Genomic DNA, 57,671 nt, shown 5'->3' with positions numbered 1-57,671 from the left:
GCAAAATAGACGACCGCCATAAGCGCAACATCAATGTTCCAAATCATTGGAATCGCTTGAGAAGCTGTATCTGGGGCACCACCTATGACTTGCATGGCAAAAATGCTTTCAAAATGGGCAACGATATAGAAAATCGATAAGATAACGATCTGTTTTGTGCGGTTAAAGTATTTTGTCATCCATAAGAAGAAAAGGTACGTAAAGAATAGTGTAGTCACAAACCAGAACACACCGTATGCGCCACGTGCAAAACGACCGCCTACTACAAGTGTCCAAAAGTCATTTGCATACCAAGCCAGTTCCATATTGCCTGAACCAATTTCGATTCCATAACGGATTGTCGTGATTGCTAACAGGAAAAACAAATAAGGTACTATTAATTGCATAAAGCGTTTGTGAATCGTTAACTTCATAAACCCTTTTTCTAACGCGGGTTTGAAAAACAAGCCACTCAAAATGAAAAAAGCCGGCATGTGGAACCAGTATATATATTTTGCGAGCGGGAAATCGAGTTGACCGGGATAATGACCAATGACGACAAGAATCATTAAAAATCCTTTCGTGACATCCACCCAGGATAAACGTTTCTTATTCATAATCATACTCCTCTAAAAGTGACCTAATTCCATTATACTACCAATTCGCTGAGTCAAACGTGATGTAACACGATTGACTCAGGATTGAAAGAAAGATGGAAGCAATTTCATAAAGGGGAAGGGGGAGTGTGGATTTTGAATTCGGGGAATGAAGTCAGGCGTTAGAAGCCCCGTTAAAATAGGGCTTGGCTATCACTTTTACGGCCTGCGTTGGTTCATTCTTGGCGATGGGGAAACTATAGAAGTGGGGGTAGCGCACGAAATTGTACCTTCGGGCGCATTGAAACTGCATAGAGAAGAATCCATTCTTTCATTAAAAAAAGCAAGCGCACTTTTACCTTGGTCGTTTTAAGGGAGCGACGGACAACAAACAGGTACAGCATTACCGAAAAAAGGGCTATGAGTAGTGACTTCGTTACTACTCATAGCCCTTGGTTCATCGTTAATCCTGTAGCGTTCACGTTGTCCAAAGCGAACCGAAAATGGTCTTGTAGAAAACAACAACAAATTTTGTCTTCATTTCAACCTCTTACTCATAAAGCTGAAAGCATTATCGAAGCTAATCCCCTCCAGCTCATTTTTGGAAAAACCTCTCACTGCCATGCGTTCCAGCAAATCGGGAATTTTGGTACAGTCCTCCAGTCCAACTGTGCGCGGCGATTTTGATACTAAATCATACGCTGACAAATAATCGAGAAAGTCAAAACCAAGCGCGATGTGTTGAGGTCCAACAAGGTCCGCTATGTACACCGCATGGTCGACAAAACGGTCCAGCGTAGGATTCACTTTGTCTATAAAACCACTGAACGCATTCAATCCAATGATTCCGCCGCCCTCGGCAATTGCTTTCATTTGAGCATCCGTCAAATTCCTTTCATGCGGGCATAGGGCAATTGCATTGCTATGCGATGCAATGATCGGCTGATTGGAAATCGCATGCATATTCCAGAAAGACTTTTCGTCCAAATGGGAAGCATCGAGGATCCAATTGAGCTCATTCGCTTTCCGCACCGCGAGCTCACCTAAAGCTGTCAGTCCTCTCTTTGCAGGTTCGTCAGCTGAACCCGTACCGCTTGCAAGAAGATTGCATTCATTCCATACGAAAATGGACTGTCTGAATTTGTTAGCATGTAATTCATCAAAAGCGGCATTGATATTACTTTCGAATGAATCTTGTCCCCAGTGTTCAAGAAAACGCATTCCTTCAATCCCTAAAAAGAGATTAATCTTCCCCGAACGCGTCGCGTCTTTCATGTCATCGGTAATTAGGCAAACATTAGCATGTTTAGACGAACGCAAATCATCCAACACATGTGTTAAAATCGTCTGAAAACGTGTGAAAGGATCTTGACGGAAGGCGGGTTCAACCCAAATCACACAACAAATTGAATCGACACCGCCTTTTTTCAATTGCGGATAATGAATTCGGTCGAATACATCAGTTTCTCCGTTACTCCTTCTCCATGCGATGTCCGTAAAAAGATCTGAATGGATGTCGAAAACTTTCACATCAATATCTCCTCGCTTAAGTGATTTCCATTTTAATAGCGCGTCTCTGACTCTGTCTAAAAGTAGTATACGAGCGACAACAATATACGGGGGGAGAGGGGTGCAAACTGGGTAGGGAAGAGATTGACGTATTCGTAGAGGATATAAATGAGAGAACAATTACGGTCGTTCAGTAAAAATAAGTAAGCACCGGGTTTTCGGCAATCTCATTTAACAATGAGATGGTAGAAATCCTGGTGCTTTTTTGTGGGGGCTATCCTCTTTCATTCAGATAAAAGTCGAATTAGATCTTTAAAGAACGCCGATGAATTTCTTCTTCCAACAACTCGATAAAGTGAGGATTTAACTTAATGTCTTTTGCTTTGAAGTAAGATTTAATCAATAAGTCATTAGGTAATTTTTTCAACTGGGATTGCACCTCCTATTTTTTTAACATATGTGTACTAAACTGAAATGTTGAGACATAGATTGGAGAATAGGGCAGAACTAAGCTGTACTCTAAATCTACCAAAGATTAGGACTAAGAACAACCGTTCTCTTATCCACAGGTGGTGGTGGATAAGCTGTTCAAAACATGTTCGTAATGAGTGGCAAAGCATTGCTAGCCATGGGTATAAGGTTAATAACCTTATCCACAGTTGTTGGAATTGCGAAATTTGTCGAAAGATTTTATTAGTTAATAAATCCTTTTGAGTCCATTCCGCGACTTGAAGGAATTTTTTTTGCTTACATATGAATCGAGCTAGCTAGTTAATCATATAAGGCGGGCGGTGAAGAATAGATTGGTGTAATGCGTGTGTAAGATAGTTAGAAAATAGTGTGCCTGAAGGGGGAGGCAAAGTGCAGCAAGTAGGGGGAAAAGTAAAAAGTGAAGGGGAATCGGATTGCACTGCATAAATTGTGGACATAAACAAATTGAAGGGAAATTTTGTGCAACGTGCGGAAACGCATTAAGCACCGAAGTTCAGCAAACAATGAGCAGAACGGCAACGAAACCTGACATAAAGTCGATAGAAAAGGTTGAATTGGTCAAAGTGGCCATGAAAGCGTACTGGGTCTATTTTGTAAACCATTTGAAGCGTCCTTCTGATGCCATGGACCAGGGGGAAAAGGAATTTAGAAACGGCATTGTTACTATCGTCATTCAATCAATATTAATTGGGCTTTTCTTGTTCACATTCATGAATAATATACCAATTTTTATTTATGGGTTTCCCTACGAAGCTTCATTTGTTGAGGTTATGGTTAAATCGTTATTACTTAGCTTTGGATGTACGGCAATTTCCATCGGTTCATTGTTTATCACGCTTAAATTCCTTGGGCCCGACCAGTCCATAAAAAACATTGCAGGCATTTACGGAACTCAGCTAATTCCATCGACATTCCTCATTCTAATCGCACTTATTTTCCTCCTGTTAAAAGCGTATGCGTTCGGAAACATATTGCTATCCTTCTCGCTTTTAATTGCATTTCTTATTGTGCCACTGTACATTCTTATCAAGTTTGTGCGGCAAGATTTATCGGCAGTGGATCCACTCTACTGTGTAGCCGTTTATGTCGTCATTGTTGGGATTGCTTTTTCCATTTTATATATCCTTTTTGGTGATTACGCAATAGGGAGCATGATGAGTCGATTGGTATTGTTTTAGTAAAGCCAATAAAAAAAACGAAGGAACAACCCGTTAAGGGTTGTTCCTTTTGTTGTGTTTATATTCTTTGGTCGACTGTGAAGCTTGATGTTTTGAATAGCTCAGGAACTCGATCTTTTGAAGCATAAGCTTGATTGCCAGTAACTCCACTCAAAATTGTAACTAGTAATAGAATAGATAAAAGTTTCTTCATTATAAATCCTCCCATGTTTTTATTTTTCTATATAAATATCCATATCTATTAGCTTCTTTAAAGTAAATAGATGATAGTTTATATTTTCGATTACGGTAATACCATTCGGCGAGTGCAATACAGTATTTATGAACATATTGATAATCCTGTATCTCCTTGAAGTACTCAATCGCTTCTTCGGCAATTTTTTCGGACAAACCTTTTTCACTGTAAATTGATTTGAATATATTAAAATGGTGGTAATAAGAAATGGAGTAATTGTCTTCCAAACGGGACATCAAAAGCATACCTTCATTACACCACTCATTAACAAGTTTCTTGTTATCTAACTTAGAATACTCAATTATTAAACAAAATATTGAAATAAGTGGTTCCTCATCATTAGTTTTAAATTCAATACTTTTTTTATAGTTACTTATAGCATCATCACTATTGCCTATTATACTGGAAAGTGCACCAAGATTGTGGTAAACAATTCCTTTTTCATGGTGCAAATTAAATTCATCGCATATTTGCATTGCCTTTAAATAGGATTCATATGCTTCTTGAAATTGTTCATTTTTCTTTTTGGTGATTCCAATTAGTATATAGCACTCTAATACTCTCTTCATTAAAAAGTTTTCTCTAAAGTATTCGAGTGCATTTCTAATATATTCAATGGAGGTGAAAATTCGGCCATCCGCCGTAAATACTACCCCAAACATAAAATTCATTTCTGCTTTTTCCCAGTCTTCTAGTAAAATATCATCAATTAATAATAACACATTTTCGAAATACTCAATCGATTTATTGCGATTTTCAATCGAATAATTATAGATTGCTTTATTTACAGTTAATAAGTAAATTTGCCGTGGATTAAAGTCTTTACATGATTCTTCTAAGTAGTTTATTTCTTTTTTTAGTACATCAAAATCCATACCTGAAATGATTCGGAACCGTAAAACGATTAGAAGGTAAGTGTAGTAGAGCGATTGGTTTTCAAATAGTGGACTACAATTCAGTAGATAATCCAGTTTCTGTTTAGTCAAGCTCACGTCTCGACTCGTAATTACTTCTTTATAGGTCTCATTGAGCATTTTTTCAAAATCTAGCTCAGTTTGCAAATCATTTTTTTGTAACTTCGAAGGATCTATACCTAATCGATTAAATAATAATGTAACGACGTCTTCACTAGGGAATATCAAATTCCGTTCGATTTTGGATAAGTAAGAAGGCGTGCAGATTCCTTTTGCTAAAACTAATTGTTTCATTTGTTGTCTGATTCGTTCTGCCCTTATTAAATGTCCAACTTTCATTAGCGAATCCCTCTCTTTTAAATCATAGTTCATACGTAGCATTAATCATACCATTTTAATGTGGGAAATAAATTAGAGAAACACTCAAAAAATGCATAATTCCGAAAAAAATGTCCCAACTTAATTGAATATTATTCTAGCCATATAAATGATATTGTTGAGTAAGAGAGTGAGGGATAGTACGCATGCGAATTGAGGACATTTATTTTGATGAAGCTGTTATGCGAAAGAAAAGAGGAAAAGCTGCTATCCAACTTAGGAATAAAGAAATACGAGTTCGCAGCCCAAAAGTGATTTCCTGTATGGTAAAACGAATTTTTTCTAGCTTATCATTCTTTCGAAGGGAGTGAGATTATGCCCATGGAAACACCAAATGACAAAATTGAAGTTGACTTAAAAGACATAGATTTATATGAAATGAAAATAGAACTGATGGCATTTTTGGATAAAATGAAATCAAATGGATTCCTGGAATCAGTCGAATTCCGGGATAGTCCATTTGGCATCAGGCAAATCTAATTTGCTGTAATTTCTCTATTTAAAAAGCAACATCCACAAACTCATTGAAGGTTTGTTGATGTTGCTTTTTGTGATTATGTATTAATCAAAACCTGAATTAGAATATTCCGCTTTAATCAGTTTAAGTTTCTTCGGTTGACCATCCACCTTCATCCAGATTCATGTAGTCCTAAGGACCAATCACTCCTGATAAACCGCGACGCTCTCACTCACCAGTTCTAGACAACCCACAGGACATCTACATCATCGAAGTGTTATAATAGTGTGACAAATAAATGTTATGTAAATCGAAGGAGCGAATGGAATGGCTATTGATGTTTACCTAAACTTTAACGGAAATTGTCGTGAAGCGGTATTGTTTTACGCGGAGGTTTTTGGAACAGAAGAACCCAAAATAATGACTTTTGCAGAAGCACCACCTAATCCGGAATATCCCCTTCCAGAAGAAGCGAAAAACATGGTTATGCACACTCGTTTGAATATTCAAGGGAGCAATGTTATGTTCTCAGATGTTTTTCCCAATATGCCCTTTGTTGCGGGGAACAATATAAGCCTTGCGGTAGTCAGTAAAGACCAGGATGAGATTAACGCCATATTTGGTAAACTGAAAGAAGGCGGGAACGTGGGCATGGAACTTCAAGAAACGTTTTGGAGCAAAAGCTACGGTATGGTAACGGATAAGTTTGGAATTGAATGGCAAGTTAATTATGACAATGGAGAAACTTTCATGTAATTCGTCATTTTTACGAATTGCTATTTCATTTTGGAGAGTAAAACGCAATGCGCATATATAAAGCGCGCTGCGTTTTTTTGTTTTCGTCATTTATCCGCTACATTCGAATCATTTTTAAATTACCTAGCAACTGTTCCGCATATATATAATCGTCTAAGTTTATCATCATAGGACTTTAATCCAAGTGCTGCAGCTTCATTGGGAAAACCGTATATCCATTTCATTGAATGAAAAAAAGAGGAGTGGCTTCATGAAGTTGAAAAGACGTTGGATATTTGGCATATCGCTTCTGCTTTTTTTGTGTACGGCATGCCAACAATCGAGTGATGAAACAATCACAAAAATTGAAGTTCCTCCGGCGCAAGCGGTGGAGATTGCGGCGGGATGGGCAGCGACGGAAAGTCTAGTGCAGGCAGGCGGCGTCTATGAAGAGGGGGAATATCAGAGGTTCAATGATAAAGGGAAGACGTATCGATATATGGCCAGTCAATTGGACACGAAGAAGGAATTACGGGCTGAACTTGAAAAGTGGCTAACAAAAAAAGTTGCTAAACGCTATATAAAAGAGCATGGTTTTATTAAACAAAATAAGAAGTTGGCGCAAATCGAGTCGGATGGAGGATCCCTTCTTGAGTGGGAAGTAGCAACAGCAGTGTTGGTGAAATCGAAAAAAAACAAGTATATATTTGAGTTAAGTGTACCGATAGGCTATACGGGTACTTACGATAAATTCGAAGTCACATATGAATACGTGAAAAAGTTGGGTTGGCGTATTAGTAAACTGCCGGATTATGTGGATTAACCAGGATAGACGCTTCGGCTAACACTTTTATGTGCCTACGCTGTGTGATAAAAAGTTCCGATTCATTCATTACCGTGTGTGAAGTGCCTTTATTGAAAAATACAACCTATTAGTATCAATCAAATACAGGTGCTGCTTTGGTAATTTTAATCGATTTCGTAGTAGAAGCTTCTGTGAAAGAAGGAAATGCTACGATGAATAGTAATAAAAATAGAATGGATTTTTTCAATTGTTAATATGCCCCATTTGTCTTTGTTCTCTTTCTATATAATAGTTAGAAAGTCGGAAACTAGCTAGGGCTAATTGGATTTTATTACTGGCTTACAACTTTGGAACTTATCAACATTTGCAGTGGATAGATTGTGCATAACAACCATATTATGCATAAAGCAATAGAAAAGACGCTTCTTTTGCTGTTAACAACTTTATCCACATAGAGAAATAGCGTATATAAGCTTGTAACGTTATCTGTATTTTGAGTTAATTATAGTGGGTATAAAGCTGTTCACCTTCAACACTTATCTACAAATAGGCTTTATAATAATGTATACATTCTGACTAAAAGATTCAATAGAAAATTGAGGGAAATAATAGAAAATAATCGTACTTGGAGTGATGTAAATTGAATCTACAAAATCCCAAAAAATTCAGAGATAGAGGAATTATAATCGGTCGTCTTCCGGTAGGCATGAAGAATTGTATTACGGATGTGGAAGGTGTAAAGGTTGGACATGTAACGCTGGATAATCCATTGGATGGAGATGAATACGCAGCTACGGGCGTGACTGCTATATTACCGCATGGCGACAATTTATTTATGCATAAAGTAGTGGCTGCAAGCTATGTACTGAACGGTTTTGGAAAAACATCGGGGCTTGTCCAAGTAGATGAGTTAGGCCAGATCGAGTCACCGATTATGCTGACAAATACGTTTGGCGTTCCCGCGGTTTCACAAGGGACGCTACAGTATATGTTAGATGAAAATCCGGAGATTGGGGATACAACTGGCACCATTAATCTGGTTGTGGGGGAATGTAATGACAGCAGGTTGAACTCAATCCGCGAGCTGCCGGTTCAACCAAGCCACGCGATTGCATCTATCAAAGGAGCGTCCAATGATGCTACTTTGGAAGGGGCAGTTGGCGCTGGAAAAGGCATGATTTGTTTCGGATATAAAGGTGGCATCGGTTCTTCATCTAGAATTGTCTATGACGACGAAAGTGGGGAGTCCTATATACTCGGCTGTTTAGTTTTAAGTAACTTTGGCAGAAAAGAAGATTTTCAATATGAAAAATATAAACTGAATGATATTCAGGAATTTCCTAGCTATCCGAAACCAGCTGACGGGTCCATCATGATTGTGTTAGCTACAGATGCACCGCTCAGCAGTAGACAATTGCGCAGACTAGCAAAAAGATGTGGCATCGGGCTCGGAAGAACGGGCAGTCATTTCAGTAATGGCAGTGGCGACATTGTCATCGCCTTTTCAACTGCTAATAAAATCCCGCATTTCTCAACCGGAACTGTTGAAACCAGACATCAAATGAGAGACGATCATCCAATCATGAATGATTTTTTCCTGGGTGCAGCTGAAGTTACAGAAGAAGCAATCCTGAATTCATTGTCACAGGCAGTGACAACTACCGGGCGGAAAGGGAATACCGTTTATGCTTTTCCGTTTGAATAAACATAAAGATGCGATTGCCAAGGATGAAATGCCGCAGATATAATTTTTTCAGTTATTATCATTTTGCGTTAACTAGGTGATTCACTAAAAATAACCAGCGAATTACTTGATCACACATTGGACAAGTTTTTTTTGGTTTGCTTTGGATTGAACGACTTCTATACCATTATCGAGATGTCTTAATAAGTAGGGATACGACGAAGTCGCATCCCTACTTATTTTTTCGATAATCGTATGGTGGTTGTTCATTCGTCGCTTTCCCAAAACACAGCTACAAGTAGTGCCGAAGCTTTTTGGGACGATGGAATAACTCTCTTCACACATGGAGAAAAGCGGTCAAAGATACAATTTTGACCGCTCAAGCTTTCTTCTATAGTTTCTCTATTTTTATTTTAGGGATTTGTCACTTTCATATAGAGCATCACATAATCTAAGCTAAATGTAAGCAGAGAATACTATGTACAACGTGCGAGAGTGCCCGAAATTACATCTTCGGGCACTTACACCCTTATAAAGACTCAACTATTCTTTTCTTTTAAAGAAACCGCATTTTTCACTTGAATAGTGTAGGTACGCGACAGGTAATTAATCCCAACAGGATAACCGAAAAAAGGATGGCTAGAAGTGACGAAGTCACTTCTAGCCATCCTTCCCTCACGGTAAAACTGTTGTGATTAATTCGCCGATAGCGGACCGAAAATAACCCAGTGAATTGTCAGTTTCAAGGTTTGATAAAAACTGAAAACAAAGACCAAAAGAATTGTTTTTTCTAAAAATCGCTAGACAGGAAAGAAATGATGCGCTATAATCCAATTAATCAAACAAAACATATCAAGTTACTTGGTTATTGAAAACGGCCCATGTGAATTGGTTAAACAGCATGCATATGTATCTCTTTCTGAACTTAATAGGTAACAAAAGTGGCTAATCGGTTAACCGAAGGCTCTCAACTAGTATTAAAGTTGAGAGCCTTTTTATTTTAAAAAAGGAGGTTATTGGGATGAAGAAGACGACAATCCGTTTCATGGTGGGCATCACTGCAATGGTGGGTATTTTAACAGGATGTGGTGGTACGGAGGAAGGCGGGGATCAAACAGCCTCTGCCCAAAAGAATTCAGTTGAGCTTTTAAACGTCTCATACGATCCAACGCGTGAGCTATATGAGGAATTTAATAAAGAATTTGCTGCACATTGGAAAGATGAAACCGGCCAGGAAGTGACTATTCAGCAGTCGCACGGCGGATCTGGAAAACAAGGTCGAGCGGTAATTGACGGTCTACAAGCAGATGTTGTCACACTGGCACTTGCCTACGATATTGACGAAGTCGCCGCCGCCCGTGACCTACTAGCAGAAGACTGGCAAACTAGATTGGAAAATAACTCAACACCCTACACCTCAACGATTGTTTTTCTAGTTCGAAAAGACAATCCAAAAGGGATTAAAGACTGGGATGACTTAACGAAAAAAGACGTTTCGGTCATAACACCAAATCCGAAAACGTCAGGCGGCGCACGTTGGAATTACTTGGCGGCTTGGGCATATGCGGATAAAGAATTTAATGGAGATGAAAAGAAAGTCAAAGAATTTGTCGGTGATCTCTATAAGAATGTTGAAGTACTAGATTCTGGAGCTCGTGGTTCAACGACAACTTTTGTTGAACGAGGCATTGGAGATGTCTTACTAGCTTGGGAGAATGAAGCCTTCCTAACGTTGAATGAACTTGGAAAAGGTGAATTTGAAATTGTCGTCCCGTCACTCAGTATTTTAGCGGAGCCGCCAGTTGCGGTAGTGGATAAAATCGTCAAGAAAAAAGGCACAGAAGAGGTCGCACAAGCCTATCTGGAATACTTATATACAGAAACTGGACAGGAAATTGCTGCGAAAAACTACTATCGTCCACGTGACCCAGAGGTATTGAAAAAATATGCAGATGTATTCCCAGAGATTAATCTCGTTACAATTGACGATGATTTCGGCGGATGGAAAGAAGCCCAGGAAAAACACTTTAATGACGGCGGCACCTTCGATGAAATTTACTTACAGTAGTGAATCTGCATAATGAATCCAACAAATAAATTAAAGGCATTGAACAACATTTAATTACAGAAGTGAAGGTGAAGGAATGGCGAAGAAATGGAGATTTAAGAAACATAGTATATTGCCGGGATTCGGGCTGTCTCTCGGATTCACGACGCTGTATCTCAGCTTGCTCGTTTTACTTCCGCTCTCCATGGTCTTCATTAATACATCATCAATGGGCTGGACAGATTTTTGGGCTACGGTAACAGAACCACGCGTCGTTGCATCATACAAAATAAGCTTTGGTACCGCATTTGCAGCAGCTTGCACCAATCTGGTATTCGGTGTGTTGATTGCCTGGGTACTCGTTCGCTATTCGTTCCCAGGCAAGCGCATCATTGATGGATTGGTAGATTTACCATTTGCGCTTCCTACGGCCGTTGCAGGCATCGCATTAACAACACTGTATACAGAGGATGGCTGGATTGGTCAGTTTTTATCGTTTAAAGTTGCGTTTACGCCGCTCGGTATTACGATTGCCTTAACATTTATCGGCTTGCCATTCGTCGTAAGAATGGTACAGCCGGTTCTACAAAATCTTGAAGCCGAAATGGAAGAGGCATCTGCTATTTTAGGCGCGAATCGCTTTCAAACATTTGCGAGAGTGATTGTTCCGGAAATTTTGCCAGCCGCGTTGACAGGTTTTGCTTTGGCATTTGCCCGTGCGATTGGTGAGTACGGTTCGGTTGTTTTCATAGCAGGTAATATGCCGATGAAGACTGAGATAACACCGCTCATTATTATGACAAAACTGGAACAATATGATTATGCTGGTGCGACAGCAATTGGGGCAGTCATGCTCGTATTCTCATTTGTGCTATTGCTATTTATTAACGGAGTGCAATGGTGGACAAATCGGAAATTAGTTCATAATTAGGAGGGGATTCCATGGCAGAACAAATTCAGATGCAGTTGGGTAGTAAGAATGCGAGTAAGCGGACGACAGAAGAACAGACTTGGGTTCGAATTCCACTAATTGCGATTGCGCTTGGATTCCTATTGCTATTTCTGGTATTACCGCTTGTCGCAATCTTTATAAAAGCTTTTGAAAAGGGAGCAGGCGTCTATTTAGCTGCAATTTCAGATCCTGACGCACTTTCAGCAATCAAGTTAACGTTGCTTGTCGCCATACTTACGGTGCCACTGAACGCAATTTTTGGACTTGCGGCTGCATGGGCAATTACTAAGTTTGAATTTAAAGGTAAAAGTCTTTTAATCACGCTGATTGACTTGCCATTTGCAATTTCACCGGTTATTGCAGGTCTCGTTTTCGTATTATTATTCAGTGCACATGGGTTGTTCGGTGAATTTTTATTTCAAAATGATATTAAAATTCTTTTCGCTGTTCCGGGCATTGTGCTTGCCACATTGTTCGTCACATTTCCGTTTGTCGCACGTGAACTAATCCCACTTATGCAGGCGCAAGGCTCTGCAGAAGAAGAAGCGTCCTTAACGCTGGGAGCGGGGGGAATGAAAACATTCTGGCATGTCACGTTACCGAATATAAAATGGGGATTATTATACGGCATCATACTTTGTAGTGCGCGCGCAGTCGGTGAATTCGGTGCTGTCTCGATTGTTTCGGGGCATATTCGCGGTCTTACGAATACGATGCCATTACATATTGAAATTTTGTACAATGAATATCAATTTTCGGCGGCGTTCGCTGTTGCATCGCTTATGTCCATTTTAGCAATTCTAACGCTCGTCTTGAAGAATTTCATTGAATGGAAAACAAGTAAGCAGGGATAGAAAAGGAGGTCTCTACATGAGTATTAAAATAGAAGAAGTGTCAAAAAAGTTTGGCTCGTTTGATGCGTTAAAAGATATTAACCTCGACATAAAAACTGGAGAGCTTGTGGCATTGCTTGGACCATCTGGATCAGGTAAAACGTCGCTACTGCGCATAATTGCAGGCCTTGAGGAGGCGGATCATGGTGTCGTGTTATTCGGAGAGGAAGACATGACCCATATTCGCACGACTGAACGAAAGGTTGGCTTCGTTTTTCAGCATTATGCACTGTTTAAACATATGACGGTTTTTGACAACGTGGCATACGGATTGAACGTGCGACCCAAAAAAGAACGTCCAACTAAAGTTGAGATTACTGCGAAAGTGAATGAATTGCTTGGGCTTGTGAAGTTAGACGCATTTGCTAAGCGTTATCCATCCCAATTGTCGGGGGGGCAAAGACAGCGTGTTGCATTAGCTCGAGCGCTAGCAGTGGAACCAAAAGTACTGTTGCTCGATGAACCCTTTGGCGCACTCGATGCAAAAGTACGGAAAGAACTGCGACGTTGGTTGCGCAGATTGCATGATGAATTTAATATTACGAGCATCTTTGTGACACATGATCAGGAAGAGGCGCTTGACGTAGCGGACCGGATAGTGGTTATGAATGAAGGGAAGATTGAACAAATCGGCACGCCAGAAGAAGTTTATGATCATCCAAATAGTCCATTTGTCTATGATTTTCTAGGAAATGTGAACTTGTTCCATGGGCGCTTACAAAATGGCAAGCTACTCAATGTCCATGTCGATATGGGTGCCGCTGACCTAGATAGTGCTGAAAACAAGCTGGCTGTTGGTTATGTTCGGCCACATGATGTGACGATTGAGCGAGAGGGAACAGATACGGAAGCGGTTAAAGCGAAAGTTATCCATGTACATGTCGTGGGGCGCACTGTTCAAGTTGAACTAAAACGACATGATAACGATCAATTTCTCGAAGCCGAATTGACGAAAGAGAGATACCGGGAGCTTAATGTGAAAGCCGGTGAAGATGTTTATATCAAACCGAATCAGCTGCGTGTTTTCATTCCGGAAGACTTCTCCATTTAGGTTTGCTTGCAGACCGGCACTATGTGTAGAGTATGTTTGGATCGCTTTGGATTGAACAACTTCTATACGATTATCCAATGTCTTGATAAGTAGGGATGCGACGAAGTCGCATCCCTACTTATCATTTTCGGTAATCGTATGGTGATTGTTCATCCGTCGCTCTCCAAAAGTACAGCTACAAATAGTGCCGAAGCTTTTTGGGATGAAAGAATAGATTGCTTCTCACATGGAGAAAAGCGGTCAAAGATACAATTTTGACTTCTCCAGTCTTCTACTATAGTTTCTCAATTTTTATTTTAGGGATGTGTCACCTTCTTATTAGAGCATCACTTAATCTTTGCTCAAAGTATGCAGAGAACAAAATGTACAACGTGCTCATGTGCCCGAAATTTCATCTTCGGGCACTTACACTCTTTATAGAAGATCATCTATTCTTTTCTATCATGATAACTGCATTTTTCACTTGAATAGTGTAGGAACGCGGCAGGCTAATAAACATAACAGGATAACCGAAAAGAGTGTGGCAAGAAGTGACGAAGTCACTACTTGCCACACCTGCCCCTCGGTAAAACTGTTGTGATTAATTCGCCAAAAGCGGACCGAAAATAGTCCAGTGAAAATAGCGGTTTCCAACCACTTCTCGCTATCTTTTTATGCAAATAAACGGTAATTGTATAGTTATTCCTCTTACACCTCCTATCATAACGAAACATTCACAATAGACTAATATATTTGACTGTACTGCTTTTCCAATTTAAAATTAATAAAAATGTTTCTCTTTCCGTAATCATATAGTGGTAGAACAACAGAAATAAATTATCGCTTTGGCACTATGCAACAGTTTACGATAAACAAAAGGGGGTTTTTTGATTGAAGAAAAAAAGCATCTTTTCCATGTTTCTCGTTCTGCTTCTCCTAACCATGGCTGCATGCGGCAAAGATTCGACGGAGGATGATACAAAAGAGAGTGATACAAAAGAGAACGATGAAGTGGTGAAAGACGAGGGCGGTTCAGGAAATCTCGTTATTTACACAGGGCGTGATGAAAGCGTAGTTGAGAAGGTTGTCGGGATGTTCAATGAAAAATACCCTGATATCCAAGTAGACAACTTGACGATGGGTGCGCAACAAATTCTTGAACGTGTCCGCGGTGAGAAAGCGAACCCGCAAGCTGATTTCTGGTGGGGTGGTACACAATCCGCAATGATGGTTGCTGCGGATGAAGATTTGCTTTTGCCGTTCAAGCCATCATTTGACGATGCGATTGCAGCAGAATATAAAGATGCTGAAGGTCGATGGTATGGGGAAATGCTGTTGCCAGAAGTAATTATGATTAACAGCGATGTGTTGACGCAAGAAACAGGTCCACAAGATTGGGATGATTTGTTGAAGCCTGAATGGAAAGATAAAATCGTCATCCGCGGGGTTCTTGCATCAGGAACGATGCGTACAATTTACTCATCAATGATTTATCGCCAAGGTGCGGATACGCCTGAAAAGGGGTATGAATGGCTTAGCAAATTGGATGCAAACACGAAGGATTACGCACAAGATCCGACGAACCTCTATTTGAAACTGGTACGTCAAGAAGGAACAGTTTCATTATGGAACTTGCAAGATATTTTGCTGCAAAGTAAATTGAACAACCAGCCGTTTGACTACATTTATCCGGAAAGTGGCGCGCCGATTCTTGTGGATGCGGTCGGTATTGTCAACAATGCGAAAAACGAAGCGAATGCAAAACTGTTCTATGAGTTCCTCTTTGATCCGGAGGTTCGTGCTGAACTTGCGGAAGAATTGTATCAGATCCCGACACGATCGGATATTGCCAAAGAAGATATGCCGGATTGGTATCAGGACCTTGATTTGAAGGCACTTGATATTGATTGGGAAGTAATGGCTGAAAAAGAAGCGGAATGGATGGAGTATTGGGATTCGAATATCAAAGGCAAAGGGAAATAATTGTTCGTTAACAGTTCAACCAGCAAGACCTCGGGTAATTAATCTCGAGGTCTTTCCTCTACATAGAGACTGTCTCAATTCGGAAGGGGTGACGGGATGAAGGGTGTTCGACTTACAGATATCACGAAAACATTCGGTAAAGTCCATGGCGTGAAAGAGTTAAATATCGACATACAGCCAGGCGAGTTTTTCACGTTTCTTGGTCCGAGCGGATGTGGAAAGACGACGACGTTGCGTATGATTGCAGGTTTTTATTATCCGACGGAAGGGAAAATCTTTTTTGATGAGCGTGACGTGACACGATTGCAGCCGAATAAGCGCGACATCGGCATGGTGTTTCAAAACTACGCGCTTTTTCCGCATATGACGGTCAATGAAAATATTGCTTTTGGTTTGGAAGTGAGGAAATTCTCCAAAGTGAAAATAAAGGAGAAAGTGGACGAGGTGAGGGGGCTTGTTCGGCTTGAACAGTACGGTGAGCGGAAAATTAATGAACTTTCTGGAGGTCAGCAACAACGTGTTGCATTGGCTCGAGCGCTCGTCATTAAACCGGATATATTGTTACTTGATGAACCTTTATCTAACTTGGATGCGAAGCTTCGTGAAGAGACGCGGATTGAAATCAAACGTTTGCAGGCGGAACTTGGTGTGACAACTGTCTATGTTACACATGATCAAACGGAAGCTATGGCAATGTCCGACCGGATCATGGTGATGGAGGACGGCTATGTGCAGCAAATCGGTACACCGCAAGAAATTTACAATCGGCCGGTGAATAGGTTTGTTTCAACGTTCATCGGAGAATCGAATACGATGGAAATGACCATCATGTCAATTGTAGGCGAAAAAGTTAGTGTGAAAAATGAATACGGAGTTTTGATAACGGGACTTTTGGAAAATAGTTCTCCCCTGGCCCCTATGCATATAGGGGGAAAAGTCCATGTGTCAATTCGTCCCGAATCGATCCGTCAAGGCGAGGGAGAAAATACGCTGAACGGGAAAATTACATTTGTTGAATTCACTGGACTAAGTGTCAATTATATGGTGGATATTCCAGGGATTACGCTCAAAGTGATGATCATCAATACAGGCGGAAAACTGTTGGAAATCGGGGATTCGATCCAGTTGAACATTCCGGCCCGAAGCCTTTACTTTCTTGGCGAATAGGAGGCTAATCTAATGAAGAAGCAAACAATCCAGTCGTCGCAAGATAGCTTTTGGGCTCGGATTACACGGTCGCCATCATTCATTTATATCCTAATATCACCATTATTCCTTATCTTGTTCGGCTACGTTATCTATCCGTTTTACCAGACATTCATCCAAAGTTTCGGCAGTGAAACGGGACTGAATAATTACAAACGTTTTTTTAGTTTTGAAAGTACTGCCAATCTGGAAGCGCTCTGGACGAGTGTGTATATTTCGGTCATCAGTGTCATTACTTGTGCGATTGTCGGCGTATTGATGGCGTTTTTACTGGAACGATACAACTTTCCAGGGCGGCGTATATTGTCCGTTCTCGTCCTGGTACCAATGGCTTTGCCGCCGCTTGTTGGTGTGTTATCGTTTACGTTTTTATATGGAGAAAGCGGGATTATTCCCCGCGGTCTCCAGCATATATTAAACCTAGAGCAAGTACCGTTTGCGCTGAAAGGGGTATGGGGCGTCATTGTCGTCCATACGTTTACGATGTATACGTACTTCTATTTGACCGCTTCTGCGGCAATTAAAGGGCTGGATCCGTCACTCGAAGAAGCGGCGACAAACCTTGGCGCAAGCAGACTTCGGATTTGGCGGAAAGTTATCTTGCCGATGCTGACGCCTTCGATTGTTGCTGCATCGCTTCTGGTGTTCATGATTTCAATGGCATCGTACACAGCACCGCTCATATTTGGTGTGGAGCGGACGATGACGATGCAAATTTACTTATCGCGAACCAATGGAAATCTAGATATGGCGGCGACGCAATCGACAATTTTATCGTTCGTTTCGATATCATTTTTAATCATCATGAGATGGTATCAAAACAGGCGAAATTACCAAAACTTGAGTAAAGGGATCAGTGTCCATCGTTCCGAAGTAAAGTCGAAGTTCATGAAAGTGATCGCAGTCATTCTATCATTCTCGGGTGTTGTCATCTTAATGATGCCGATTTTAACGCTAATTCTCATTTCGTTTTCTGTAGATGGCACGTGGACGATTCAAGTATTGCCGCCCGAATATACATTTGACCATTATATTTCATTATTTACAGATGAACGGACTTGGAGGCCAATTTGGAACTCCTTGCAGATGGGCTTCGTTGCCACGCTCGGAAACATTGTGTTCGGAGTTGCGGCAGCGTATGCAATGGTGCGGCTCAATTTTAAAGGAAAGACATTGCTTGATATCTTAACAATGGTTCCCTGGGCACTCCCCGGTACAGTCGTTGCGGTGAATTTGATTGCCGCTTTCAGTGAGGAAAACATTTTTGCTTTCAATCAAGTATTGATCGGGACGTTCTGGATATTGCCACTCGCTTATTTCATCCGACATTTGCCGCTCGTTTTCCGTTCTACTTCGGCGTCGTTAATGCAGATGGATCAGTCGATTGAAGAGGCTTCAAGGAGTCTTGGCGCAGGTTGGTGGATGACGTTCCGCAAAATCGTCCTGCCATTGACGTTGACGGGGATTTTAGCGGGAACATTACTCGCCTTTGTTCAAAGTATCGGGGAGTTTGTTGCGTCGATTCTTATTTATAGTACATCGACGATGCCTTTATCGGTGGCGATTTTCCAGAAGATGTATGCATTCAAATTCGGCACGGCCTGTGCGTATGGCGTGTTGCAAATTGTTTTAATTCTTATTGTATTGACGATTTCTGAGAAGTTGTCAAAAGGGACTGCGGGTTCGGCAATTTAACCTGGTGACTAACTCGAGCGCCGCAGCGGTTCAATGGAATTATCCTTAAACGAAGGGGTGTAGTCAATGATCAGGAACTTCAAAGATCGCATCAATGAACTTGAAGGGGAAGAGTTCCCGTCAAAGACCTATCGAAAAATGGTTCTGCAACCGGCTTATGATGAAGCGAAGAAATACTTCCTTAGTTCCATGATCCAAATCCATGCCGCACATTTAAAGATGTTGGAAGAGCAAGGGATTGTCAGTCCGGAAGATGCGATTGTGATTGGAAAAGCGGTCCATGCGCTGGACGTGAATTATTACAGCACTGACCATTACAATCCATTGTTTGAGGACCTGTTTTTTCGCATTGAACACGATTTAATAGAGGACGCGGGGGAAATTGCGGGTAATTTACATATTGCCCGCAGTCGGAATGATATGGGAATCGCGATTTATCGTATGACATTGCGTAAAAAACTGCTTGAACTAATGAGTGAGATGCTTGCTTTAAAAGATGCGCTGATAGAGTTTTGCGAAGAGCATATCGATACGGTCATGATTGGCTATACACACACGCAACAAGCGCAGCCGACGACGCTCGCTCATTATTTGAAGGCGGTCATTGATCAATTAGGCAGGGATTTTAAGCGCGTTCAATCGGCCTTTGGAACAGTGAACCGTAGCAGTATGGGGGCGGCGGCATTGACGACCACAGGATTTGACATCAGTCGTGAACGGATGCGAGATTTACTTGCCTTTGACGATATTATTGAAAATTCGTGGGATGCTGTTGCGGGTGCAGACTACATTACAGAATCCGCCAGTGCGGTCCAACTTTCTGCACTGAATTTGGGGCGCACGGTTCAAGATTTCCTAACATGGGCCACACAGGAGTTCAACGTTTTCACTCTAGCGAATCCGTATGTTCAAATCAGCTCAATCATGCCGCAAAAGCGTAACCCCGTTTCGATTGAACATATGCGTTCTTTGCTGTCAGCGGTCGTCGGAGATGCAAATACGGTTCTGACGATGGTTCATAACACGCCGTTCGGAGATATTGTTGATACAGAAGATGATATGCAACCATTTCTATGGAAAGCAATTGACCGCCTGATTGGTATTTACCAGTTGTTTGGCAGTGTTGTACTGACGATGCACATCAATAAGAAAAAATTGCTCGAACGGGCGGAGGGCAGTTTTGCAAATGTGACGGAGCTTGCGGATACACTTGTTCGTTCAGAAGGAATTACGTTCAGACAATCACATCACATCGTCAGTAATTGCGTGAAAGCATTGATGAATGCGGGTCAAGAATCGTTAATGAGCTTAACGTGGCAGGTAGCGAATGACCAGGCGCTTCTTATATTAAATAAAAACCTTAAAATCTCAGTAGAAGACTTCAATGCAACACTACGGCCGCAGCATTTCATAGCGATTCGGACAATTTACGGGGGACCTTCTGCAGAAACGATGAAAGCATCCCTTGAACAATCCAGGATATTTGCAAAAGATGCTATGCAATGGCTAAACGAAAAAGAACGAGCAATCCTTGATGCCGAAATTCAGTTGGAGACATTTAAAACTGACTGGAGTGAGGCATGATGGATGAAGTGATTGTAGCAATCGATGGGGGTGCTACGAAAACAGCGTTAACCGTTCGAAAAAGTACGACTACTTTACTAGATTTAAAAGGGGAAGGCACTAACTACCAGACGTCGGGCGAGGAAAAAGTGAGAGAAGTTCTCACGGGTTTATTGGCAGAAGTGCGAAAAGTACTCCCCGATTTGCAAGTGACAATCGCAGTTTTTGCAATCGCCGGTATTGATTCAATACCAGATGAGCAAATTGTACGGGGAATTGTGGAGGAAGTGATTCAAACACAGGGGCTGCGCGTAGGGAAATTGATTGTCGAAAATGATGCACAAGCTACGATGCTTGGAGCAACAAAGGGAGAACCCGGCGCCCTACTCATTTCAGGGACAGGCTCAATTGCGTTTGCACATAACGGAAAAGGTGAAATTGTCCGCTCAGGGGGGTGGGGTCACCGCGCGGGGGATGAAGGAAGTGGGTACTGGATTGGCCGTGAAATATTGCGTGCGCTTTTCAAAATGGAAGATGGAAGAGGTTCGTTTACTTCATTGAAAGAGGAAGTATTGAAAGAGTTGAAGTTAAATTCCGTTCAAGACGTTGCCGGATGGTTATTTAACCCCGATTACACTGTGGATAAAGTCGCATCGCTTTCACGTGTTCTTTTTCAGTGTGTACAGCAAGGGGACGATGTGGCAGTGGAAATCATGAAGGGAGCGGCAATGGAACTTGCTAGATTGGTTTGGTCAGTAGTGCGCAAAAGTGGCCTAGAAAACATGGAATGCACTGTATATTTGAATGGCGGCGCGCTTATCCATTCTGATAGACTCATCAATGAAATCAAAAAAGATGTAGATGCAGCGTTACCCAGGTGTACGCTTGTAGTTTCGAAAAAAGATCCGATTGAGTTTATTGTAGAGCGAGGTTGGATGGGGTTAAGTGGGTAACGGTTAGAGTAGCAGTTACCGCATTGAACTTAAGCTTTTATCAATATAGTAAAGAACGCCATTTCACTAGTAGAAAAGGTTTTCTCATCTGTGGTGCATTTGTATGATTTTTACGTTTTGGAATAAGTTCCTTCTATATATGACTGTAGAAAAACTAACGAGTTATGGGTGGATTCCATATAAGAGTCTGTTCACTTCGGCGACAGACGAAGACCAACAGGCAATTGAGTGGACGCTCGCGTGTACCAATCTAACGGAAAAGCGAACAGTGCCGATTGACGAATTGTCTGGCGGCCAAATGCAACGCGTCTGGATTGCGATGGCCTTAGCGCAAAATACACCATTTCTATTGCTAGATGAACCAACTACTTATCTTGATATTTATTAGCAATATGAGTTATTGGAATTGATCAAGGGCTTGAATCGTGAACACGACATGTCGATTGTCATTTTCTGCGCCTAGCCTCAAATGAAGTGGGTAAGAGGCTACCATGAAGTTGCTCCTTCGCTGGATGGTCTATGTAAGAGGGGGTATTTCGTTATCGGGGATTAAATCTGGAAATTAGAGTGCTATAAAATGAGAGTATATTGATCAACAAATATCCTAGTGCATGGAATGAATTAGAATTCCTGCTATTACCGCTTCGACGCTTTGTGGATGCCTCTCGCGATAAGCCAGAAAGAATACCACTTTCAGTCTTATCGCTTCGGCTACCACGTAGACGCGCCTTCGCTGGGTAGTCTCTATGTAGAAAAGCGTATTTCTTTATCGGGGATAAACCCGCAGTCTGTAGTGCGTCATTCTTCAATGAAATTAGTATCTCATAGTAATTACATTATAATCTCATTCCATACATCTCAATATCCCTCTCGATTATGGAAAACACCAGCGCAAGCGCGACAAGGGGTAGCCGAAGCCATGAGTCTGGATGCGAAGCGTTAATCCAGGCTCAGGGCCAGGGGCATCCCCAAAGCGCCAAGCGGTCTCCAATCCACACTCCGAATCACAACTCTTCCGATAATGTACACTCCAGCGAAGGCGCGACAAGGGGTAGCCGAAGCCGTGAGACTGGATGTGAAGCGTTAATCCAGGCTCATGGCGAGAGGCATCCCCAAAGCGCCAAGCGGTCTCCAATCCACACTCCGAATCACAACTCTTCCGATAATGTACACTCCGGCGAAGGCGCGACAAGGGGTAGCCGAAGCCGTGAGACTGGATGCGAAGCGTTAATCCAGGCTCATGGCGAGAGGCATCCCCAAAGCGCCAAGCGGTCTCCAATCCACACACTAAATCACAACTCTCTCAATAAATTACAATCCCATTCATTTGAGTTTTTATACTTCTAGAAAAGCACCCATCGCGGAAGAAATCATTGAAAACTGAATTCGTGAAAAATAAAATAAAATTTTTAAAAATGTGCTATATGCGATATATCGCGCTATGGCAGGCGTGAAAGCGGATACATTAAAATTCATTATTTGTAATTAGCTAATAATTTTAAAAACACTGTTGACTCCAGTGGATATCCATTATATGATGACATCAATCCAATTCAGTTCGTGATTCATTTCACAAACTACATAACCTAGACAGCAAGAAAAACAGACGTACCACATGTAAGTGATTTGACAGGGAGTGAACACAAATGGAAAAACCAATGAGAAGTGACATGATTAAAAAAGGTGTAGATCGTGCACCACATAGAAGTCTACTCTATGCTACGGGCGTTAGAATGAAAGATATGCACAAACCTTTCATCGGTGTTTGTAACTCCTATATTGATATTATTCCAGGCCATATGCATTTGAACAAATTCGCAGAAGTCGTCAAAGAAGCAATTCGTGAAGCAGGAGGTATCCCGTTCGAGTTCAACACAATCGGTGTTGACGATGGGATTGCAATGGGACATATCGGAATGCGCTATTCATTGCCAAGCCGTGAACTCATCGCAGACTCAGCAGAAACGGTTATCAATGCTCACTGGTTCGACGGCGTGTTCTACATTCCAAACTGCGACAAAATTACGCCAGGCATGTTGATGGCAGCAGTTCGAACGAACGTCCCATCCGTATTCGTCTCAGGCGGACCGATGGAAGGCGGCGTATCATCAGATGGTAAGCCTCTCTCACTCGTATCCGTATTCGAAGGTGTTGGTGCTTACAAACAAGGTACGATGACAGCTGAAGAGCTGCTAGACATTGAACAGAGTGCATGTCCTACATGCGGATCTTGTTCAGGAATGTTCACAGCGAATTCCATGAACTCGTTAATGGAAATGCTGGGAGTGACAGTTCCGGGTAACGGAACGATCGTTGCCACTTCGGATGAACGACATAGACTCATTAAAGAAGCAGCGGAACATCTCGTTCGCATGGTGAAAGAAGACGTTAAACCGCGTGACATTATAACGAAAGAAACAATCGATGATGCATTTGCACTTGATATGGCAATGGGCGGTTCTACAAACACAGTCCTCCATACACTGGCAATCGCACACGAAGCTGAAATCGAATACGATGTTCGTGATATCAACAAAGTTGCCGAACGGATTCCGTATTTATCCAAAATTAGTCCATCTTCTGACTACACAATGCATGATGTTCATCTTGCAGGCGGTGTCAGTGCAATTATTAAAGAGCTCTGTGAAATCGAAGGAGCTGTCAGTCCAAACCGGATGACGATTACTGGTAAATCGCTTTATGAAAACGTAAAAGATTCACATATTCTCAACGATGAAGTCATTCGACGTCATGATAATGCATACAGTCCTGTAGGTGGTTTGTCCGTCCTATTCGGCAATATCGCACCAGACGGCGGTGTTATCAAAGTAGGAGCCGTTGATCCTTCTATTAAAGAGTTCCGAGGTAAAGCCATTGTGTTTGAATCTCAGGAAGATACACAAGAAGGCATCGACAACGGAACGGTAAAAGAAGGCGACGTTGTTGTCATCCGTTATGAAGGTCCAAAAGGCGGACCGGGAATGCCGGAAATGCTTGCACCAACTGCAGCGATTGCAGGACGTGGGCTAGCAACCAAAGTTGCACTCATTACAGACGGACGATTCTCAGGAGCGTCCCGTGGTATCTCGATAGGCCATATTTCACCGGAAGCGGCTGAAGGTGGACCAATCGCGTTAGTCGAAGATGGTGACATCATCAATATCGATTTAACAAACCGAACAATTGAACTCGAAGTCTCTGACGAAGAATTAGAAAAACGTAGAGCAAACTTAAAACCATTCGAACCTAAAATTAAAAAAGGCTATTTGGCCAGATATTCAGCGCTTGTCACATCTGCAAGTACAGGCGGCGTCATGAAAATCTAATAGATTAAAATCAATGATGGGGCAAAAGTAATTAGAACCTGTATTCCCAGAGAGTCGGTACCGCTGGAAGCCGACAATACACCTAATTGCGACATCACCCCGGAGTGGATTGCTGAAAGTTAAGTAGGCAATCCCGGGCGCAGAGAAATCGGTGCTCGTTATATAAAGAATAGACTTAGTCTATTCACGAGACAGCTAGATTGCTGTGAACAAGGGTGGTACCATGAAAAGTTTTTTCATCCCTATGTAAAGAAGAGTTTCTTTGCGTGGGATGAAAAGACTTTTTTTATTGAAAACAAAGAGCGGCCGTATAGATGCAAGCCCGAGCATTCGGCCATTCGTAGATTGGATAACAAAAGTAAAAGTAAGGAGGAGTTTACAGATGAATGCTGAAGTTCAAACGAAGCAAGCAATACAGGAAATGGAGCTAGAAACTGTATTTGAACCACAACCGATAGAAAAAGTGAAAGATGGGTCAGCTGTTCTTATTCAAGCCTTAATAGACCAAGGTGTCGAAGTGATTTTCGGCTACCCTGGAGGGGCAGTTCTCCCAATTTATGATGCATTGTATCAAAACCCCATTTCCCACGTGCTTGCACGTCACGAACAAGGCGCGATTCATGCGGCTGAAGGGTATGCACGTGTTTCAGGAAAACCCGGAGTTGTCATCGCCACATCCGGACCGGGAGCGACGAACTTGGTAACAGGAATTACGGATGCAATGATGGATTCATTGCCACTCGTCGTCTTTACGGGTCAAGTAGCAAATACAGTCATCGGGACGGACGCTTTTCAAGAAGCGGATATTATCGGAATCACACAGCCAATCACAAAGCATAATTATCAAGTGAATGATGTAGCCGACTTCCCAAGAATTATCAAAGAAGCTTTCCATATTGCATCAACAGGACGTCCGGGACCAGTACTTGTGGATGTTCCAAAGAATATTGCAACTGCACTCTTCATCCCAACCGATGACATGAATATTGAAGTGGATTTACCGGGTTACCAGCCGACAACGACTCCGAACTTTTTACAAATACAAAAGGCGGCAGAAGCTATCTCCAAGGCGAAAAAACCTCTTATCCTAGCGGGTGCGGGTATCCTACACGCTCAGGCGATGGACGAATTGGTGGAACTGGTGGAAAAACATCAAATTCCAGTTACAAATACACTTTTAGGTCTTGGCGGTATCCGAGGTGACCATGAACTATTCCTCGGAATGGCCGGTATGCATGGAACGGTTACATCCAATATGGCCATTAATCAGTGTGATGTACTGATCAATATCGGCGCACGTTTCGATGATCGACTAACAGGAAATCTTGAAACATTCGCTCCGAACGCAAGAATCATCCATATTGATATCGATCCTGCTGAAATCGGAAAGAATGTACCAACAGAAATCCCAATCGTAGCCGATGCAAAAGAAGCGTTGCAAGCATTATTGAAACAAGAGTTTGTTTCTCCAGATACAGAAAACTGGTTCAAGTATTTGAAAGATTCAGCAGAACAGTATCCGTTATGGTACGAAGAAGATGTTGAAGGCGCTATTCTTCCACAACAAGCACTTGAAATCATCCACAGAGTTACAAAAGGGGATGCAATCGTTACAACAGACGTCGGGCAGCATCAGATGTGGACGGCGCAATACTATTCACTGAACAATCCGGATCATTGGGTGACATCTGGTGGTCTCGGTACAATGGGCTTCGGCTTCCCAGCTGCAATTGGTGCACAAATCGCCAAACCGGATGCACGCGTACTTGCAATTGTAGGAGACGCTGGTTTCCAGATGACGGCTCAGGAGTTGTCTTTGTTACAAGAAATGCGGATACCGGTCAAAATCATCATACTCAACAATGGCTGTCTCGGAATGGTACGTCAATGGCAAGAAACGTTTTACGAAAGCCGCTATTCACAGTCATTGATGCCGGTTCAACCTAACTTTGTAAAATTAGCAGAAGCATACGACATTAAAGGCTATCGGATAGACACATTGGAAGAGGCAGAGGCGGTATTCCAAGAAGCACTGCTTTCTGATGAACCCGTCCTCATCGATTGCCGCGTGAAACAGCTGGAAAACGTCTATCCGATGGTTGCACCTGGTAAAGGATTACATGAGATGGTCGGGGTGAGAAAAAAATGAGAAGAGTTATTACTGTAACAGTTATCAACCAAAGTGGCGTGTTAAACCGTGTGACTGGCTTGCTGATGAAAAGGCAGTTCAATATTGAAAGCATGACAGTCGGTCACACCGAAATTCCTGGCAGATCAAAAATGACGTTCATCGTGAATGTGGAAGATGAACAGAAAATTGAACAGCTTGTCAAACAACTGCAAAAACAGATTGATGTCCTTAAAGTCAATGACATCACAGACAAAGCAATCGTTATGCGAGAGCTGGCGCTGGTGAAAGTCATTTCACCTCCACATGTCAGAAGTGAAATGAACAGCATCATTGAACCATTCCGGGCGACAGTCATTGACACTGGGAAAAATGTCGTAACGTATCAAGTGACTGGTAATCCGGAGAAAATTGAAGCATTTATCGACCTCCTTAAGCCCTATGGCATTAAGGAATTAACACGAACAGGTGCCACGGCATTTGTTCGTGAAACACAAAAAATCCAATCACCCCAGCTATCTATTTTAAAGTAAGAAAAGCGCAGGGCGGTTGGAGTGTAGGCAGCAATACAAACTAAAAACTATAAACCCACTATTAGGAGGAAAACAATTATGGCTAAAATGTATTATAACCAAGATATCAACGAAGGACTTTTGAAAGATAAGCTTATTGCAATCATCGGATACGGATCACAAGGTCACGCACATGCACAAAACTTGAATGACTCTGGATTCAATGTAGTTGTCGGCGTTCGCGAAGGAAAATCATTTGATCAAGCTAAACAAGACGGACTAAACGTGTTGACTGTTCGTGAAGCTGCTGAAAAAGCGGACGTTATCATGATCCTACTTCCGGATGAAAGACAGAAGCAAGTCTATGATGCAGAAATCGAGCCAGCACTTACAGCAGGGAAATCACTTGTTTTCGCACACGGATTCAACGTACATTTCGATCAAATCGTTCCACCAGCAGATGTTGACGTATTCCTAGTTGCACCAAAAGGACCTGGACATCTCGTTCGTAGAACATTCGAAGCAGGCGCAGGCGTTCCAGCATTGTTCGCAGTGTACCAAGACGTTTCTGGTCAAGCAAAAGACGTAGCTCTAGCTTATGCAAAAGCAATCGGTTCTGCACGCGGCGGAGTTCTTGAAACAACATTCAAAGAAGAAACTGAAACAGACCTATTCGGAGAACAAGCGGTACTTTGTGGTGGATTGACTTCACTTGTCAAAGCAGGATTTGAAACACTAGTAGAAGCGGGTTACCAACCAGAACTTGCTTACTTCGAAACATTGCATGAAACAAAATTAATTGTTGACCTTATGTATGAAGGCGGAATGGCTGGAATGCGCTACTCAATCTCAGATACAGCTGAGTGGGGAGATTTCGTTTCAGGACCACGTATTGTTGACGCAGATACAAAAGCACGCATGAAAGATGTACTGACTGACATTCAATCAGGTAAATTCGCGAGAGATTGGATTGCAGAAAACGAAAACGGTCGCCCGAACTTTAACAAGTTTGAGGAAACTGAAGCACAGCACGAAATTGAAGTAGTTGGTAAAAAACTTCGTGCGATGATGCCTTTCGTTAATGAAGGTGCGAAATCAAAAGAGGAAGAAGTGGTGGGTAGTGCGAAAAATTGACATATTCGACACAACTCTTCGGGACGGTGAACAATCTGCCGGTATTAATCTAAACACCGCAGAGAAGTTACAAATTGCACGACAGCTTGAAAAATTCGGGGCAACAATCATCGAAGCAGGGTTTCCTGCTTCATCCCCGGGTGATTTCGAAGCGGTACAACGTATTGCAAACATAGTGAAAAAATCAACGGTAACTGGTCTTGCCCGCGCAATGAAAAGCGATATTGAAACATGTTGGGACGCACTACGTGGTGCAGAAGAACCCAATCTTCATGTATTTTTAGCAACTTCACCTATCCATATGGAATATAAACTTCAGAAGACACCGGACCAGGTCGTCGATATTGCAGTAGAAGCTGTGAAATACGCACGCAAGTTTTTCCCTCGTGTTCAATGGTCTGCGGAAGATGCAACCCGCTCCGATCGCGATTTCCTAGTCCGCATCATCAATCAAGTAATTGCGGCGGGTGCAACAGTTATTAATATCCCAGATACAGTCGGCTATGCTACACCTCAAGAATACGGGGCGTTGTTCAAGTACTTGAAAGAAAACGTGACAGGTATCGATAAAGTGAAGCTTTCCGCACATTGTCACGATGACTTAGGATTCGCAGTTGCGAACTCAATCGCAGCGATTGAAAATGGTGCCGATCAAGTTGAAGGTACAATCAATGGAATCGGAGAGCGTGCAGGAAATGCAGCGCTTGAAGAAATTGCAGTCGCTCTACATATCCGCAAAGATTTTTATGGATTGGAAACAGGCATTAATTTACAAGAAATCAAACGCACGAGCCAGTTGGTTAGCCAGTTGACAGGCGTTGTCATTCAGCCAAACAAAGCGGTTGTCGGTAAGAACGCATTCGCGCATGAGTCAGGCATTCACCAGGATGGTTACTTGAAAAATCGTGAGACTTATGAAATTATTACGCCAGAATTAATTGGCGGTAAAACTGAACCACTTGCACTCGGTAAACACTCCGGCAGACATGCATTCAGCGACCGTGCCATTTCAATGGGCTTCGATCTAGACGCTGATAAGTTGAATGAAGCATTTGTAGAATTCAAGAAGCTTGCGGATCGTAAAAAGGAAATTACAGAAGATGATCTATTTGTATTGTTTACAGATCAGCAAATTCAAAATAATGATATACCAGTTTATAAACTGGTTGATGTTCAAGTGCAATATGCAACTGCGAATGTCCCAACAGCTACGGTTACAGCGGTAAACCCAAAAAGGGAAACAGTGACTGCAACGGCAACGGGTTCGGGATCAGTTGAAGCTATTTTCAATACGCTGGAAATGCTTGTTGATGGTAAAGTTCATATTCTTGATTATCGTGTTACCTCCATTGGAAAAGGACGCGATGCACTTGGTGAAGCAGTTGTTAATCTAAGTATCAATGGTGAAGTATCCATTGGGCGTGATGTTGCACAGGACGTGTTGGGCGCATCGGCAAAAGCCTACTTTAATGCGATCAACAGGCAATTGATTCAACAGGATTCAAAAACAAAAACAAAAGTTAATGTTAATTAACTAACTATATCGAAGACATAGATAAATTTAAAAACAGCGGAAGCACGTTGTTGTAAGTAAGAATTTTCAAATAGTGTAAGTTTCGTAAACAGATTGAAAACAATAAGGAGGAGAAGTTCTATGGAGAAGAAAATAACAGTATTACCAGGTGACGGAATTGGTCCAGAAGTGACAGAAGCGGCAGTGAAGGTACTTGAAGTAATTGCAAGACGTTTTAAACATACATTTAACGTAGAATACGGTGTAATCGGCGGCGCTGCAATCGATAAACATCAAAATCCACTTCCGGATGAAACAATAGCTCTTTGTGAAGCGAGTGACGCGATTCTTCTCGGTGCGGTAGGCGGTCCTAAATGGGACCAAAACCCTTCAGCATTGCGCCCTGAAAAAGGTTTGCTTGCCATTCGTAAACGTTTTGACTTGTTTGCTAATTTACGTCCAGTCAAAGCAATTCCATCCCTACTCCATGCTTCTCCTCTAAAAGAAGAAGTGGCAAAAGATGTTGATATGATGATTGTACGTGAACTGACTGGCGGTTTGTACTTCGGAGAACCAAGTCGTCGTACAGCAGAAGCAGCAGTGGATTCACTCGTTTACACACGCGAAGAAATTGAGCGCATTGTTGTCAAAGCATTTGAAGTCGCTCGCTTACGCAGAGGGAAAGTCGCTTCTGTTGATAAAGCGAATGTGCTTGAAACGAGTAAGTTATGGCGTGAAGTTGTTGAAGAGAAGAAAAAAGCATATCCCGATATCGAAGTGGAGCATATGTTAGTCGATTCAACAGCAATGAAACTAATTACAAATCCAGCAGCATTTGACGTTGTCGTAACTGAGAATATGTTTGGTGACATCCTAAGTGATGAAGCATCTGTCATTACGGGTTCACTTGGCGTTCTACCGTCAGCAAGTATCCGTTCGGATGGTTTCGGTCTTTACGAACCGGTTCATGGTTCTGCACCAGAAATTGCAGGACTTAACATGGCAAACCCTGCCGCGGCTATTCTATCTGCTGCAATGATGTTGAGGTATTCATTCAAGATGGAAACGGAAGCATCAGAAATTGAAAAAGCGGTTAACACGGTATTCGAAGATGGTTTCTTCACAGCTGATCTTGCGGCTTCGGGGCAACGCGTGTTATCTACAAAAGAATGGACAGAAAAAGTAATCGACGAACTGGATACTCAATTCGTCTCGAATAGCATTATGTTCTCATATGTTTAATTTCATCCAGCATGGGTTCAAACCCATGCTAGATGAAATTAAAGCCTCCGGCGGATGTCACAGATTTTGAAGGGAGTTAATTGAGCAAGCCCAATTCAAAATCTTGACGCAATCACTCCGAGGCGTGATTGATTTCAATTAAACTTAATTAGCCTAACGCATAATTAATAAGAGAGGAAGGGGTGTCATATGGTTAAGAATATCATCGAAAAAATCTGGAACCAGCATATCGTCTATGAAGAAAAGGGGAAACCAGATTTACTCTATATCGATCTTCATTTATTACATGAAGTGACTTCTCCGCAGGCGTTTGAAGGACTTAGACTTGCCAATCGGACTGTGCGCAGACCTGATCTTTGCTTTGCGACGATGGATCATAACGTACCAACACGTAACCGCGATGCGATCAAAGATCCGATTGCGCGGAAACAAATCAACACATTGCAAACGAATTGCGACGAATTCGGAATCCCGCTTGCAAATATGGATCACCCCGACCAAGGCATTGTCCATATTATCGGGCCAGAACTGGGACTTACACAACCTGGAAAAACAATCGTCTGTGGCGATAGCCATACATCTACACATGGCGCATTTGGTGCAATTGCTTTTGGAATCGGCACGAGTGAGGTAGAGCACGTACTTTCAACACAAACATTGTGGCAAGCAAAACCGAAAACAATGGAGATCCGCATTAACGGAAAACTTGGTTTCGGTGTTACTGCAAAAGATGTTATTTTAGCGATTATCGCCAAATTCGGTATCGATATGGGAACTGGACATATTGTTGAGTTTACGGGAGAAGCCATTCGGAATTTGACGATGGAAGAACGTATGACGGTTTGTAATATGTCGATTGAAGCAGGTGCGAAAGCCGGTTTGATCAGCCCTGATGAAACGACAATCGCCTACTTGAAAGACCGTAGATATGTTCCTGAAGGCCAAGATTTTGAAGAAGCGGCGGCGCATTGGCTGTCCCTTGCAACAGATGAAGGTGCATCCTACGATACGATTCTTGAGATAAATGCGGATGAAATTGAACCGTTTGTCACATGGGGAACAAATCCTTCAATGGGATCGGGTATCTCAGCACGCGTACCTTATGCAAAAGACTATGCAGTGGAGTCAGACAAAGAGGCTTTGAAACAAGCACTGGCGTATATGGGCCTTAAAGAAGGAATGCCACTGAAATCCATTGACATCCAACACGTTTTCATCGGTTCTTGTACAAACGCGAGATTGAGTGATTTACGCGCAGCTGCAAAAGTGATTGAAGGGAAGAAAGTACATCCTTCTGTCACGGCAATCGTTGTACCCGGATCACGCACCGTTAAAAAGCAGGCAGAGGATGAAGGGTTGGATTCAGTATTTCTTGAAGCTGGTTTTGAATGGCGGGAATCAGGTTGCAGTATGTGCCTTGCGATGAACGATGATGTTGTTCCAGCAGGTGAAAGATGTGCTTCAACATCAAACCGTAACTTTGAAGGTCGTCAAGGAGCAGGGGCACGTACACACCTTGTGAGTCCGGCTATGGCAGCAGCTTCTGCGATTGCAGGTCACTTCGTAGACGTACGCGAATTAGAAGTTGTTCATTCATAATTGAGGAGAGGATGATTAGATGGAACCGATTAATGAAGTCGTTAGCGTCATTACACCGCTAGATCGTAAAAACGTCGATACAGACCAGATTATATCTAAAGAGTTCTTGAAACGAATCGAGCGTACTGGATTCGGAAAGTATTTATTTTACCACTGGCGTCATCATGCAGATGGAACCGAAGTGAAAGATTTTGTCTTGAATGATGAGCGGTTCAAAGGATCTAAAATCCTCGTCGCTCAGGAAAACTTCGGTTGCGGCTCTTCGAGGGAACATGCGCCTTGGTCAATTTTAGACTATGGATTCAACGTTGTCATCGCACCAAGTTTTGCAGATATCTTCTATAATAATTGCATGAAAAACGGTTTATTACCCATTAAGCTAAAAATGGATGAAGTTGAAGAGTTGCTTGCAAATGGCCAACAGCAACCCTATTCAGTTGAAGTCAATTTAGTTGAACAGACGGTAACTGGGCAAGGCGGAAAGACTTATTCGTTCACAATTGATCCGTATTATAAAGAAATGTTGTTAAATGGCTGGGATGAAATTTCTTTAACTTTTAAATATGAAGAACAAATCGCCAAATATGAAGCACTACATCAACTTACGTAAATGCGAAAGTCTAGAGGATGTGGAGTGAATCTGAATTTGTATGACACAGCAAGTTTATTTGAAGCATTTGAACGCATATCACAAGTTGTGCACAGAACACCTATTAAACAATCGAAGACGTTAAATGAATGGACACAATCAAATGTCTATTTAAAGCTTGAAAACTTGCAGAAGACAGGGTCATTTAAAATACGTGGCGCATATAATAAAATTTCGACACTGTCCGCGGAAGAATGTGCAAAAGGACTAATTGCCGCTTCTGCGGGAAATCATGCACAAGGAGTTGCGCTGGCAGGACGAAAAGCAGGCGCACGCGTTACGATTTTCATGCCTGAAACAACGCCAATCGCAAAAGTGGATGCTACTCGCAAATACGGTGCGACCGTTAAACTTATCGGGAAAAGTTATGATGAAGCTTATAAAGCTGCACGAACAGAACAGCTTGCAACAGGCGCGACATTTGTTCATCCGTTTGATGATCAAACCGTTATCGAAGGGCAGGCTACAGTTGCAATGGAAATGCTGCAACAACAACCTGACTTGGATACGATTGTTGTGCCAGCAGGCGGCGGCGGGCTTCTTGCAGGGACTGCACTTGCTGTGAAGGCGATACGGCCAAGTGTAAAAGTAATTGGTGTTCAGGCTGCCAACGCATCTGCGATATTCACAGCATTCCATGGACGAAAAAACAGCTCGACGCATTTTTTACCGACAATCGCAGAAGGAATTTGCGTTCGTGAACCAGGTGTAGTGACAATGGATATCATTCATAATTATGTCGACGATATGGTCACGGTAACGGAACAGGAAATTTCATCAGCGATTCTTTTCATGCTCGAACGTGAGAAGCTCCTTGTTGAAGGAGCCGCAGGGGCTGCAATTGCCAGTGTGTTGAACAAGAAGTTACCTGTTTCAATTAATCGGGTCGGTATAATCGTCTCGGGTGGGAATTTCGATGTTAGTAAGTTGGGTGACTGTATTGCAAATACGACTGATATGGTGACTAACTTTTACTGAGAATCCTTTGGTGTCTTTCGACGCTGAAGGATTTTTTAATGCGTGAAAATAGTGGAATCTTGTCCTATGGATAAATTAAAACATATTGATTCCATGGGCTAGACCCCAAGTACCCACGTTCTATTTTCATAATGTTTTTCAACTACTTTGTTTGCTTGGAATTGAGTGTGTAATGGGAGTAGTCCGTTAAGTTTACTCGGACTAAAATAGATGTTATCTTGATTAAAGTCAATAAAAATGCGTGCTTTTTAAATCTTCATGTAACCGTTTACATAGATGCAAAGAAAGGGGCACAATGCAGAGGAAATAATGTGAAAAAAAGGAGAATTCAATATGGACTTTTCACCATGGGTATTATTTACGGATATTGGTTTGATAGCACTGCTTTTGCTTGCAGGAACGATTATACGTGCAAAGGTAGGTTTCGTTCAGCGAATGTTTTTGCCCGCCAGTATCATAGCAGGGCTTCTAGCATTAATACTCGGACCAAACGGATTCGGTCTTTTACCGTTTTCAGATCAAATGGGTACTTATCCGGCAATTTTGATAGCAGTTATTTTTGGTACACTGCCACTACTGTCACCTAGGATTGACTGGAATGCTATCAAGACAAGAGTTGGTAGCATGTGGTCGTACTCTCAGTTGGCGATGGTGTTAATGTGGGGCGGAGGTTTGCTGTTCGCTCTTATTCTGATCAATCCGATATGGGATGTGCATGACGGTTTCGGTTTGTTACTTGCGTCAGGATTTGTAGGCGGACACGGAACTGCAGCGGCGATTGGTGCAACGTTTGCGCAAAATGGTTGGGAAGAAGCAACTTCTTTGGCAATGACATCCGCTACAGTAGGGATTTTGAGTTCGATCTTAATTGGGATTCTCTTCGTTAAATGGGGTTCATCTAAGGGACATACATCTTTCCTGTCTTCATTCGATGATTTGCCGAATGAACTTAGAACGGGTTTGATCCCACCTGGTTCAAGAACGAAGTCTGAAACGGATACGGTATCTTCCATTTCAATAGACCCTTACGTTTTCCACTTATCTATCATTGTAATCATTGCAATGGGCGGTTATTATTTAAGCCAATTAGGCTCTATGTTATTGCCAAGTGTTGTTATACCAGCATTTTCACTAGCATTTCTGGTAGGGCTCTTAGTGAAGAAAATATTGAATTCAACGAATACGGATCAGTATGTGAGTAAGGATGTCGTTTCGCGTATCAGCGGAAGTGCGACAGATATTCTCGTTGCATTCGGAATCGGGTCAATCAGCATATCAGTCGTAGTCGATTATGCTGTTCCACTACTCTTATTGTTCTTGTTCGGTCTGGTTTATGCATATGTGTTTTTCGTAATTCTTTCCAAGAAATTCTTTGCTGAATACTGGTTTGAAAAAGGGATCTTCACATGGGGCTGGACAACTGGTACGGTTGCTATGGGGATGGCGCTTCTCAGAATCGTCGATCCAAAATCGGAAAGTAAGACACTGGATGATTACAGTTTGGCGTACATTCCAATTGCGCCCGTTGAAATTATGCTAATCACGTTCGCTCCGATGCTTGTGTTTAATAATCAAGCGTGGGTCTTTGTCGGTATCACATTCGCCTTCTCATTCGTTATTTATTTGATGGCGATTAAATATAAATGGTTGAATAAAAAAGCAAAATGAAACAGGACTCCAGTCGTCGAAGTGACGATCAAGGAGTCCTGTTTTTTCTATCGGTAGAGTGTCAGTCACTTTTTACCGAGTCCATCTTCAAAAACGATTGGTTTCAGCCCAGATTCAGCAGCCGCAAGCTTTCTTCTGAGACCGATAAAGAATGCGATTATAATAATCACGGTAATGATACCGGCGATTATATAGGCAAGATCCATTGGTAGACGGAAACCAATTTGAGCGTTCAATATATAGGTGAAAGTTGTCATAGTTATGAATGTCGCAGGGATCACAGCAATCCAGTAATTTTTCTTCTGCAGAGCGAGATACATTGCACCAATCCACAGTGCAATCATTGCCGTGGTTTGATTGGCCCAGGCGAAGTAACGCCATAGTATATTGAAGTCCATTTGAGTCAGAACGACGGAGATGGCAAACATAGGCAGTGCAATCCATAAGCGACTACTGAACTTTCTTTGTGCAACGCCAATGTAGTCTGCGACAATCATGCGCGCACTGCGGAATGCGGTATCACCAGAAGTGATAGGTAAGACGATTACGCCAAGAACTGCAATTGTTCCTAAGACTGCGCCAAGTGTTGTCATTGATACTTCTTTGACGATACCAGCAGGTCCGACAGTATCTAGCAAAGCACTTAAATCGGTTCCGTGAAAAATGGACATCGCTGCCGCTGCCCAAATCATCGCGATGATTGCTTCTGCAATCATCATTCCGTAGAAAATATAACGTCCTTGTGATTCATTTTGAGTTGTACGAGAAATGATGGGTGACTGCGTAGCGTGAAAGCCTGATAAGGCACCACATGCAATGGTAATGAAGAGAATCGGGAAAATCGGTAGTTTATCAGGATGTAAATTTGCAAGTGTAAGTTCAGGGATAGGGTGACCTTGAATAATAATGGCGCCCCCGATGCAGACCGTGCTGATTAATAGAATCAATCCTAAAAACGGATAGAGCCTACCAATGATTTTATCAATAGGAAGTAGTGTAGCTAACAAATAATAAGCAAAAATGATGACGATCCAGATTCCAAATGACATCCAGCCTTGTGTTAAATCTCCTAGTAACGCGGCTGGTGCTGTTACAAATACCGTTCCGACCAGAATTAATAATAGTAAGGCAAACGCATTGACGACATGTTTGAATACTTTCCCAAGAAATTGACCGGCAAGTTCAGGCAAGTGGGCACCACGATTACGTAGTGAAATCATTCCAGTTAAGTAGTCATGGACAGCGCCTGCGAAAATGGCTCCGAAAACAATCCATAAGAAAGCAACCGGCCCGTAAAGTGCACCCATAATTGGCCCGAAAATAGGACCTACACCCGCTATGTTCAATAGTTGAATCAGCGCGTTTTTCTGTTTGCTCATTGGTACATAATCTTGCCCATCCGCCAGCGTATACGCTGGCGTTTTACGACGTTCCTGCATGCCGAATACTTTCTCCACGTACTTGCCATACGTGAAATAAGCGGCAATCAACAGTGCAATCGACACAAGAAATGTAATCAATTCTACTCCTCCTTTTTTGTTGGTCGTGTTGTTGCAGTGACAGATTGTAGTTGAACTTAGGTTCGATGGCGGTGACTGTCACCCAATAAATTGTCCGAGCTATTTATTGAATTACCGAATCCGCGAATATCAATTCTGATGCAGTGATAGTTCATCTTTGGGAGATGATTGTACTGGTATTCGAACAATTTATGATTTGCAAGTGAGCTGTGGACAAACCGAATCGTTCTAATCGATGTCGGATAAAAATATTCAACATGAATGCTCACATTATTCTCTACTTTCAAGTAAGAACCCCTCATACCTCCAGGACTTTATTCGATTCGGTTCATTACTATATGAATACGCAGGGGCTGTTATTCAATGGGACATATTTCATTGAATAACTATTTGGTTGCTTCGAAAAGGTTGTGTAATCGATTATAAAAAGATGGGAGTGGGGGATAATAGGTTGCTTTTCGGGATGGTGCGAAAAATCCCAGTATTTCAATAGCGAGTGTGTTACGTTTCAGCAAAATTAGTGACATGTTTATCCATATAACATTTCCGGCCGTCCAATGCCTGCAGGTGAGCGCCCAACGCCCGTAGAACCGCCCGAATCTCGCCGGAAATCTCCCGAAATCCCTGGCGTACTGCCCGAAAACCCTGTCGTACCGCTCGAATATCGCCTGCGACCGCCCGAAAACCCTGTCGTACCGCTCGAATGTCGCCTGCGACCGCCCGAAAACCCTAGCGTACCGCTCAAATCTGTCCGTCAACCGCCCGAACCTGTTGTCGTACCGCTCAAATCTCGCCGTCGACCGCCCGAAATCGCCGTCGTACCGCCCAAAGCTCGCATACAAACGTCCAAACCCCTCAACCACCCACCAACAACCTAAAACCCAAGTGCCTTCCTCACCTCCGTCATATACGTTTGGCTGACGGGTAACTCTGTACCATCCCTCAACGTTAATAATAGATTCGAAGTGATGTCCTTGGAAATACGTAAGATGGCTGGAATGTTCACAATGTAAGATCGATGGACTCGCATAAAGTTTTTAGGAAGCCTTAATTGTAAATCTTTCAATGTATGCCTGGTGCTGTACTGTTCGCCGTCCACGTAAAACCAAGTTTTCTTTTGTAAGCTTTCTATATAGGCAATCTCATTGATCGGAACAGGGCTCCAGTCTTCATCCTGTTTCCCTGTAAGGAAACGGAAGGGTTCATGGCGGTGTACATGATAATTCGGAGGCAAGATGACGATTAGCGCACCAGGTTCACCAAGCAGGTCAATGGGATAGCCGATTCCATAGTAGGGCACTCCGAATGACAAGTTATCCATGACTGTGTCCACTTTAATGCGGTCATGAATCACTTTATCTGCCAGGCTCCCAGGCATAACGGGCTGACCTTCTTTCAACTGGATATCGTGAACGCCTTCAACGTAATAAATGTAATGACCGCCAATGGCAATCGCGACGGCAGCGTCTTTTGGGACCCAGTCACCTAATATTGAAGCATACTGTTGTAATACATCTCTAGCAATCTCCACATTTTCCTTCACCACATCTGTTTCCCCCTTTATAATCTATTAATCTAAAACATTCAAAGGATTTCGTCGACTCTAAATCAAGTTCATCCCGAAAAAATATCATTTTGTCGGAAAGTACAGACAACTTCGGTGTTACTGTTATATATTACTGTATAACAACTGCGGCTGTTATGAAACAGTACAAAAGCATTAATTTCATAAATAGCTGACCGTTAAAAAAATTGGAAGGTGTGACGTTTGATATGACTAGACAAAAGCAGATTGAGCAATTGGAAAAAAGTTGGGCAGAGGATAGCAGGTGGAAAGGGATTGAACGTCCTTATACTGCAGAAGAAGTTGTGAAACTTCGTGGATCCATTTTGATTGAACAAACACTGGCAACTAAGGGTGCAACACGTTTATGGAATTCATTGCATGAAGAAGATTACGTCAACGCACTTGGTGCACTGACAGGTAACCAGGCGGTGCAACAAGTAAAGGCTGGACTTCAAGCAATCTATCTAAGCGGCTGGCAAGTGGCAGCGGATGCAAACCTTTCAGGCCAAATGTATCCTGACCAAAGTTTATATCCCGCAAACAGTGTTCCTTCTGTTGTCAAACGTATCAACCAAGCACTTCAACGGGCTGACCAAATCGACCATTCAGAAGGGCGAGACGATGGATTTGACTGGTTCGCACCAATTATAGCGGACGCTGAAGCAGGATTCGGTGGACCTCTTAATGTATTCGAATTAATGAAAGGTATGATTGAAGCCGGGGCAGCAGGCGTTCACTTAGAAGACCAACTTGCATCTGAAAAGAAATGTGGACACCTAGGTGGAAAAGTATTGCTGCCTACACAAAATGCGATTCGTAACTTAGTCGCTGCAAGACTTGCGGCTGACGTTCTCGGCGTACCAACTGTTCTTATCTCACGTACAGATGCAGATGCAGCAGATATGGTCACAAGCGATATAGATCCAGTAGATGCTAAATTCCTAACTGGCGAACGGACACCTGAAGGATTCTACCGGACAAAACCTGGTATCGACCAAGCGATTGCACGTGGATTGGCTTACGCGCCATATGCCGACCTTGTCTGGTGTGAAACGTCCCATCCGTCCCTTGAAGAAGCGCAACAGTTTGCAGATGCAATCCATGCGAAATTCCCTGGGAAAATGCTTGCTTATAACTGTTCACCTTCATTCAACTGGGAAGCGAATTTGGACGAAGCAACGATTGCTAAATACCAAGTGGAACTCGGGAAGATGGGCTACAAATTCCAATTTGTCACACTTGCAGGTTTCCATTCATTGAATCACAGCATGTTCAACCTTGCACATGACTACAAAGACAATGGCATGGCGGCATACTCGAAACTGCAACAAGCTGAATTTGCGAATGAAGAGAAAGGCTACACAGCGACAAGGCACCAACGTGAAGTTGGAACGGGCTACTTCGACGACGTGTCACAGATCATTTCAGGCGGCACATCTTCTACGACAGCTATGAAAGGTTCTACGGAGACCGCACAATTTGTTAACTAATGAACAATCGGAAATCGGAGAGGGTGATGAAACTGTCAACGAAAGCCAATACAACTCATACGATAAGAGTCATAGGTGAATTGGACGCTGAAAGTGAAGGGATATTGACTCCGGAAGCACTGGAATTCCTACAATCTCTTCATACTCATTTTGATGAAAGAAGGATAGAACTCTTAGCGAAACGAGCACAGCGTCAAGTGGAAGTGGATAATGGAGTCCAACTCGATTTCTTACCCGAAACGAAAGCGATACGGGATGGGGATTGGACGATTGCACCGCTTCCTAGCGACTTACAGGACAGACGGGTAGAAATTACGGGACCTGTTGGACGGAAAATGGTCATCAATGCATTAAACTCAGGTGCGAAAACATTCATGGCCTGTTTTGAAGACGCAACTTCCCCAACTTGGGCGAACATGTTGGAAGGCCAACTCAATATGAAAGATGCCGTCCGCAGAACGATAGAGTTTGAACAGCCATCCAATGGAAAAACATATAAATTGAATGAAGAAATTGCCGTTTTGATGGTTCGACCGCGAGGATTACATTTATTAGAGAAAAATGTCTTGGTTGGCGATGAACCGATGGCGGGAGGTTTCTTCGACTTTGGGCTTTACTTCTTCCATAACGCAAAAGAATTAATCGCACGTGGATCAGGACCTTACTTCTATCTACCGAAGCTCGAAAGTCATCTGGAAGCCAGATTGTGGAACGATGTATTCATTTTTGCACAGCAGCAACTTGGTATTCCCCAAGGAACAATTCGTGCAACCGTGTTAATCGAAACAATTATAGCGGCATTCGAGATGGACGAAATACTTTATGAGCTTCGAGACCATTCAGCAGGATTGAATTGCGGACGCTGGGATTACATTTTCAGCTATATCAAGAAGCTGCGCAATCAGCCGGATGTCATTTTGCCGGATCGAGGCCAAGTGACGATGACATCGCCATTCATGCGGGCTTACACATCGCTCTGCATTCAAACTTGTCACAAGCGAAATGCCCCGGCAGTCGGGGGAATGGCGGCACAAATCCCGATTAAAAATGATCCAGAAGCAAACGCTGCGGCATTTGGAAAAGTAAGTGAAGATAAACGCCGTGAAGCGACTGACGGGCATGATGGAACGTGGGTGGCGCATCCAGGACTAGTCGCAGTAGCGATGGAGCAGTTCAATGCGCATATGCCAACACCAAATCAGATTGACCGTAAGCGGGAAGACGTTCATGTGACCGCAGCGAACTTACTCGAAGTCCCAGAAGGAACCATTACAGAAGAAGGCCTGCGAATGAATTGCAGTGTGGGCGTCCAATATATCGCCTCTTGGCTAAGAGGAAATGGGGCGGCTCCAATCAATAACTTAATGGAAGACGCGGCAACAGCAGAAATCTCAAGATCTCAAGTATGGCAATGGATTCGTCATCCGCAAGGAAAACTTACCGATGGCCAAGATATTTCAGAGAAATTAGTTATGGAAGTATTGAAAGAAGAAGTTGAATTAATTCAACAGCAAGTGGGAGAAGAAGCATTCCGTTCCGGTAGATATGAAGAAGCCGCAGAACTGTTTTCATCATTGATCGTGCAAGATGACTTCGTTGAGTTTTTGACACTGCCAGGTTATGAAAAATTAGTATGAGGTATAAATAAAGGCCAACTATTATGAGAGTGGAGGAGATTAATATGCAAACAAACAAAAACAGGAAAGAAATGCCGAAAAAGATTTGTCGGGAATGTGGCTGTGAAATTGTAGAGAAGGTCGAGTCTCCATTGTTCGAGTGTGAACGATGCATTGGTTTAAACGAAGGGTGACAGAATGGCGGCTCAATTCCTTAAAATAGGATAGAGCCGCCATTACTATGGAAAATGTATACACAATTTCGACAAGGATAGAGGACTTTTACAACATATATAGAAGTACTACTAGTGGACGTTAAACAATCTAAAGAAATGAGAGGGATACTTAATGCGAAACGAAGAAATGCTTTTGATACCCGGACCGACGCCAGTTGTCGATTCCATTTACGATGCGATGGCAAGTGAAACGAGAGGACATACAGATCCTAGATTTGTTGCCATCTATAAAAATGCAATCGAGCAGACAAGAGAATTACTTAAAACCGACGGAGAAGTATTCGTCGTTGCTGGATCTGGAACGGTTGCAATGGAAATGGCGCTCGTCAATACTGTCGCTGCCGGCGAAAAGATATTAATCGTTAGTCAAGGCTTCTTTGGTGACAGGTTCATAAAACTAGGCCAAGCTTTCGGGATTGAAATAGACGTCCTACAGTCCGAGTGGGGCAAGCAAGTCACTCCTGAAGTAGTGGAAGCGAAACTGGCTGAAGGAACCTATAAAGCTGTTACAATCACCCACGCCGATACATCAACAGGTGTCGCAGCTAATCTGGATGCGCTTGTTCCCATTATAAAAAAACACGGGGCACTTGTCATTTTGGATGGCGTCTGTGCAACGGCTGCGATGGAAGAAGATATGAGCAAAGGGTATGGCCAACCAGACTATAAAATTGACGTGATTTTAACAGGTTCTCAAAAAGCGATTGGCGTGCCACCCGGACTTGCAATTGTCGCTTTCAATAAAACAGCTTTGGACGCAAGAGCGCAAATCGAACGCGTTCCAGCTTATTATTGCGATATCTATAATTGGATTCCTATCATGAATGATCCATCGAAATATTTTGCAACACCGCCTGTAAACTTGATTTATGCCTATGATGAAGGAATGAGACTCGTCCTTGCAGAAGGGTTGTCGAACAGAATTGTACGCCACACGGCATTCGGAAAGGCAGTGCGTGCAGCACTTTCTGAATACGGCATGAAAGCATTAGCACAAGAAGACGTTGCAGCGTCAACTTTGAGTTGTATCCTTTACCCGGAAGGCGTTAACGATGCCGAGTTCCGCGCAGCACTCGGTAAAAAAGGTGTCATCGTCGCAGGTTCACTCGCCCATTTAGCAGGCAAAGCATTCCGCATCGGGCATATGGGCAATACGACGGAACAAATGCTCGAGAAAGCAATCGAATTAATCGGCGAAACGTTGAATGAAATCGGGCATTCTGTAGATATCCAAAAAGCAGTTGAACGGTTTAAAGAAGAAGTGAAAGTGGCCGTTTGATTAAGAATTAATGTGGGCTATCCTATAATGGGATAGCTTTTTTTGTTCTGGAAATCGTTAGAGTGCTCGAATCCACCTCGCGACCGCCCGAAAACGCTCATCAACCGCCCGTATCATCCGAGCGACTGCCCAAAGCTCGTTACCAACCGCCCGAAACCTCCGCGCGACCACCTGAAAACGCACGTCAACCGCCCAAATCCCCCTATGCAACCTCCCAAAACACCTACAAATCTAGTATGTATTCATGGAGTACCCTGCTTCATTCCTAACCCTAACGGCGATATCGGGTTTATCTGTAAATACGCCATCCGCACCCATCCTTAGAAGGGCTCGGATTGTGTCTTCATCATTAACGGTAAATGGATGAACGTCCAGTCCTTCCTTGTGCAGTGTTTCAACAAATTCCTCTGTTACTGCGTCAGCATTCAAACCTACACCGGATGCATACACTTCAAGTTTACGTAACGCTTTTTTTGAAAGGTGCGCAGCTTTATCGAATGTGTATAACTTGATTAGAGGAATAGAAGGTTCCATGGCAGACACTTTTTTCAAGCTCTTCTCACTGAAGGATTGAATGATCACTTTTGGCATTATTTCATTTTGATCAAGGAGGTCGTGAGCACGAAGTTGTTGGATCAGTTCATTTTCAATGCCCATGTTGTTTACAGGAGATTTCATTTCAATGTAGTAATTAACTCTATTGCCAAAATGTAGCAATATATCCTCCAGTTCAAGGACTTGTAAATCTTTATATCCCGGAGAGGCATAACGGGGGTTCTTTTCATTAAAATCCTCGCCAGGCGAATAAAGATCGAGTTCATCCATCGTAACGTCAGCAACTGCTTGTTCGGCATTGGGAAATGCCACGATTGAATCGTGGAACGCGACAAGTGTGCCATCCTTCGTCATTTGTAAATCAAGTTCAATGTAGTCCGCACCCATTTCAACAGCCATTTCATAGGCAGTTAACGTGTGACCGGGCGCATAGGCCGATGCTCCGCGATGCGCAATGACAAGGAATCTATCTTCAGGTAAAGATACGCGTTCAGCAGAGGATATCATGCAACCGGATAACGCTAAAAGGAGTAGCAGCATCGTCATTTTTTTCATCGCAATCGCTCCTTCTTTTTTTTTACAATGTAAATAATTATAAAGATTCAGTAAATAATGAATGGCAAGTTGTCTACTTATTGTAGGCTATACATATGGATAGGAGAAACCGCTAAAGGTAATTGGATTACGATTAGAAAGGAATTGAATTTGTGAAAAGAGTAGAACTTATTAATCTATCTAAATCTTATGATAAAAAAACTAATGTTATTTCCAATATAGACGTAACAATCGAGCCTGGCGAGTTTTTCGTTCTCGTCGGACCTTCTGGATGCGGGAAAAGCACGATGCTACGGATGATTGCAGGGCTTGAAAGTTGTACGAGTGGAACACTGAAAATCGGCGATCAGGTAGCGAATCATTTATCACCCGATAAACGTGACCTTTCGATGGTGTTTCAAAACTATGCACTCTATCCACATTTGACAGTCCAGCAAAATATCACGTTCGGGCTTGATGTGAAGAAAGTGAATAAAGTGGAGCAGCGGGAAAGAGCAGCTGAAGTTGCCCAAATGCTAGGGCTAAGCGAGTTTTTAAAAAGAAAACCCCGTGAATTGTCAGGCGGTCAGCGGCAACGGGTTGCACTTGCCCGTGCGATTGTCAGTGAAGCACCAATTTGTTTGATGGATGAACCACTTTCCAATCTCGATGCAAAACTGCGTGCACATATGCGTACTGAAATTAGAAGGATTCAACGAAAGCTTGGAATTACCATGATTTACGTGACTCATGACCAAGTTGAGGCGATGACGATGGGGGATCGTATTATGATTCTCCATGAGGGGGAAATTCAACAAATCGGAAAACCGATTGAGATTTACAACAATCCTGCCAATCCTTTTGTTGCAACGTTTATCGGTTCTCCACCCATGAATCTGGCGAACGCTGATATAGACAAAAAGGCATCTGAAATCGTAATCGGTGATGTATTACGTTTGCCCATGCCTCCTTTGAAAATGAGTGATTTCCCCATGCCTCTGCTCACTGCCGGTATCCGTCCCGAACATTTACGCCCGGCTTTAAAAGAGACACCGGAAGAGGACAAGTTTTATGTAGACGTTACAAACGTTGAAGTGTTAGGCAATGAGACAGTGTTCTCTTTTGAACTAGGTACATATGAGTGGATGGCAAAATGGAGTGGACAATGGCAAATCGAGATTGGAGATAGACTTCCAATTCTTATTAATTACGATGCGGTATGCCTCTTTGACGCTACATCGGGCGACTTGATTAAAAAGCCTACGAACCTTGGAAATGTCGTATTCGGTAAAGAGGTGCTGATATGACCGCACTAGAAAAACCGGGGTTTTGGAAAAAAACAGCGAATGGGAGAACTGCACTTCTTTATTTATTACCATCTATCATTCTCTTTTCTGTATTTGTCTTCTATCCGATGTTCAGGACAATCTATTTAAGTTTCTTTCTAACGGATCAAAACGGTAATGCTGCAATTGGAGTCGGTTTTGAGAACTATGCCTATTTAATGGAGTCGACAGCATTTATCAACAGCATGAAAGCAACCGGTTTATTTGTCTTATACACGGTACCAATTGGCATTCTCTTAGCCTTATTTTTCGCATTATTGGCGAATGAAAAACTGAAAGGCATTGGTTTCTTTCGGACATTGTATTCATCGACAATGGGGATTTCTGTAGCTGCGTCATCTGTTATCTGGTTGTTCATGTTCAACCCGAGTATGGGCATGTTCAATCGGATACTGAGCATGTTGAATTTGCCGCAAATCCAGTGGCTGCTAGATCCAGAGTGGGCACTTCTATCCGTTTCCATTTCAACGATTTGGATGAATATCGGATTCTCCTTCCTGATTCTACTTGGAGGGTTACAAAATATTGATGAACATCTTTATGAGAGTTCCCGAATTGATGGGGCGGGTTACTATTATAGGTTGAGGCGTATTACGCTTCCGATGCTGTCGCCCACATTATTTTTCATCATTACCATTTCGCTCATCAATGCATTTCAGTCATTTGGACAAATTGATATTTTGACACAGGGCGGTCCATCGACTTCGACAAATCTCATTGTCTATTCCATTTACCGCGAAGCTTTCGTCAACTATCAGTTTGGAACGGCAAGTGCACAGGCGGTTGTTCTATTCATCATTATCCTTATTGTGACGATTCTCCAATTTAAACTAGGAGAAAGGAAGGTGCACTACCAATGACAACAAGCCTTCCGAAAAAGATTTGGATTTATTTTCTGCTGATTGTTACATCATTTCTTGTGTTCTTCCCAGTCATGTATGCTTTTCTGATTTCCTTTATGACAGGCCCTGAACTTTTACAAGGGAAGTTTCTTCCGCAGTCATTTAGCCTGGATAACTATTTTAAAGTATTTGATAGGTTGCCCTTGATGAATTACCTCTTGAATAGTTTCATAGTTTCAGTGAGTGTCATGTTGGGACAGCTTGCAGTATGTAGTCTTGCTGCATATGCGTTTGTATTTATCCCATTCAGAGGGCGTGATTTCATATTTTTCCTGTTCATCTCGACAATGATGATCCCTTGGGAAGCTACGATGATTCCGAACAAATTCACCATCCAAAAACTGGATTGGCTCAATACATATCAAGGGTTGACGCTGCCTTTTTTCGCTCTGGCATTTGGCACATTCCTGCTGCGTCAGCATTTCAAAACGATACCAAAAGAAATGCACGAAGCTTCACAAATCGCCGGTTTAAGTCGATTTGCATTTTTTAGACGTGTTATCCTGCCTATGTCAAAAACAAGTCTCGTAACGTTAGGTGCATACGGCTTTCTGACGACATGGAATATGTACTTATGGCCATTGCTCATTACGACAAATAAGTCCGTGAGAACTGTCCAAATCGGCTTGAAACAACTACAGTCGCAAGAAACGGGAACAGAATGGGGGGTGGTCATGGCAGGTGTGATTATAGTAATCATTCCCACATTATTATTGTTATTTATTGGACAAAAGCAGTTACAGAAAGGTTTATCTCAAGGTGCTCTAAAATGATCTTGGCGATTATAAAAAAGGGGTGTTTAGTGTGAAGAAAGTGTTGAAATCATCGCTATTTTGGATTCTTATAATGAGTTTGGCAGTTTTAGCGGCATGCACGAACAGTGATAGCGATACGCAAGACGATGCGGCGGAAACACCTGAACCTGAAACGGGTGAAGAAACGACTGTAGAGGATGAAAAAGTATCCATAGAATTTTGGCACGCAATGTCCGGTTCTGGGCAGGAGTCACTTGATGCAATCGTCGAAGGATTCAACGAGTCACAAGAAAAATACGAAGTGCTCGCTGAATTCCAAGGAACGTATGAAGAATCTCTGACGAAATTGCGTGGAGTTGGCGGGACAAAAGATGCACCTGCCATTACGCAAGTATTTGAAGTCGGTACGAAATATATGATTGACAGTGGCTACATTGAGCCAATCCAATCATTCATTGATAAGGATAATTATGACCTTTCTCAACTTGAGGAAAACATTTTAAACTACTACAAAGTCGATGGAGAGCTGTATTCAATGCCATTCAACTCATCGACGCCAGTCATGGTCTACAACAAAGAAGCTTTCAAAGAGGCTGGTCTAGACCCTGAAAAAGCTCCCGAAACATTCTCTGAAGTAATCAGTGCTGCAGAGAAACTGAAAAAAGGTGAGATGTATGGATTCTCCATGCTGACGTACGGATGGTTTTTCGAACAGCTCGTTGCAACACAGGGCGGATTGTATGTTAATGAAGAAAATGGCCGTGCGGGAGATGCGACAGAAGCACTCTTTAACGGACCAGAAGGACTTAACGCTTTCAACTTCTTAGATACGATGAACAAAGCCGGTACATTCGGCAACTTCGGAACAAACTGGGATGATATCCGTGCAGCGTTTGCTTCTGAAAAAGTAGCGATGTATATGGATTCATCAGCTGGCGTTGCAGGTGCTATTGCTACTGCGCCATTTGACGTAGGCGTTGCATACATTCCCCACGCGGATGAAGTGAAACGAAACGGGGTTGTAATTGGTGGTGCTTCGCTTTGGATGTCTAAAGGAATAGATGAAAAAGACCAAGAAGCGGCATGGGAGTTCATGAAATACATGACGACACCGGAAGTACAGGCAAAATGGCATCTGGATACAGGGTATTTTGCCATTAACCCGAAAGCATATGATGAAGAGAGCGTAATTGAAAAGTGGGCAGAATTCCCACAATTCAAAGTGACAGTCGATCAGCTACAAGATACGGTTCCAGGTCTTGCGACACAAGGAGCGCTCATTTCAGTCTTCCCGGAATCACGTCAACAGATTGTAACTGCTTTGGAAGATCTTTACCAAGGGGGAAATCCTCAGGAAGTCCTTGATCAGGCGGCAGAAGGAACGAACCGTGCAATGGAAATCGCTAACAAAACGAAACAATAGACTAGTAGAAGATAAGCCCCTATTCGTGTAAGAGCGAATAGGGGTTTCGTATGATGTAATTGTACTTTTGTATGGTTGTTGAGTTGAACAAAGAAGTCGTTATTGAATACCCATTAATTACATACGAGTGGTGCTTTTATCCATCAATAGTTATATAATTTAAATAGGATAAAAGATCGTGAGGGGAAATAATGAAGTTCACAGTAGCGAAAAAACTATGGTTTGGTTTTTTAACAATTTTGGCATTACTCGTCATTGTGGGTGGGGTTAGTTTATGGGCTTCCATACGACTTGATACAGATTACAAGTTTTTACTGGATGACCGTGTAAAAAAAGTGAATTTAGTAGATGAATTCATCCTAAAGCACAATGAGATTCAAGATGAAGTACGAGGTTTCATGTTGTTCAAGGACGATGTGCATCTGGATGCGCGTCAAGAACAGATTAACCGTTATAACGAATTATACGATGAATTGTCAACCATGCTTCGTTCAGAAAAAGATCGTCAGTCATTGGAAGAACTTAATGCGGCACGAGCAAAGTTTTTAACCTTGCAAGATACAATCGTTGAAAGTATTCAAGCCGGAAATGACCGGAAAGCAACTGAACTAGGAAGGGCATCGACAAATGTGGGTGTTGTTGTATTGGAAAATGCTGAAAGTATCAAAGGGGAACAATTTAAAGCATTGGAAAAAAGCCGCTCTGAACTGGAAAGCTTCGTAGCGGGATTGAAATTGTTTGTCATCTGTATGGTTGTGTTTTCCATGATTCTAGGCATTGTCATATCCACAATAATTAGCCGGAATATCTCACGTCCTGTCAGGGTTGTGACAGAGGGATTGAACGAGATTGCGAAAGGAAATCTAACAATTGATCTGCTAAAAGTTAAGAATAAGGACGAAATTGGCGAAATGGCAATTGCTTTCAATAAAATGGGGACAGATATAGCTAATATGGTGCGGAAAATTAACGTTTCCGCTGAACAATTGGCGCTCCAATCAGAGGGATTGTCGGCAAGCTCTGAAGAAAGTCTAGCAACCTCTGAAATGGTTTCCAAAACTGCTGAAAGTCAGCTAATGGGCAGTCGACAACAACAAGGAATTATCTCGCAGTCGAGTACTTCTATGGAAGAACTTTCGTTAGGCGTTGCGGAGATTGCAACCAACAACGAAGAAATGTTAAACGCTGCAGAATCTGTATCAAAGTTAGTCATAACCGGTTCTGGGGTGGCTGCGGAAGTTTCGCTTCAAATGTCGACAATCCATTCGACAATTCAAGAGTCAACTAAGATTATGGTGGAAATGGCACAGCATTCAAATGAAATACAAAAGATAACGACACTCATTACCACAATTGCGGAGCAAACAAACTTGCTTGCATTAAATGCTGCAATTGAAGCGGCGCGTGCAGGGGAATATGGAAAAGGCTTTGCGGTTGTGGCGGAGGAAGTTCGGAAACTGGCGGAGCAGTCAAAGACGTCCGCTTCGGAAATTGGATCGATGGTAACGATGATTCAAGATGCTTCAAAACGAGCTGTGACTTCCATTACTTCAGGTAGTGAGCGTGTCGATGTTGGTATTGCTGCAACTGAACAATCACGTCTTGTCTTAGGGGAGATTCAGGATGCAGTCGGCGACGTTGCGACTAAAGTCGAAACGGTTTCAGCTGCAATCGAGGAAATTCAAGCAATGGCTGAAGAAGTGAGCCGTGGATCGTATGAAATAGAACAGTTAAGCAGCATAGCAGCTTCGTCTGCAGGTGATACAAGCGCGGCTACAGAAGAACAGTTAGCAGTCAATCAAGAAATCGCCGCAAGCGCTCAAGCACTCGCACAACTGGCTGAAGACCTGAAAACGGAAATGAAGCATTTTAGTGTGTAATTAGCAATTATTAAAGCGGATAATAAGTGAACATGCACTCTAATTGTTGGATATGTCCAACAATTAGAGTGCAGTTTTTTTGTTGTTTGCATTCATCATTAGAATAATCGTTTTAAATGAAAAGAGTGAAGAGCAGGGATTAGGGGTATGTCTATAGTATATAAAAAGTAAGGAGCTGACTGCGTTGACGGAGAAAAATCAGCGAGATCCGAAAAAAGAAGAGGATCAAAATGCGAGCAATGGATTTACAGGAATGCCAAGTGAAAAGCCATTTCCGGACTTCGAACCGAAAATGAGCGAAGAAAAACACGTTGAACAATTTGAAGAAACCTCCGAAAATGGTCGAACAGATTCCTCAGAAAAATAATGAATTTACGGAGTCTCTTGGTTTTCAAAAATGAAAAAAGCGGTCTCACTCAACAGGAAAGGGGAGAGAGATCACTTTTTATTGCATTGTGTTTTTATAGCTATTATTCTTTCTTCACTTGTTTACTATTATTAATAAAGTTCGAAACGATTTTAGCAACGTGTTCGCGTGTAGTTGACTGACCAGCCATAAATTTGCCGTCCGTGCCTTTAACAATCCCGAGTCGAAAGAATCAGGCGGTTTCCTACATATAGCAGGCATGAAGCTTGTTTTCGATGGAAAAGCTGAAACGTTCGCAGATCATATGAAGTCTGTTTGGACAATCGATTCCACAATTGAAGGACGTATTCTAACTAAAGTACCTTACAGCGATGTGGCTTATGATAGCTGGGCATATCCGTACGTATCTGATCTATATTAACGAGGAATCTAAAAAGGCACTAACACAACGTACGGTTCTGAAAAAATAATGACACGTGCTCAAGCCGCTTCATGGATTGTTCGCGCGCTTGATTTGAAAGCGACTGGTACTGTACCGTTCAGTGATATTAATAAATATGCTGCAGATACAATAACAGAAATTTCAGTGGCTTACGAAATTGGACTTATCAAACGCCACTGTTTTGGAATGTGATAACGGTCGATGGATCAATTTCTTTTGCTTTTGCCAGCATCCCGTCAGTAATGAGATTGCCAAGGTTCGTTTCTCCCGCACGTACACCGCCGAGATCACGCAGACCTCTTAGGAATACGCCTGCAGACGCGCCAGTCGGTTTTTTCATCGTCTTCTTGACTTTGTCAGCGAATGGCTTACGGATGGCCGCTGCGCCTTCATCTATGGCGGCATTTTCACCACCGACAGCATGGAGGACACCGTTGTAGTCTTTAATAACACCTTTTTCATCGAATGTAATGTCAAGTTGGGCTAAGAATTTGTTGTACTCATTGACCTGAACGATTAGGACAGGTTCAATGTCTTTATTCACAACAAAAGGCTCGTACAGTTAAACGTGCGTATGGTCGCCTACAATTACATCGATGCCTGGTACATTCTTTTTCACCATTCACTTCTCTGATGATGCTATTGTAGATTTTTACCGTTTTCAGAATTCGTTTCAGCTGTTTTGGATTATAATCCTTCGAAAAGTGAATCTGACGAGAAATTAGTGTTTGCGCTAATGAACGGGAATTCTGCACCTATAATGAAATCCGCTAATGCTTTGTGTCCGTCAGCGGATCCATCGAGGTCGAATTCATGGTTGCCGAATGTCATAGCTTCGTAACCCAATAGCGCTCTATTAACTTATAAACCTATGAAAAACGCCATCTAAACGGGTTTCAAACCCATCAGTTGGCTTTTTTTCGTATAGTAATCGTGTTTTTTGTTATATTTACTGCCGGGAGGTCGAAAGCTGGCTGATATGGTATAATCATTGAATGAAAAATAATGACTCAGCTTGTATGGTTATTGAAAGATGGGATGAGATTTTAAATGAAAAATAAATCGAAAAAAATTGTGGTATTCAGCAATATGTACCCGTCGCTGCAACATCCGACATTTGGTTTGTTCGTGAAAAATCAGGTTAGGCTTCTTCAGTCAACCGGTCTTGATGTCGATGTGGTCGTAAATCAGAATCCTGGTCGTGGGAAAGTAAATGCATTGAAAAAATATACCTTATGGTTTTCTCGTTCATTTTTGTATTTGACAAAAAATCGCAAATCTTTGGCGTTAACACATGCGCATTATGCTTTTCCAACTGGACTCCTTTCATTGATGGGGAAAAAGTTTTTTGGTATTCCTTACGTAGTGACTGTTCACGGTGGGGATATTGACAAGATGGCTGCAAAAAGTCAGCGTATTGCTGACATGACAAAAAATATCTTGCAGCAAGCAGAAGCGGTCATCGTTGTAGGAGACAAACTTCGTGAGGATGTGACAAATCGCTTCGAGGTTCCAGAGGGAAATGTACATGTCATGAGTATGGGGATTGACACATCAGTTTTTAGTTATATGTCGAAAGAAGAGGCGCGAGAAAAGCTATCTCTTCCTATAGAAGAGAAAGTACTGTTATTCGTCGGAAATGTGATTCGAGAAAAAGGGCTTCTAGAGATCGTCGAGGCATTCGATTCACTAAAAATGTCATTTTCCAATAGTAAATTATATATAATAGGGTCGCAGAAAGATGCTCGTTTTTTTGAAGAGTTACGTTCATTCATCCGTGAAAAAGACGTTGAAGATATCCACTTTAAAGAACCGCTAAGTCAAGCGGATTTAGCAATCTGGATGTCGGCTTCAGACGCGCTGGTACTGCCTTCGTATCATGAAGGCTTTGGCTTGGTTGCACTGGAAGCGATGTCTGCAGGAACAAAAGTGGTCGGAACAAATGTCGGTGGACTTACATCTCTCTTGTCAGATCAAGCTGGAATTTTAGTAGAACCAAAAAATCCTGCATCCCTAGCAGAAGGTCTGTGGAAAGCACTGGATGGTGATTCGGATGTGATTAATGAAGAAGTCGTGCAGTCAAGAATTTCAGCACACTCCTTTGAAACGATTGTAGAGCAATTACTGTCGATTTACCGAACGTCTGGGAAGTAACTAGAAAAGATCAATGAGTAAATTAATGAAAATTATCGGCGCTGTCGCAATCATTAACATCTTCGATAGATTGTTTGGTTTTCTTCGGGAAGTAGCGATTGGCAATCAATGCGGTACTTCGAAGCCTGCGGATGCGATTATTACAGCCTATACGATACCGAATTTCATATGCCTTTATCCGAAATTGTCGAATGATAGACAGATATAAAAGCCGAGGTGTCTTTGTTAGCAATCTTGGCGTTATTTCCCTGATGATTGATTCGTATTGCTTGCTGTGTATGCAGGGGTGAAATGGAATTATAATTGGATAGAATAAGGATAAAAGACGACATTTCAGTTTGAAATGTCGTCTTTTTAATGTAGGTAGATGTACAGGATTTAAAAATTTGCATTTTACGGGTTGATTATTCTACATGAAAAATTATCTTCGCCAATTTTATCATACAGTCCGCTCTTTTTGAAAAGAGATAATTTCTCTTTAGGCAACCGTTTGATAATTATTTGGATACCCGCTTTTTCTGCATGATCCAGTAGTGCAAAGAGGGCTGCTTCTCCCGTCGCGTCAATAACAGAGAGGTGTTCCACATCGAGAATGATTTTCTTAGCACCCGTTAGCAAGATAGCGGGGTATTTGTCTTCAAATCCTTTTGCAGTACCGAAGAAAATAGGGCCATCCACAATATATTTTGCTAATGAAACAGTATCCTCTTCGCCAAACTTAATCATTTCTACTTCAGATGGTTTCGCTTCCTTCATGTCGAGTTTACCACTCATTTTACGTAAGAATGAAAGAGCAGCAAGCAAAATACCAACCTGAACTGCAACTGTCAAGTCGATGAAAATCGTCAGAAGAAACGTTGTTAGTAAAACGATTGAATCTCCTGTACGTATAGACAAAATATGGACGAATGATTTGCGTGCGCTCATATTCCAGGCGACATACATAAGAATCGGTGCCATTGCCGCTAGCGGAATGTAGGAGGCATACGGCGCAAGGAGGAGTAGGAATACTAGGACGAAAACACTTTGTACGACACCTGATATTGGACTGACTGCTCCTGATCGGATGTTCGTGGCTGTGCGGGCAATGGCTCCTGTTGCCGGGATACCTCCGAACAAGGGTGTAATGATGTTGGCGATTCCCTGTCCGAATAACTCGCGTTTCGAATCATGTTTTACTCCTGGCTTCATTCCATCCGCAACGACAGCGGACAATAATGACTCAATTGCACCGAGTGCCGCAATAATGAGGGCAGGCTGCCACAGGTTTACTAATTTTGTTAGTGTAATTTGTGGAAAATTGAAGCTAGGTAGTGCACGAGAAATACCGCCAAATGCAGTCCCGATGGTTTCAACTTTACCAGGGAACAAGAAGATAGAAATGAGGGTCGGAATTAGTAATGCAATAAGCAGTAACGGAACACGAGGGGCTACTTTTGGCAAGATGAAGATTATGATAAGCCCAATTATGGCTGTACCTATACTGAAAATGTTAACCGTGTGAAACTAATTGAAGAGGTCAATCATGTTTTCATGGAAAAACTCTCTTTTTTCCAATCCGGTGATTCCGAAAAAATTACCTAATTGACCGGTAAAGATGATAACGGCGATTCCCGCGGTGAAGCCGATTGTGACAGACCGCGGGACGAAGTGGATGAGATTACTGATTCCAATGAAACTCATAATGACGAGGAATATACCTGCTAAAAATCCTGCGATAAGTAAATCCTCATAACCATATTGGAGAACAATTGCAAGCAGTATTGGGATGAAAGCTCCTGTAGGTCCAGCAATTTGGAAACGTGATCCTCCTAATAATGCGACGAGGAGACCCGCAATAATGGTTGTATATAATCCGTATTCCGGTTTGACACCTGATGCAATTGCAAAAGCCATCCCGAGCGGAATGGCTACAATACCAACAGTGATACCTGCAATTAAGTCTTTGCGGAACCCAGCTCCGCTGTAATCTAGATATCGGTTGTCATTAAACATTCGATTCACTTCTTTCAGTGACTTAGTAGAATAGCTTCCTATTTAACTATATATTACAAATCGTGCAGTTACAAGGGGGTATCCCGGATAATGGTGTGTTTTAATAAGGAGGGAAAAATGAATTAGAGATCGTGCTGGTCTGCTTCGGCTACCACGAAGACGCGCTTTCGCTGGAAGGTAGATGTAAGAACGCGTATTTCGTTATCGGGGATTGCGAAGGCGATTAATAAAAGTCCCGATACAGTCTGTAGAATTAGAAATCCTGCTAATGATGCTTCGGCGCTTTGTGGATGCCTCCAAGGGCGCAGAAAAAGTCTGATTTCCTTCAATGCCGTTGGTTCCGTTCCGAGCGGACGCTTTCCGCGGGCACGGCTTCAGCCTCCTCGTCACTGCGTTCCTGTGGGGTCTTCAGCTCGCGCTGTTCCCGCTGGAGTCGCCGCTCTCCACTACAATCAACTAGTTCTTATTATAATAAAGAACTTTTTCAGTGGCCTCATGCCTCCCGCGATAAGCCAGAATGAAGAGCAGGGAGGGATTGAACTGTATCCCTCCATCAGTCTTATCGCTTCGGCTACCACGAAGACGCGCCTGCGCTGAATGGTCTATTTTAGAAAGCACATTTCGTTATTGAGGATTTGACTTGCAATCTATATTGCGTCTTTCTACAATTAAATTAGTATCATATAGTAATCACATTATAATCTCAGTCCACACATCTCAAAAACACTTTCAATAATGGAACACTCCAGCGCAGGCGCGGCAAAGGGGTAGCTGAAGCTATGAGATTGGATGCGAAGCGTTAATCTAGGCTCATGGCGAAAGGCATCCCCAAAGCGCCAAGCGGTCTATAATGTACACACTGAATTACAACTCTATCAATGACGGTCACCCCATCGCTGGATAGGCGCATATGTAGCTTCATTCCCACTCAGTCTTGATGAAGAATAGGAGCAGGGATAAACAATAAAATAGAAAAAATGGGATGCGTCGTCATTAGTTGACGACACATCCCATCTGTCTATGAATGCTATTTCAGAAGTGGCCAGCCCGAAGTAGGGATGGCTGTATGTGTTAATTAAGCTGATTAAAACGTTTGAAACCGGTGAATTTAGCTTTCCAGTAGCCCGAATCAATTGAAGAAATCTCAACCTATTGCGAAGCAGCGTGGATAAAGTTCCCATCGCCCAAATAAATCCCCGCATGTGAGATACCGCTCCCGAAAAATACTATATCTCTTGGTACGGGTTTGTCCACATTAAATGAATTGGTATGCATGCCGATTGTGTCGAGTCGTCGCCGGGTTTGACTGTGTATGATTTGGTGGCTACATCCGCATTCCCTACGAAGATAAAAGTTGCTAGGGACTTCCAACCGAATAGTCCGCCATCATCACCCGAAAGAGTAAATGAATAAGTGTTATTCAAGTCATCAATAGGGCCCGGTTCATCATTTAATCGCTCGCCGACTTTTGCCAAATAGCCACCATCGGCATCTCATCAGAATTCAGTGTTGATGAATATCGATTGATTGCATCAACATTTGAAAAGGAACGTTGAAATTTCTGACAACTAAATGCG

53 protein-coding genes, 2 pseudogenes and 1 other annotated feature (2 of these 56 cut by a window edge) are annotated in these 57,671 nt (G+C 42.4%); of the genes and pseudogenes, 40 read left to right on the top strand and 15 right to left on the bottom strand.

Annotation, left to right across the window (positions count from 1 at the left end; translation table 11 throughout):
• Positions 1-596: the 5' portion of an acyltransferase family protein gene (locus AC1TO6_RS13505; protein WP_482102130.1), read on the bottom strand. It extends 460 nt beyond the left edge of the window; 596 of the gene's 1,056 nt are visible here — the first part of the coding sequence; its start codon is at positions 594-596; its stop codon lies off the left edge, out of view.
• A 148-nt stretch (positions 597-744) separates the two neighbouring features.
• On the opposite strand from AC1TO6_RS13505, the gene AC1TO6_RS13500 reads away from it, so the two are divergent.
• Entirely contained in the window at positions 745-948 is a 204-nt protein-coding gene (locus tag AC1TO6_RS13500) for a hypothetical protein (RefSeq protein WP_482102129.1), read from the top strand.
• Positions 949-1,112: 164 nt separating this feature from the next.
• Here the strand turns inward: AC1TO6_RS13500 and AC1TO6_RS13495 are convergent, their stop codons facing one another.
• Positions 1,113-2,105 (bottom strand): dipeptidase, encoded by a 993-nt coding sequence (locus tag AC1TO6_RS13495; RefSeq protein WP_482102128.1) that lies wholly within the window; start codon positions 2,103-2,105, stop codon positions 1,113-1,115.
• A gap of 283 nt (positions 2,106-2,388) precedes the next feature.
• Positions 2,389-2,523, bottom strand: a complete 135-nt coding sequence (gene sda / locus AC1TO6_RS13490; protein WP_482102127.1) for a sporulation histidine kinase inhibitor Sda — start codon at positions 2,521-2,523, stop codon at positions 2,389-2,391.
• A 466-nt stretch (positions 2,524-2,989) separates the two neighbouring features.
• Here sda and AC1TO6_RS13485 point away from each other — a divergent pair, with 466 nt between their 5' ends.
• Positions 2,990-3,754, top strand: coding sequence for a hypothetical protein (locus AC1TO6_RS13485; RefSeq protein WP_482102126.1), 765 nt, complete (start codon positions 2,990-2,992; stop codon positions 3,752-3,754).
• Positions 3,755-3,812: 58 nt separating this feature from the next.
• Here AC1TO6_RS13485 and AC1TO6_RS13480 read toward each other — a convergent pair whose 3' ends face one another.
• Both AC1TO6_RS13480 and AC1TO6_RS13475 read right to left on the bottom strand, forming a co-directional pair.
• Positions 3,813-3,947, bottom strand: a complete 135-nt coding sequence (locus AC1TO6_RS13480) for a hypothetical protein (RefSeq protein ID WP_482102125.1) — start codon at positions 3,945-3,947, stop codon at positions 3,813-3,815.
• On the bottom strand, positions 3,947-5,242 hold the full coding sequence (locus AC1TO6_RS13475; RefSeq protein WP_482102124.1) for a tetratricopeptide repeat protein: 1,296 nt from the start codon (positions 5,240-5,242) through the stop codon (positions 3,947-3,949). The genes AC1TO6_RS13480 and AC1TO6_RS13475 overlap by 1 nt, the downstream gene beginning before the upstream one ends.
• A gap of 354 nt (positions 5,243-5,596) precedes the next feature.
• On the opposite strand from AC1TO6_RS13475, the gene AC1TO6_RS13470 reads away from it, so the two are divergent.
• The 24 genes and pseudogenes from AC1TO6_RS13470 to AC1TO6_RS13355 all read left to right on the top strand — a co-directional run bounded on the left by AC1TO6_RS13470 (position 5,597) and on the right by AC1TO6_RS13355 (position 36,033).
• Positions 5,597-5,761, top strand: coding sequence for a hypothetical protein (locus AC1TO6_RS13470; protein WP_482102123.1), 165 nt, complete (start codon positions 5,597-5,599; stop codon positions 5,759-5,761).
• 304 nt (positions 5,762-6,065) lie between these two features.
• Positions 6,066-6,494, top strand: a complete 429-nt coding sequence (locus AC1TO6_RS13465; protein WP_482102122.1) for a VOC family protein — start codon at positions 6,066-6,068, stop codon at positions 6,492-6,494.
• A gap of 250 nt (positions 6,495-6,744) precedes the next feature.
• A complete protein-coding gene (locus AC1TO6_RS13460) occupies positions 6,745-7,296 on the top strand; it encodes a DL-endopeptidase inhibitor IseA family protein (RefSeq protein WP_482102121.1) in 552 nt (183 codons plus the stop codon).
• A 688-nt stretch (positions 7,297-7,984) separates the two neighbouring features.
• Positions 7,985-8,983 (top strand): DmpA family aminopeptidase, encoded by a 999-nt coding sequence (locus AC1TO6_RS13455; protein ID WP_482102197.1) that lies wholly within the window; start codon positions 7,985-7,987, stop codon positions 8,981-8,983.
• A gap of 1,000 nt (positions 8,984-9,983) precedes the next feature.
• Positions 9,984-11,030: a sulfate ABC transporter substrate-binding protein gene (locus AC1TO6_RS13450; protein ID WP_482102120.1), complete on the top strand. Its 1,047-nt coding sequence runs from the start codon at positions 9,984-9,986 to the stop codon at positions 11,028-11,030.
• Positions 11,031-11,106: 76 nt separating this feature from the next.
• Positions 11,107-11,940, top strand: a complete 834-nt coding sequence (cysT, locus tag AC1TO6_RS13445) for a sulfate ABC transporter permease subunit CysT (protein ID WP_482102119.1) — start codon at positions 11,107-11,109, stop codon at positions 11,938-11,940.
• Between the two features lie 29 nt (positions 11,941-11,969).
• Complete coding sequence (gene cysW / locus AC1TO6_RS13440; RefSeq protein WP_482102196.1) at positions 11,970-12,815, top strand: sulfate ABC transporter permease subunit CysW; 846 nt, start codon at positions 11,970-11,972, stop codon at positions 12,813-12,815.
• A 16-nt stretch (positions 12,816-12,831) separates the two neighbouring features.
• The gene (locus tag AC1TO6_RS13435; protein ID WP_482102118.1) at positions 12,832-13,905 is read left to right on the top strand and encodes a sulfate/molybdate ABC transporter ATP-binding protein; all 1,074 of its coding nucleotides are present in this window, start codon (positions 12,832-12,834) and stop codon (positions 13,903-13,905) included.
• A gap of 870 nt (positions 13,906-14,775) precedes the next feature.
• On the top strand, positions 14,776-15,867 hold the full coding sequence (locus AC1TO6_RS13430) for an extracellular solute-binding protein (RefSeq protein WP_482102117.1): 1,092 nt from the start codon (positions 14,776-14,778) through the stop codon (positions 15,865-15,867).
• 96 nt (positions 15,868-15,963) lie between these two features.
• Complete coding sequence (locus AC1TO6_RS13425; RefSeq protein WP_482102116.1) at positions 15,964-17,034, top strand: ABC transporter ATP-binding protein; 1,071 nt, start codon at positions 15,964-15,966, stop codon at positions 17,032-17,034.
• Between the two features lie 12 nt (positions 17,035-17,046).
• The gene (locus tag AC1TO6_RS13420) at positions 17,047-18,768 is read left to right on the top strand and encodes an ABC transporter permease (RefSeq protein ID WP_482102115.1); all 1,722 of its coding nucleotides are present in this window, start codon (positions 17,047-17,049) and stop codon (positions 18,766-18,768) included.
• A gap of 66 nt (positions 18,769-18,834) precedes the next feature.
• Positions 18,835-20,352 (top strand): argininosuccinate lyase, encoded by a 1,518-nt coding sequence (gene argH, locus AC1TO6_RS13415; protein ID WP_482102114.1) that lies wholly within the window; start codon positions 18,835-18,837, stop codon positions 20,350-20,352.
• Positions 20,352-21,284 carry an N-acetylglucosamine kinase gene (locus AC1TO6_RS13410; RefSeq protein WP_482102113.1) on the top strand — a complete coding sequence of 311 codons (933 nt, stop codon included), beginning with the start codon at positions 20,352-20,354 and terminating at the stop codon, positions 21,282-21,284. The genes argH and AC1TO6_RS13410 overlap by 1 nt, the downstream gene beginning before the upstream one ends.
• Positions 21,285-21,423: 139 nt before the next feature.
• Positions 21,424-21,735, top strand: a pseudogene (locus tag AC1TO6_RS13405) (ATP-binding cassette domain-containing protein); the annotation flags it as partial.
• Between the two features lie 1,207 nt (positions 21,736-22,942).
• The gene (gene ilvD, locus AC1TO6_RS13400) at positions 22,943-24,610 is read left to right on the top strand and encodes a dihydroxy-acid dehydratase (RefSeq protein WP_482102195.1); all 1,668 of its coding nucleotides are present in this window, start codon (positions 22,943-22,945) and stop codon (positions 24,608-24,610) included.
• Between the two features lie 4 nt (positions 24,611-24,614).
• Positions 24,615-24,857 (top strand) — a binding site (T-box leader).
• 135 nt (positions 24,858-24,992) lie between these two features.
• Positions 24,993-26,759 (top strand): acetolactate synthase large subunit, encoded by a 1,767-nt coding sequence (ilvB, locus tag AC1TO6_RS13395; RefSeq protein ID WP_482102112.1) that lies wholly within the window; start codon positions 24,993-24,995, stop codon positions 26,757-26,759.
• The gene (ilvN, locus tag AC1TO6_RS13390; RefSeq protein ID WP_482102111.1) at positions 26,756-27,271 is read left to right on the top strand and encodes an acetolactate synthase small subunit; all 516 of its coding nucleotides are present in this window, start codon (positions 26,756-26,758) and stop codon (positions 27,269-27,271) included. Before ilvB ends, ilvN begins: the two co-directional genes overlap by 4 nt.
• Positions 27,272-27,349: 78 nt before the next feature.
• On the top strand, positions 27,350-28,384 hold the full coding sequence (ilvC, locus tag AC1TO6_RS13385; RefSeq protein WP_482102110.1) for a ketol-acid reductoisomerase: 1,035 nt from the start codon (positions 27,350-27,352) through the stop codon (positions 28,382-28,384).
• Entirely contained in the window at positions 28,371-29,918 is a 1,548-nt protein-coding gene (locus tag AC1TO6_RS13380) for a 2-isopropylmalate synthase (protein ID WP_482102109.1), read from the top strand. The genes ilvC and AC1TO6_RS13380 overlap by 14 nt, the downstream gene beginning before the upstream one ends.
• Positions 29,919-30,038: 120 nt before the next feature.
• On the top strand, positions 30,039-31,139 hold the full coding sequence (leuB, locus tag AC1TO6_RS13375; protein WP_482102108.1) for a 3-isopropylmalate dehydrogenase: 1,101 nt from the start codon (positions 30,039-30,041) through the stop codon (positions 31,137-31,139).
• A 189-nt stretch (positions 31,140-31,328) separates the two neighbouring features.
• Positions 31,329-32,738 (top strand): 3-isopropylmalate dehydratase large subunit, encoded by a 1,410-nt coding sequence (gene leuC, locus AC1TO6_RS13370; protein ID WP_482102107.1) that lies wholly within the window; start codon positions 31,329-31,331, stop codon positions 32,736-32,738.
• A gap of 19 nt (positions 32,739-32,757) precedes the next feature.
• Entirely contained in the window at positions 32,758-33,348 is a 591-nt protein-coding gene (gene leuD / locus AC1TO6_RS13365) for a 3-isopropylmalate dehydratase small subunit (protein ID WP_482102106.1), read from the top strand.
• Positions 33,349-33,372: 24 nt separating this feature from the next.
• Positions 33,373-34,365, top strand: coding sequence for a threonine ammonia-lyase (gene ilvA, locus AC1TO6_RS13360; protein WP_482102105.1), 993 nt, complete (start codon positions 33,373-33,375; stop codon positions 34,363-34,365).
• A gap of 333 nt (positions 34,366-34,698) precedes the next feature.
• A complete protein-coding gene (locus AC1TO6_RS13355) occupies positions 34,699-36,033 on the top strand; it encodes a sodium/glutamate symporter (protein WP_482102104.1) in 1,335 nt (444 codons plus the stop codon).
• A 65-nt stretch (positions 36,034-36,098) separates the two neighbouring features.
• Here the strand turns inward: AC1TO6_RS13355 and AC1TO6_RS13350 are convergent, their stop codons facing one another.
• The 3 genes from AC1TO6_RS13350 to AC1TO6_RS13340 all read right to left on the bottom strand — a co-directional run bounded on the left by AC1TO6_RS13350 (position 36,099) and on the right by AC1TO6_RS13340 (position 39,099).
• On the bottom strand, positions 36,099-37,553 hold the full coding sequence (locus AC1TO6_RS13350; protein ID WP_482102103.1) for a carbon starvation CstA family protein: 1,455 nt from the start codon (positions 37,551-37,553) through the stop codon (positions 36,099-36,101).
• 529 nt (positions 37,554-38,082) lie between these two features.
• Positions 38,083-38,298: a hypothetical protein gene (locus AC1TO6_RS13345; protein ID WP_482102102.1), complete on the bottom strand. Its 216-nt coding sequence runs from the start codon at positions 38,296-38,298 to the stop codon at positions 38,083-38,085.
• 129 nt (positions 38,299-38,427) lie between these two features.
• Positions 38,428-39,099, bottom strand: coding sequence for a LytR/AlgR family response regulator transcription factor (locus tag AC1TO6_RS13340; RefSeq protein ID WP_482102101.1), 672 nt, complete (start codon positions 39,097-39,099; stop codon positions 38,428-38,430).
• Between the two features lie 227 nt (positions 39,100-39,326).
• On the opposite strand from AC1TO6_RS13340, the gene aceA reads away from it, so the two are divergent.
• From aceA to AC1TO6_RS13320, 4 genes are all read left to right on the top strand, one after another.
• Positions 39,327-40,610, top strand: coding sequence for an isocitrate lyase (aceA, locus tag AC1TO6_RS13335; RefSeq protein ID WP_482102100.1), 1,284 nt, complete (start codon positions 39,327-39,329; stop codon positions 40,608-40,610).
• Between the two features lie 26 nt (positions 40,611-40,636).
• Positions 40,637-42,247, top strand: coding sequence for a malate synthase A (aceB, locus tag AC1TO6_RS13330; protein ID WP_482102099.1), 1,611 nt, complete (start codon positions 40,637-40,639; stop codon positions 42,245-42,247).
• 44 nt (positions 42,248-42,291) lie between these two features.
• A complete protein-coding gene (locus AC1TO6_RS13325) occupies positions 42,292-42,420 on the top strand; it encodes a protein YhfH (RefSeq protein ID WP_482102098.1) in 129 nt (42 codons plus the stop codon).
• A 154-nt stretch (positions 42,421-42,574) separates the two neighbouring features.
• Entirely contained in the window at positions 42,575-43,741 is a 1,167-nt protein-coding gene (locus AC1TO6_RS13320; RefSeq protein WP_482102097.1) for a pyridoxal-phosphate-dependent aminotransferase family protein, read from the top strand.
• A 231-nt stretch (positions 43,742-43,972) separates the two neighbouring features.
• Here AC1TO6_RS13320 and AC1TO6_RS13315 read toward each other — a convergent pair whose 3' ends face one another.
• Positions 43,973-44,851 (bottom strand): glycerophosphodiester phosphodiesterase family protein, encoded by an 879-nt coding sequence (locus AC1TO6_RS13315; RefSeq protein WP_482102096.1) that lies wholly within the window; start codon positions 44,849-44,851, stop codon positions 43,973-43,975.
• A 152-nt stretch (positions 44,852-45,003) separates the two neighbouring features.
• Between AC1TO6_RS13315 and AC1TO6_RS13310 the strand changes: the two genes are divergently transcribed.
• The 8 genes from AC1TO6_RS13310 to AC1TO6_RS13275 all read left to right on the top strand — a co-directional run bounded on the left by AC1TO6_RS13310 (position 45,004) and on the right by AC1TO6_RS13275 (position 52,137).
• Positions 45,004-46,137 carry an ABC transporter ATP-binding protein gene (locus tag AC1TO6_RS13310; protein ID WP_482102095.1) on the top strand — a complete coding sequence of 378 codons (1,134 nt, stop codon included), beginning with the start codon at positions 45,004-45,006 and terminating at the stop codon, positions 46,135-46,137.
• Positions 46,134-47,036, top strand: a complete 903-nt coding sequence (locus AC1TO6_RS13305; protein ID WP_482102094.1) for a carbohydrate ABC transporter permease — start codon at positions 46,134-46,136, stop codon at positions 47,034-47,036. Before AC1TO6_RS13310 ends, AC1TO6_RS13305 begins: the two co-directional genes overlap by 4 nt.
• Positions 47,033-47,851, top strand: a complete 819-nt coding sequence (locus tag AC1TO6_RS13300) for a carbohydrate ABC transporter permease (protein WP_482102093.1) — start codon at positions 47,033-47,035, stop codon at positions 47,849-47,851. The genes AC1TO6_RS13305 and AC1TO6_RS13300 overlap by 4 nt, the downstream gene beginning before the upstream one ends.
• A 43-nt stretch (positions 47,852-47,894) precedes the next feature.
• Complete coding sequence (locus AC1TO6_RS13295) at positions 47,895-49,256, top strand: ABC transporter substrate-binding protein (RefSeq protein ID WP_482102194.1); 1,362 nt, start codon at positions 47,895-47,897, stop codon at positions 49,254-49,256.
• Positions 49,257-49,447: 191 nt separating this feature from the next.
• Complete coding sequence (locus AC1TO6_RS13290) at positions 49,448-51,136, top strand: methyl-accepting chemotaxis protein (RefSeq protein WP_482102092.1); 1,689 nt, start codon at positions 49,448-49,450, stop codon at positions 51,134-51,136.
• A 184-nt stretch (positions 51,137-51,320) separates the two neighbouring features.
• Positions 51,321-51,503, top strand: coding sequence for a hypothetical protein (locus AC1TO6_RS13285; RefSeq protein WP_482102091.1), 183 nt, complete (start codon positions 51,321-51,323; stop codon positions 51,501-51,503).
• 259 nt (positions 51,504-51,762) lie between these two features.
• Entirely contained in the window at positions 51,763-51,924 is a 162-nt protein-coding gene (locus AC1TO6_RS13280; RefSeq protein ID WP_482102090.1) for a hypothetical protein, read from the top strand.
• A gap of 48 nt (positions 51,925-51,972) precedes the next feature.
• Positions 51,973-52,137: a hypothetical protein gene (locus AC1TO6_RS13275; RefSeq protein WP_482102089.1), complete on the top strand. Its 165-nt coding sequence runs from the start codon at positions 51,973-51,975 to the stop codon at positions 52,135-52,137.
• Here AC1TO6_RS13275 and AC1TO6_RS13270 read toward each other — a convergent pair.
• On the bottom strand, positions 52,112-52,489 hold the full coding sequence (locus tag AC1TO6_RS13270) for a hypothetical protein (RefSeq protein ID WP_482102088.1): 378 nt from the start codon (positions 52,487-52,489) through the stop codon (positions 52,112-52,114). The two genes, AC1TO6_RS13275 and AC1TO6_RS13270, sit on opposite strands and share 26 nt — an antisense overlap.
• Positions 52,490-52,995: 506 nt before the next feature.
• Between AC1TO6_RS13270 and AC1TO6_RS13265 the strand changes: the two genes are divergently transcribed.
• A complete protein-coding gene (locus AC1TO6_RS13265) occupies positions 52,996-54,099 on the top strand; it encodes a glycosyltransferase (protein WP_482102087.1) in 1,104 nt (367 codons plus the stop codon).
• A 25-nt stretch (positions 54,100-54,124) separates the two neighbouring features.
• On the top strand, positions 54,125-54,307 hold the full coding sequence (locus AC1TO6_RS13260; protein WP_482102086.1) for a hypothetical protein: 183 nt from the start codon (positions 54,125-54,127) through the stop codon (positions 54,305-54,307).
• Between the two features lie 185 nt (positions 54,308-54,492).
• Here AC1TO6_RS13260 and AC1TO6_RS13255 read toward each other — a convergent pair whose 3' ends face one another.
• The 5 genes and pseudogenes from AC1TO6_RS13255 to brnQ all read right to left on the bottom strand — a co-directional run.
• Positions 54,493-54,825 carry an STAS domain-containing protein gene (locus AC1TO6_RS13255; protein ID WP_482102193.1) on the bottom strand — a complete coding sequence of 111 codons (333 nt, stop codon included), beginning with the start codon at positions 54,823-54,825 and terminating at the stop codon, positions 54,493-54,495.
• A gap of 192 nt (positions 54,826-55,017) precedes the next feature.
• Positions 55,018-55,995, bottom strand: a pseudogene (locus AC1TO6_RS13250) (SulP family inorganic anion transporter); the annotation flags it as partial.
• Between the two features lie 1,248 nt (positions 55,996-57,243).
• Complete coding sequence (locus AC1TO6_RS13245; protein ID WP_482102192.1) at positions 57,244-57,369, bottom strand: NlpC/P60 family protein; 126 nt, start codon at positions 57,367-57,369, stop codon at positions 57,244-57,246.
• Complete coding sequence (locus AC1TO6_RS13240; protein ID WP_482102204.1) at positions 57,321-57,569, bottom strand: hypothetical protein; 249 nt, start codon at positions 57,567-57,569, stop codon at positions 57,321-57,323. Before AC1TO6_RS13240 ends, AC1TO6_RS13245 begins: the two co-directional genes overlap by 49 nt.
• A gap of 93 nt (positions 57,570-57,662) precedes the next feature.
• Positions 57,663-57,671, bottom strand: the 3' end of a protein-coding gene (brnQ, locus tag AC1TO6_RS13235) for a branched-chain amino acid transport system II carrier protein (RefSeq protein WP_482102085.1). Its footprint extends 1,302 nt past the window's final position; the window shows 9 of its 1,311 coding nt (coding positions 1,303-1,311); its start codon lies off the right edge, out of view; it ends in the stop codon at positions 57,663-57,665.

The organism is Sporosarcina sp. Y352, assembly GCF_056786535.1.
Note: the sequence above shows the minus strand (reverse complement) of the source record. Positions and strands in the feature narration are given on the sequence as shown.

Excerpts from the sequence above, each read along its gene's own strand:
- AC1TO6_RS13500 (WP_482102129.1), top strand. The coding sequence starts at position 745 with ATGAAGTCAGGCGTTAGAAGCCCCGTTAAAATAGGGCTTGGCTATCAC.
- AC1TO6_RS13480 (WP_482102125.1), bottom strand. The coding sequence starts at position 3,947 with ATGAAGAAACTTTTATCTATTCTATTACTAGTTACAATTTTGAGTGGA.
- AC1TO6_RS13475 (WP_482102124.1), bottom strand. The coding sequence starts at position 5,242 with ATGAAAGTTGGACATTTAATAAGGGCAGAACGAATCAGACAACAAATG.
- AC1TO6_RS13470 (WP_482102123.1), top strand. The coding sequence starts at position 5,597 with ATGCCCATGGAAACACCAAATGACAAAATTGAAGTTGACTTAAAAGAC.
- AC1TO6_RS13465 (WP_482102122.1), top strand. The coding sequence starts at position 6,066 with ATGGCTATTGATGTTTACCTAAACTTTAACGGAAATTGTCGTGAAGCG.
- AC1TO6_RS13460 (WP_482102121.1), top strand. The coding sequence starts at position 6,745 with ATGAAGTTGAAAAGACGTTGGATATTTGGCATATCGCTTCTGCTTTTT.
- AC1TO6_RS13455 (WP_482102197.1), top strand. The coding sequence starts at position 7,985 with ATGAAGAATTGTATTACGGATGTGGAAGGTGTAAAGGTTGGACATGTA.
- AC1TO6_RS13450 (WP_482102120.1), top strand. The coding sequence starts at position 9,984 with ATGAAGAAGACGACAATCCGTTTCATGGTGGGCATCACTGCAATGGTG.
- cysT (WP_482102119.1), top strand. The coding sequence starts at position 11,107 with ATGGCGAAGAAATGGAGATTTAAGAAACATAGTATATTGCCGGGATTC.
- cysW (WP_482102196.1), top strand. The coding sequence starts at position 11,970 with ATGCAGTTGGGTAGTAAGAATGCGAGTAAGCGGACGACAGAAGAACAG.
- AC1TO6_RS13435 (WP_482102118.1), top strand. The coding sequence starts at position 12,832 with ATGAGTATTAAAATAGAAGAAGTGTCAAAAAAGTTTGGCTCGTTTGAT.
- AC1TO6_RS13425 (WP_482102116.1), top strand. The coding sequence starts at position 15,964 with ATGAAGGGTGTTCGACTTACAGATATCACGAAAACATTCGGTAAAGTC.
- AC1TO6_RS13420 (WP_482102115.1), top strand. The coding sequence starts at position 17,047 with ATGAAGAAGCAAACAATCCAGTCGTCGCAAGATAGCTTTTGGGCTCGG.
- argH (WP_482102114.1), top strand. The coding sequence starts at position 18,835 with ATGATCAGGAACTTCAAAGATCGCATCAATGAACTTGAAGGGGAAGAG.
- AC1TO6_RS13410 (WP_482102113.1), top strand. The coding sequence starts at position 20,352 with ATGGATGAAGTGATTGTAGCAATCGATGGGGGTGCTACGAAAACAGCG.
- ilvD (WP_482102195.1), top strand. The coding sequence starts at position 22,943 with ATGAGAAGTGACATGATTAAAAAAGGTGTAGATCGTGCACCACATAGA.
- ilvB (WP_482102112.1), top strand. The coding sequence starts at position 24,993 with ATGAATGCTGAAGTTCAAACGAAGCAAGCAATACAGGAAATGGAGCTA.
- ilvN (WP_482102111.1), top strand. The coding sequence starts at position 26,756 with ATGAGAAGAGTTATTACTGTAACAGTTATCAACCAAAGTGGCGTGTTA.
- ilvC (WP_482102110.1), top strand. The coding sequence starts at position 27,350 with ATGGCTAAAATGTATTATAACCAAGATATCAACGAAGGACTTTTGAAA.
- leuB (WP_482102108.1), top strand. The coding sequence starts at position 30,039 with ATGGAGAAGAAAATAACAGTATTACCAGGTGACGGAATTGGTCCAGAA.
- leuC (WP_482102107.1), top strand. The coding sequence starts at position 31,329 with ATGGTTAAGAATATCATCGAAAAAATCTGGAACCAGCATATCGTCTAT.
- leuD (WP_482102106.1), top strand. The coding sequence starts at position 32,758 with ATGGAACCGATTAATGAAGTCGTTAGCGTCATTACACCGCTAGATCGT.
- AC1TO6_RS13355 (WP_482102104.1), top strand. The coding sequence starts at position 34,699 with ATGGACTTTTCACCATGGGTATTATTTACGGATATTGGTTTGATAGCA.
- aceA (WP_482102100.1), top strand. The coding sequence starts at position 39,327 with ATGACTAGACAAAAGCAGATTGAGCAATTGGAAAAAAGTTGGGCAGAG.
- aceB (WP_482102099.1), top strand. The coding sequence starts at position 40,637 with ATGAAACTGTCAACGAAAGCCAATACAACTCATACGATAAGAGTCATA.
- AC1TO6_RS13325 (WP_482102098.1), top strand. The coding sequence starts at position 42,292 with ATGCAAACAAACAAAAACAGGAAAGAAATGCCGAAAAAGATTTGTCGG.
- AC1TO6_RS13320 (WP_482102097.1), top strand. The coding sequence starts at position 42,575 with ATGCGAAACGAAGAAATGCTTTTGATACCCGGACCGACGCCAGTTGTC.
- AC1TO6_RS13315 (WP_482102096.1), bottom strand. The coding sequence starts at position 44,851 with ATGAAAAAAATGACGATGCTGCTACTCCTTTTAGCGTTATCCGGTTGC.
- AC1TO6_RS13305 (WP_482102094.1), top strand. The coding sequence starts at position 46,134 with ATGACCGCACTAGAAAAACCGGGGTTTTGGAAAAAAACAGCGAATGGG.
- AC1TO6_RS13300 (WP_482102093.1), top strand. The coding sequence starts at position 47,033 with ATGACAACAAGCCTTCCGAAAAAGATTTGGATTTATTTTCTGCTGATT.
- AC1TO6_RS13290 (WP_482102092.1), top strand. The coding sequence starts at position 49,448 with ATGAAGTTCACAGTAGCGAAAAAACTATGGTTTGGTTTTTTAACAATT.
- AC1TO6_RS13280 (WP_482102090.1), top strand. The coding sequence starts at position 51,763 with ATGAAGCTTGTTTTCGATGGAAAAGCTGAAACGTTCGCAGATCATATG.
- AC1TO6_RS13275 (WP_482102089.1), top strand. The coding sequence starts at position 51,973 with ATGACACGTGCTCAAGCCGCTTCATGGATTGTTCGCGCGCTTGATTTG.
- AC1TO6_RS13265 (WP_482102087.1), top strand. The coding sequence starts at position 52,996 with ATGAAAAATAAATCGAAAAAAATTGTGGTATTCAGCAATATGTACCCG.
- AC1TO6_RS13260 (WP_482102086.1), top strand. The coding sequence starts at position 54,125 with ATGAAAATTATCGGCGCTGTCGCAATCATTAACATCTTCGATAGATTG.
- AC1TO6_RS13255 (WP_482102193.1), bottom strand. The coding sequence starts at position 54,825 with ATGATTAAGTTTGGCGAAGAGGATACTGTTTCATTAGCAAAATATATT.
- AC1TO6_RS13245 (WP_482102192.1), bottom strand. The coding sequence starts at position 57,369 with ATGCATACCAATTCATTTAATGTGGACAAACCCGTACCAAGAGATATA.